This window comes from Enterobacter sp. KB-280D8, assembly GCF_041399405.1.
In the GTDB taxonomy this organism is placed as follows: domain Bacteria; phylum Pseudomonadota; class Gammaproteobacteria; order Enterobacterales; family Enterobacteriaceae; genus Enterobacter; species Enterobacter cloacae_N.
Window position 1 is genome coordinate 1 of sequence record NZ_JBGKEC010000001.1, and the last position, 54,473, is coordinate 54,473.

63 protein-coding genes and 2 pseudogenes (1 of these 65 running past the window's edge) are annotated in these 54,473 nt (G+C 54.2%); 32 read left to right on the forward strand and 33 right to left on the reverse strand.

The window, feature by feature from the left end; all coding sequences use genetic code 11:
• The 5 genes from AB8818_RS00005 to AB8818_RS00025 all read left to right on the forward strand — a co-directional run.
• The coding region (locus AB8818_RS00005; protein WP_371199719.1) for a DUF1983 domain-containing protein at positions 1-1,261 on the forward strand (1,261 nt) is incomplete at its 5' end.
• Positions 1,261-1,563: a hypothetical protein gene (locus AB8818_RS00010; RefSeq protein WP_149323862.1), complete on the forward strand. Its 303-nt coding sequence runs from the start codon at positions 1,261-1,263 to the stop codon at positions 1,561-1,563. The genes AB8818_RS00005 and AB8818_RS00010, both read left to right, overlap by 1 nt.
• A complete protein-coding gene (locus AB8818_RS00015; RefSeq protein ID WP_211994798.1) occupies positions 1,563-2,240 on the forward strand; it encodes a hypothetical protein in 678 nt (225 codons plus the stop codon). Before AB8818_RS00010 ends, AB8818_RS00015 begins: the two co-directional genes overlap by 1 nt.
• 108 nt (positions 2,241-2,348) lie before the next feature.
• Positions 2,349-2,588 carry a cor protein gene (locus tag AB8818_RS00020; protein ID WP_072052383.1) on the forward strand — a complete coding sequence of 80 codons (240 nt, stop codon included), beginning with the start codon at positions 2,349-2,351 and terminating at the stop codon, positions 2,586-2,588.
• 57 nt (positions 2,589-2,645) lie between these two features.
• Positions 2,646-3,869, forward strand: a complete 1,224-nt coding sequence (locus AB8818_RS00025) for a tail fiber domain-containing protein (RefSeq protein WP_275018496.1) — start codon at positions 2,646-2,648, stop codon at positions 3,867-3,869.
• Here AB8818_RS00025 and AB8818_RS00030 read toward each other — a convergent pair.
• Positions 3,866-4,369, reverse strand: coding sequence for a tail fiber domain-containing protein (locus AB8818_RS00030; RefSeq protein WP_371199721.1), 504 nt, complete (start codon positions 4,367-4,369; stop codon positions 3,866-3,868). The genes AB8818_RS00025 and AB8818_RS00030 overlap by 4 nt on opposite strands.
• A 58-nt stretch (positions 4,370-4,427) precedes the next feature.
• On the opposite strand from AB8818_RS00030, the gene AB8818_RS00035 reads away from it, so the two are divergent.
• From AB8818_RS00035 to AB8818_RS00050, 4 genes and pseudogenes are all read left to right on the forward strand, one after another.
• Entirely contained in the window at positions 4,428-4,622 is a 195-nt protein-coding gene (locus AB8818_RS00035; protein ID WP_331395772.1) for a hypothetical protein, read from the forward strand.
• Between the two features lie 30 nt (positions 4,623-4,652).
• Positions 4,653-5,211, forward strand: a pseudogene (locus tag AB8818_RS00040) (recombinase family protein).
• A 172-nt stretch (positions 5,212-5,383) separates the two neighbouring features.
• A complete protein-coding gene (locus tag AB8818_RS00045; RefSeq protein WP_047652162.1) occupies positions 5,384-5,803 on the forward strand; it encodes a translesion error-prone DNA polymerase V autoproteolytic subunit in 420 nt (139 codons plus the stop codon).
• Between the two features lie 2 nt (positions 5,804-5,805).
• Positions 5,806-7,074 (forward strand): Y-family DNA polymerase, encoded by a 1,269-nt coding sequence (locus AB8818_RS00050; RefSeq protein WP_371199722.1) that lies wholly within the window; start codon positions 5,806-5,808, stop codon positions 7,072-7,074.
• A gap of 376 nt (positions 7,075-7,450) precedes the next feature.
• On the opposite strand, the gene AB8818_RS00055 is transcribed toward AB8818_RS00050, so the two are convergent.
• The gene (locus tag AB8818_RS00055) at positions 7,451-7,789 is read right to left on the reverse strand and encodes a hypothetical protein (RefSeq protein WP_126327659.1); all 339 of its coding nucleotides are present in this window, start codon (positions 7,787-7,789) and stop codon (positions 7,451-7,453) included.
• A gap of 172 nt (positions 7,790-7,961) precedes the next feature.
• Complete coding sequence (locus AB8818_RS00060; RefSeq protein WP_047652164.1) at positions 7,962-8,189, reverse strand: phage protein; 228 nt, start codon at positions 8,187-8,189, stop codon at positions 7,962-7,964.
• Positions 8,190-8,337: 148 nt separating this feature from the next.
• On the opposite strand from AB8818_RS00060, the gene AB8818_RS00065 reads away from it, so the two are divergent.
• Entirely contained in the window at positions 8,338-8,502 is a 165-nt protein-coding gene (locus AB8818_RS00065) for a YnfU family zinc-binding protein (RefSeq protein WP_248202441.1), read from the forward strand.
• A gap of 242 nt (positions 8,503-8,744) precedes the next feature.
• Here the strand turns inward: AB8818_RS00065 and AB8818_RS00070 are convergent, their stop codons facing one another.
• A complete protein-coding gene (locus AB8818_RS00070) occupies positions 8,745-8,963 on the reverse strand; it encodes a cold shock domain-containing protein (protein WP_042719078.1) in 219 nt (72 codons plus the stop codon).
• 287 nt (positions 8,964-9,250) lie between these two features.
• Between AB8818_RS00070 and cspF the strand changes: the two genes are divergently transcribed.
• Positions 9,251-9,463 carry a cold shock-like protein CspF gene (gene cspF / locus AB8818_RS00075; protein ID WP_072058474.1) on the forward strand — a complete coding sequence of 71 codons (213 nt, stop codon included), beginning with the start codon at positions 9,251-9,253 and terminating at the stop codon, positions 9,461-9,463.
• Positions 9,464-9,529: 66 nt separating this feature from the next.
• Here cspF and AB8818_RS00080 read toward each other — a convergent pair.
• A pseudogene (locus tag AB8818_RS00080) lies at positions 9,530-10,181 on the reverse strand (SOS response-associated peptidase); the annotation flags it as partial.
• 156 nt (positions 10,182-10,337) lie between these two features.
• Here AB8818_RS00080 and AB8818_RS00085 point away from each other — a divergent pair.
• Together AB8818_RS00085 and AB8818_RS00090 are read left to right on the forward strand one after the other, a co-directional pair.
• Positions 10,338-10,895 (forward strand): hypothetical protein, encoded by a 558-nt coding sequence (locus AB8818_RS00085; RefSeq protein ID WP_248202439.1) that lies wholly within the window; start codon positions 10,338-10,340, stop codon positions 10,893-10,895.
• Between the two features lie 143 nt (positions 10,896-11,038).
• Positions 11,039-11,200 carry a hypothetical protein gene (locus tag AB8818_RS00090; RefSeq protein WP_155733624.1) on the forward strand — a complete coding sequence of 54 codons (162 nt, stop codon included), beginning with the start codon at positions 11,039-11,041 and terminating at the stop codon, positions 11,198-11,200.
• A gap of 395 nt (positions 11,201-11,595) precedes the next feature.
• Here AB8818_RS00090 and purB read toward each other — a convergent pair whose 3' ends face one another.
• From purB to rluE, 5 genes are read right to left on the reverse strand one after another with little or no spacing between them, the layout of a single operon-like run.
• Positions 11,596-12,966, reverse strand: a complete 1,371-nt coding sequence (purB, locus tag AB8818_RS00095) for an adenylosuccinate lyase (protein WP_192981666.1) — start codon at positions 12,964-12,966, stop codon at positions 11,596-11,598.
• 19 nt (positions 12,967-12,985) lie between these two features.
• Complete coding sequence (hflD, locus tag AB8818_RS00100; protein ID WP_013097081.1) at positions 12,986-13,615, reverse strand: high frequency lysogenization protein HflD; 630 nt, start codon at positions 13,613-13,615, stop codon at positions 12,986-12,988.
• A 26-nt stretch (positions 13,616-13,641) separates the two neighbouring features.
• Positions 13,642-14,754, reverse strand: a complete 1,113-nt coding sequence (gene mnmA, locus AB8818_RS00105) for a tRNA 2-thiouridine(34) synthase MnmA (RefSeq protein ID WP_028012751.1) — start codon at positions 14,752-14,754, stop codon at positions 13,642-13,644.
• Positions 14,755-14,794: 40 nt separating this feature from the next.
• Positions 14,795-15,268, reverse strand: a complete 474-nt coding sequence (locus AB8818_RS00110; RefSeq protein ID WP_116340607.1) for an NUDIX hydrolase — start codon at positions 15,266-15,268, stop codon at positions 14,795-14,797.
• Positions 15,269-15,277: 9 nt separating this feature from the next.
• Positions 15,278-15,931: a 23S rRNA pseudouridine(2457) synthase RluE gene (gene rluE / locus AB8818_RS00115; protein ID WP_163328871.1), complete on the reverse strand. Its 654-nt coding sequence runs from the start codon at positions 15,929-15,931 to the stop codon at positions 15,278-15,280.
• Between the two features lie 117 nt (positions 15,932-16,048).
• On the opposite strand from rluE, the gene icd reads away from it, so the two are divergent.
• From icd to AB8818_RS00130, 3 genes are all read left to right on the forward strand, one after another.
• Positions 16,049-17,299: an NADP-dependent isocitrate dehydrogenase gene (gene icd, locus AB8818_RS00120; RefSeq protein WP_192981663.1), complete on the forward strand. Its 1,251-nt coding sequence runs from the start codon at positions 16,049-16,051 to the stop codon at positions 17,297-17,299.
• Positions 17,300-17,376: 77 nt separating this feature from the next.
• On the forward strand, positions 17,377-17,724 hold the full coding sequence (locus tag AB8818_RS00125) for a DUF1304 domain-containing protein (RefSeq protein ID WP_116340601.1): 348 nt from the start codon (positions 17,377-17,379) through the stop codon (positions 17,722-17,724).
• 69 nt (positions 17,725-17,793) lie between these two features.
• Positions 17,794-18,039, forward strand: a complete 246-nt coding sequence (locus AB8818_RS00130; RefSeq protein ID WP_163328873.1) for a DUF2543 family protein — start codon at positions 17,794-17,796, stop codon at positions 18,037-18,039.
• Position 18,040: 1 nt separating this feature from the next.
• On the opposite strand, the gene AB8818_RS00135 is transcribed toward AB8818_RS00130, so the two are convergent.
• A complete protein-coding gene (locus tag AB8818_RS00135) occupies positions 18,041-19,540 on the reverse strand; it encodes an EAL domain-containing protein (RefSeq protein WP_192981661.1) in 1,500 nt (499 codons plus the stop codon).
• A gap of 193 nt (positions 19,541-19,733) precedes the next feature.
• On the opposite strand from AB8818_RS00135, the gene AB8818_RS00140 reads away from it, so the two are divergent.
• Together AB8818_RS00140 and AB8818_RS00145 are read left to right on the forward strand one after the other, a co-directional pair.
• Positions 19,734-21,218 (forward strand): sensor domain-containing diguanylate cyclase, encoded by a 1,485-nt coding sequence (locus AB8818_RS00140; RefSeq protein WP_370552272.1) that lies wholly within the window; start codon positions 19,734-19,736, stop codon positions 21,216-21,218.
• Positions 21,219-21,496: 278 nt separating this feature from the next.
• Positions 21,497-21,745 (forward strand): GlsB/YeaQ/YmgE family stress response membrane protein, encoded by a 249-nt coding sequence (locus AB8818_RS00145; protein WP_028012758.1) that lies wholly within the window; start codon positions 21,497-21,499, stop codon positions 21,743-21,745.
• Between the two features lie 126 nt (positions 21,746-21,871).
• Here the strand turns inward: AB8818_RS00145 and AB8818_RS00150 are convergent, their stop codons facing one another.
• A complete protein-coding gene (locus tag AB8818_RS00150; RefSeq protein ID WP_014883431.1) occupies positions 21,872-21,970 on the reverse strand; it encodes a YoaK family small membrane protein in 99 nt (32 codons plus the stop codon).
• A 45-nt stretch (positions 21,971-22,015) separates the two neighbouring features.
• The gene (locus tag AB8818_RS00155) at positions 22,016-23,035 is read right to left on the reverse strand and encodes a sensor domain-containing diguanylate cyclase (RefSeq protein ID WP_163328877.1); all 1,020 of its coding nucleotides are present in this window, start codon (positions 23,033-23,035) and stop codon (positions 22,016-22,018) included.
• A gap of 310 nt (positions 23,036-23,345) precedes the next feature.
• On the opposite strand from AB8818_RS00155, the gene AB8818_RS00160 reads away from it, so the two are divergent.
• Positions 23,346-23,600 carry a DUF333 domain-containing protein gene (locus AB8818_RS00160; protein WP_192981658.1) on the forward strand — a complete coding sequence of 85 codons (255 nt, stop codon included), beginning with the start codon at positions 23,346-23,348 and terminating at the stop codon, positions 23,598-23,600.
• Positions 23,601-23,680: 80 nt separating this feature from the next.
• Complete coding sequence (locus tag AB8818_RS00165; RefSeq protein WP_166710791.1) at positions 23,681-23,986, forward strand: hypothetical protein; 306 nt, start codon at positions 23,681-23,683, stop codon at positions 23,984-23,986.
• Here AB8818_RS00165 and AB8818_RS00170 read toward each other — a convergent pair whose 3' ends face one another.
• Positions 23,987-24,331 (reverse strand): DUF488 domain-containing protein, encoded by a 345-nt coding sequence (locus tag AB8818_RS00170; RefSeq protein WP_166710793.1) that lies wholly within the window; start codon positions 24,329-24,331, stop codon positions 23,987-23,989. It lies immediately after the preceding gene.
• Positions 24,332-24,432: 101 nt separating this feature from the next.
• Here AB8818_RS00170 and AB8818_RS00175 point away from each other — a divergent pair, with 101 nt between their 5' ends.
• Entirely contained in the window at positions 24,433-25,140 is a 708-nt protein-coding gene (locus tag AB8818_RS00175; protein WP_192981655.1) for a CTP synthase, read from the forward strand.
• Between the two features lie 32 nt (positions 25,141-25,172).
• On the opposite strand, the gene AB8818_RS00180 is transcribed toward AB8818_RS00175, so the two are convergent.
• Complete coding sequence (locus AB8818_RS00180) at positions 25,173-26,360, reverse strand: CynX/NimT family MFS transporter (protein WP_192981652.1); 1,188 nt, start codon at positions 26,358-26,360, stop codon at positions 25,173-25,175.
• A gap of 99 nt (positions 26,361-26,459) precedes the next feature.
• On the opposite strand from AB8818_RS00180, the gene AB8818_RS00185 reads away from it, so the two are divergent.
• Positions 26,460-27,251, forward strand: coding sequence for a helix-turn-helix transcriptional regulator (locus AB8818_RS00185; RefSeq protein ID WP_163328886.1), 792 nt, complete (start codon positions 26,460-26,462; stop codon positions 27,249-27,251).
• Here AB8818_RS00185 and AB8818_RS00190 read toward each other — a convergent pair.
• Positions 27,235-27,681, reverse strand: coding sequence for a DUF441 domain-containing protein (locus tag AB8818_RS00190; RefSeq protein ID WP_008500737.1), 447 nt, complete (start codon positions 27,679-27,681; stop codon positions 27,235-27,237). The two genes, AB8818_RS00185 and AB8818_RS00190, sit on opposite strands and share 17 nt — an antisense overlap.
• 144 nt (positions 27,682-27,825) lie before the next feature.
• Between AB8818_RS00190 and yoaI the strand changes: the two genes are divergently transcribed.
• A complete protein-coding gene (gene yoaI, locus AB8818_RS00195) occupies positions 27,826-27,930 on the forward strand; it encodes a small membrane protein YoaI (RefSeq protein WP_226857506.1) in 105 nt (34 codons plus the stop codon).
• 8 nt (positions 27,931-27,938) lie between these two features.
• On the opposite strand, the gene AB8818_RS00200 is transcribed toward yoaI, so the two are convergent.
• The 3 genes from AB8818_RS00200 to yeaG all read right to left on the reverse strand — a co-directional run bounded on the left by AB8818_RS00200 (position 27,939) and on the right by yeaG (position 31,837).
• The gene (locus tag AB8818_RS00200) at positions 27,939-28,445 is read right to left on the reverse strand and encodes a YbaK/prolyl-tRNA synthetase associated domain-containing protein (RefSeq protein ID WP_116340583.1); all 507 of its coding nucleotides are present in this window, start codon (positions 28,443-28,445) and stop codon (positions 27,939-27,941) included.
• A gap of 99 nt (positions 28,446-28,544) precedes the next feature.
• Positions 28,545-29,828 carry a YeaH/YhbH family protein gene (locus AB8818_RS00205; protein WP_116340581.1) on the reverse strand — a complete coding sequence of 428 codons (1,284 nt, stop codon included), beginning with the start codon at positions 29,826-29,828 and terminating at the stop codon, positions 28,545-28,547.
• 74 nt (positions 29,829-29,902) lie between these two features.
• Positions 29,903-31,837 (reverse strand): protein kinase YeaG, encoded by a 1,935-nt coding sequence (gene yeaG / locus AB8818_RS00210; protein ID WP_192981649.1) that lies wholly within the window; start codon positions 31,835-31,837, stop codon positions 29,903-29,905.
• Between the two features lie 430 nt (positions 31,838-32,267).
• On the opposite strand from yeaG, the gene AB8818_RS00215 reads away from it, so the two are divergent.
• Complete coding sequence (locus tag AB8818_RS00215; protein WP_041910477.1) at positions 32,268-33,014, forward strand: MipA/OmpV family protein; 747 nt, start codon at positions 32,268-32,270, stop codon at positions 33,012-33,014.
• 78 nt (positions 33,015-33,092) lie between these two features.
• On the opposite strand, the gene AB8818_RS00220 is transcribed toward AB8818_RS00215, so the two are convergent.
• Both AB8818_RS00220 and gapA read right to left on the reverse strand, forming a co-directional pair.
• A complete protein-coding gene (locus AB8818_RS00220; RefSeq protein ID WP_192981646.1) occupies positions 33,093-33,977 on the reverse strand; it encodes a D-hexose-6-phosphate mutarotase in 885 nt (294 codons plus the stop codon).
• 74 nt (positions 33,978-34,051) lie between these two features.
• Positions 34,052-35,047, reverse strand: a complete 996-nt coding sequence (gene gapA / locus AB8818_RS00225; RefSeq protein ID WP_014831506.1) for a glyceraldehyde-3-phosphate dehydrogenase — start codon at positions 35,045-35,047, stop codon at positions 34,052-34,054.
• 341 nt (positions 35,048-35,388) lie between these two features.
• Between gapA and msrB the strand changes: the two genes are divergently transcribed.
• Together msrB and AB8818_RS00235 are read left to right on the forward strand one after the other, a co-directional pair.
• Positions 35,389-35,802, forward strand: coding sequence for a peptide-methionine (R)-S-oxide reductase MsrB (gene msrB / locus AB8818_RS00230; RefSeq protein ID WP_192981644.1), 414 nt, complete (start codon positions 35,389-35,391; stop codon positions 35,800-35,802).
• A 41-nt stretch (positions 35,803-35,843) separates the two neighbouring features.
• A complete protein-coding gene (locus AB8818_RS00235; RefSeq protein WP_045261608.1) occupies positions 35,844-36,116 on the forward strand; it encodes a YeaC family protein in 273 nt (90 codons plus the stop codon).
• Positions 36,117-36,166: 50 nt separating this feature from the next.
• Here the strand turns inward: AB8818_RS00235 and AB8818_RS00240 are convergent, their stop codons facing one another.
• The 4 genes from AB8818_RS00240 to sppA all read right to left on the reverse strand — a co-directional run bounded on the left by AB8818_RS00240 (position 36,167) and on the right by sppA (position 41,221).
• Complete coding sequence (locus tag AB8818_RS00240; RefSeq protein WP_116340573.1) at positions 36,167-37,420, reverse strand: glycoside hydrolase family 18 protein; 1,254 nt, start codon at positions 37,418-37,420, stop codon at positions 36,167-36,169.
• A 214-nt stretch (positions 37,421-37,634) separates the two neighbouring features.
• On the reverse strand, positions 37,635-38,276 hold the full coding sequence (pncA, locus tag AB8818_RS00245; RefSeq protein WP_192981642.1) for a bifunctional nicotinamidase/pyrazinamidase: 642 nt from the start codon (positions 38,274-38,276) through the stop codon (positions 37,635-37,637).
• A gap of 9 nt (positions 38,277-38,285) precedes the next feature.
• A complete protein-coding gene (gene ansA / locus AB8818_RS00250; RefSeq protein ID WP_028012774.1) occupies positions 38,286-39,302 on the reverse strand; it encodes an asparaginase in 1,017 nt (338 codons plus the stop codon).
• A 62-nt stretch (positions 39,303-39,364) separates the two neighbouring features.
• Positions 39,365-41,221, reverse strand: a complete 1,857-nt coding sequence (gene sppA / locus AB8818_RS00255; protein ID WP_166710805.1) for a signal peptide peptidase SppA — start codon at positions 41,219-41,221, stop codon at positions 39,365-39,367.
• Between the two features lie 167 nt (positions 41,222-41,388).
• Between sppA and AB8818_RS00260 the strand changes: the two genes are divergently transcribed.
• From AB8818_RS00260 to AB8818_RS00270, 3 genes are all read left to right on the forward strand, one after another.
• The gene (locus AB8818_RS00260; protein ID WP_116340567.1) at positions 41,389-41,940 is read left to right on the forward strand and encodes an NAD(P)H nitroreductase; all 552 of its coding nucleotides are present in this window, start codon (positions 41,389-41,391) and stop codon (positions 41,938-41,940) included.
• 116 nt (positions 41,941-42,056) lie between these two features.
• Positions 42,057-43,100 (forward strand): selenide, water dikinase SelD, encoded by a 1,044-nt coding sequence (gene selD / locus AB8818_RS00265; protein ID WP_163328894.1) that lies wholly within the window; start codon positions 42,057-42,059, stop codon positions 43,098-43,100.
• A 4-nt stretch (positions 43,101-43,104) separates the two neighbouring features.
• Positions 43,105-45,012 carry a DNA topoisomerase III gene (locus tag AB8818_RS00270; RefSeq protein WP_116340563.1) on the forward strand — a complete coding sequence of 636 codons (1,908 nt, stop codon included), beginning with the start codon at positions 43,105-43,107 and terminating at the stop codon, positions 45,010-45,012.
• A gap of 71 nt (positions 45,013-45,083) precedes the next feature.
• On the opposite strand, the gene gdhA is transcribed toward AB8818_RS00270, so the two are convergent.
• Positions 45,084-46,427, reverse strand: a complete 1,344-nt coding sequence (gene gdhA, locus AB8818_RS00275) for an NADP-specific glutamate dehydrogenase (RefSeq protein ID WP_061098517.1) — start codon at positions 46,425-46,427, stop codon at positions 45,084-45,086.
• Between the two features lie 227 nt (positions 46,428-46,654).
• On the opposite strand from gdhA, the gene AB8818_RS00280 reads away from it, so the two are divergent.
• Entirely contained in the window at positions 46,655-46,927 is a 273-nt protein-coding gene (locus tag AB8818_RS00280; protein ID WP_028012780.1) for a YnjH family protein, read from the forward strand.
• On the opposite strand, the gene AB8818_RS00285 is transcribed toward AB8818_RS00280, so the two are convergent.
• Positions 46,887-47,303: a pyrimidine (deoxy)nucleoside triphosphate diphosphatase gene (locus tag AB8818_RS00285; protein WP_116340559.1), complete on the reverse strand. Its 417-nt coding sequence runs from the start codon at positions 47,301-47,303 to the stop codon at positions 46,887-46,889. The two genes, AB8818_RS00280 and AB8818_RS00285, sit on opposite strands and share 41 nt — an antisense overlap.
• Positions 47,304-47,378: 75 nt before the next feature.
• On the opposite strand from AB8818_RS00285, the gene AB8818_RS00290 reads away from it, so the two are divergent.
• The gene (locus tag AB8818_RS00290; protein ID WP_163328898.1) at positions 47,379-47,948 is read left to right on the forward strand and encodes a carboxymuconolactone decarboxylase family protein; all 570 of its coding nucleotides are present in this window, start codon (positions 47,379-47,381) and stop codon (positions 47,946-47,948) included.
• Positions 47,941-48,558: a CDP-alcohol phosphatidyltransferase family protein gene (locus tag AB8818_RS00295; protein WP_192981640.1), complete on the forward strand. Its 618-nt coding sequence runs from the start codon at positions 47,941-47,943 to the stop codon at positions 48,556-48,558. The genes AB8818_RS00290 and AB8818_RS00295 overlap by 8 nt, the downstream gene beginning before the upstream one ends.
• On the opposite strand, the gene AB8818_RS00300 is transcribed toward AB8818_RS00295, so the two are convergent.
• From AB8818_RS00300 to xthA, 6 genes are all read right to left on the reverse strand, one after another.
• Positions 48,555-49,862: a sulfurtransferase gene (locus AB8818_RS00300; RefSeq protein WP_192981638.1), complete on the reverse strand. Its 1,308-nt coding sequence runs from the start codon at positions 49,860-49,862 to the stop codon at positions 48,555-48,557. The two genes, AB8818_RS00295 and AB8818_RS00300, sit on opposite strands and share 4 nt — an antisense overlap.
• 73 nt (positions 49,863-49,935) lie before the next feature.
• Entirely contained in the window at positions 49,936-50,556 is a 621-nt protein-coding gene (locus tag AB8818_RS00305) for an ATP-binding cassette domain-containing protein (protein WP_163328904.1), read from the reverse strand.
• On the reverse strand, positions 50,556-52,085 hold the full coding sequence (locus AB8818_RS00310; protein WP_192981637.1) for a thiamine ABC transporter permease: 1,530 nt from the start codon (positions 52,083-52,085) through the stop codon (positions 50,556-50,558). Before AB8818_RS00310 ends, AB8818_RS00305 begins: the two co-directional genes overlap by 1 nt.
• Positions 52,058-53,218: an ABC transporter substrate-binding protein gene (locus AB8818_RS00315; RefSeq protein ID WP_370552274.1), complete on the reverse strand. Its 1,161-nt coding sequence runs from the start codon at positions 53,216-53,218 to the stop codon at positions 52,058-52,060. Before AB8818_RS00315 ends, AB8818_RS00310 begins: the two co-directional genes overlap by 28 nt.
• A 15-nt stretch (positions 53,219-53,233) precedes the next feature.
• Positions 53,234-53,866, reverse strand: a complete 633-nt coding sequence (locus AB8818_RS00320; protein WP_226857505.1) for a TVP38/TMEM64 family protein — start codon at positions 53,864-53,866, stop codon at positions 53,234-53,236.
• A gap of 57 nt (positions 53,867-53,923) precedes the next feature.
• A protein-coding gene (xthA, locus tag AB8818_RS00325; RefSeq protein ID WP_116340543.1) for an exodeoxyribonuclease III crosses the window boundary here: on the reverse strand, positions 53,924-54,473 show its 3' portion. 257 nt of this gene lie beyond the right edge of the window; only the last 550 of its 807 coding nucleotides appear in the window; its start codon lies off the right edge, out of view; the stop codon is at positions 53,924-53,926.

A 54,473-nucleotide genomic window follows, 5' to 3' on the forward strand; every position in this document is an offset into this window, starting at 1 on the left:
AACGATGCGCGTCAGCTGGGACCAGGCGCAGAACGCTATCGCCTATGAGGGGCAGTGGCGCCGCAATGACGGAAACTGGGTGAACATGCCGCGCAGCTCCACCACGTCATTTGACGTCCCGGGGATTTATTCCGGGCGCTACCTGGTGCGCGTGCGCGCAATTAATGCCGCTGAAATTTCCTCCGGATGGGGATATTCGGAAGAGAAGACCCTGACCGGCAAAGTAGGTAATCCGCCTAAGCCAGTAGGATTCACGGCCACGGGCATTAACTGGGGGATCTGTCTGAACTGGGGTTTTCCGGCAAACACCGGCGATACGCTAAAAACGGAAATTCAGTACACAGCCAACAGTGACTTTTCAAATCCACTCTTGCTCTCAGATGTGCCTTATCCATCTGCGGAATACACCCAGCTCGGCCTTAAAGCAGGGCAGGAATTCTGGTACCGCGCGCAGCTGGTTGACAGAACGGGTAACGAGTCCGGTTATACCGACTGGATCAGGGGGATGTCTAACGATAACGCCGATGATTATCTGGGTGATATTGCATACGATTTCCTTACCTCGGCCGACGGTGACCGCCTGACCAGCGATATTGATACCAATCTTGAAGCTGCAATGCAGAACGCGCTGGCCAACCATGGAACCTTTGAACATCAATGGGCGCAATACGGAGAGGTACGTGCCGATATCCTGGTTGTGAAAACGACTATTGCAGAGGTGGATAAGGCAATGGCCGAACTATCAACGCAGGTACAGGCGCGGATAGAGGACGTCACTGCTTCACTGGAAGACAAACTTACAGCCGTCGTCGATGCCTCCGGTGCTTCTGCAATCTACACCCTCAAAACAGGCGTGAGGATAAACGGGATGATGTACAACGCCGGGATGTCGATTGCCGTGCTTGCTGAGGCCGGGAAGCCGGTAGTTACCCGTGTTGGTTTTAACGCTAATCAGTTCGTGCTGATGAGTGGCAGTAGTAATACGCAATATTCACCGTTCGCGGTGGTTAATGGCCAGGTCTTTATCAGTTCAGGTTTTATTCAGGATGGGACTATCACCAATGCCAAAATCGGCAACTTTATCCAGTCCAACAATTACGTCCCAGGACAGGCCGGATGGAAACTGGACAAAGGGGGTTCCTGGGAAAACTACGGCAGTGACGGGCAGGGCGCAAGAAAGACCACGAACGTTACTGACAGTATCAGGGATGCGAACGGCGTCCTCCGCGTACAGATTGGTAAACTTACAGGGGTATTTTAATGACGTGGGGCATTCAGACATGGGATGCCAATGGTAACCCGAATAATTACGGTATTAAGCCAGTATCTGTGGTCGGACGTATTCAACTTTCTGAGGGGCAAAACTCCGGAAGCTGGTCGTTTACAATTCCGGCAGGAATGAAGGTCGGGTTTGTCGTTTCTCTGGATAGGGGAGCGGTCTCGGTGGGGCGCCGTATCGTCGCCAGCGGAAATACGATAACTCTTGGCGCGGCAAACAGCGTTGGGATTGGAAACTATCCAGCCTCTGAATGTGAGCTCGTAGTTTTTGTGGAGAAGGCATAATGGCAGATTATGGCGCACTGATAGCTCTGGATAATGGAAATCCCTTTATTACGCCACAGTCCACACCATTTTGTCTCTACAGGAAGGTAGTGGTTGACTCAGTAGCAAGCGGGGCATATCACGGTGCATCTGCAACAATAGCTCTGGATGTTTCTTATCCGGCAATGGTTTTTTGCAAAACGAGTGATACTGCTCAGCCTACTATGGTTACTGCAGCCAGATCAGGAGGAAATATTCTTGTTGGATCGAGCAATGCCTATGGACAGTCACATACATTAACGGCTTACATCTTTGCTATTTATCCTCAGACATTGCCCAAATGGGGATTTGCTATCTGGGATGCCACCGGGAAGCTGGTTCTGACAAACGAGAGTCGGATACTGAGTGACCTTGTGACTGTTGGGACGCCAGGAGCTACGACAGGTGGAATTAATATTGACGTCACTCTGCCTGGTAGTTATGCGGTGGCACCCGCTATTCTTGGCTCCCAGATCATCCAGAACAATAACACTAAACCACCCACTATTGTGAATATCACTGCCTACTCAGGATGTCGGTTTAATGGTTCATCAACCAGGATTAATGCGGCGCCTTCGACAACGGCTACCGGTTCTGCTGCGGGTGGGACTACGACTGGAATAGCTTTGACGGCAATCAACACGACTGCATTCGATTAATTGATCGTTTAAAACGATCAATTAATCGATATTGATCTGCTCAATCTATTTTCATTAATTTTCCCGTCAGGTTAAGTTTCAAAGTACGAATTACCTCAGGGATAAAAAATGAAAAAAATACTCGGTAGTTTGCTAATTGTCTGTCTTCTTTCTGCTTGCTCAGCAAACATCTTTGAGAAGCAGCTTCCTGTGTGTGAGGCTGTAACCCTTTTAGGTGGGCAGGAACAAACCGTACAGATATATGGTGTGCGACAAGTAGCAAACCAGGTTGAATACAAAGCTGGATATCCTTTCAGCTGGCGGTGGATAAGTAAAAACAACTTCACCAGGTCAACCTGTTTAAAATGAACAACACGAAAACCCGCTCCGACGGGTTTTTTTATTATCTGAATTCAGGAGTCCTTTATGTCGGCAGGTACCATCACCCTGACAAACGGGTCCGCTATTGTTGGCGGTTCTGGAACCTCATTCGCAACAGAACTCACCGCAGGTGACTTCATTGTTTCTACTGTGGGCGGGGTTCCGTATACGCTGCCAGTGAAAACAGTCGACAGTGACACGCAGCTCACGCTTGTCAGTAACTTCACCGGGCCAACGCAATCCGGCGCTGCATGGTCAGCCGTCCCCCGCGTGGCGCTGAACATGGTAACTGCCGCGCTAGTGGCGCAAAGTGCTGAAGCGCTGCGTGGACTGAATTACGACAAACAGAACTGGCAGCAGGTTTACAGCGCCGCTGGAAACATCACAGTGAAGCTGCCAGACGGCACTACCTTCAACGGCCCTTCATGGAAATATCTGTCTGACAATATGGCAACGAAGAGTGGCGGGGCAGTGCCTGTTAACCAGGGGGGTACCGGTTCGACAACCGAATCAGGCGCTCGCACAAACCTCGGTTTAGGAAACAGCGCAATCAGGGACGTCGGCGCAGCGGCGGGAACGGTCGCAGCCGGCGATGATTCGCGCTTGAATACTGTCGATCAGAAAGCGGGTGGGAAAATTACGAGCCCAATTACAGTCCAGCCAGGGATTAACGGTAACCCCGGATTTGCCGTCAATTCCGGGGATAATGGTGGCGGTGGATTGATGAATAATGGCATCAGCCTGGTCGTGGCCAGTGGCTATAACCCAAATACAGGTAATTACGTCAACCTCATCAAAGGTACCTGGTATACAGGAGAATGGTCTTTCGGGGGAGCCCGTGGTGGCGGGGCTAATTTTGATAATGTCACACTAAACCTGAAAGGGTCGAATCAGGAAGGGATGGTCACTTGGGTTTTCCATTCCAATGGCGCTGCCACAGGCAATTGGGTAACGGCATCTGATGAGCGTATCAAAGAAAATGTAACGGTAATCGCTGATCCACTTATGAAAATGCAGCAGCTTCGAGGCGTTGAATGGGACCGCCTCGACACTCCTGCGCATGGGTATGGCTTCATAGCTCAGGAAGTTGAGAAGGCTTTTCCTGACGCTGTGAAATCTTATGGGAAAACAACCTTACGAAATGGAACAGAGATTGAGGATGTAAAATCTGTTGATACGTTTGGTGTTGCCGCGGCTCTTCACCATGAGGCGATCCTTGCTTTAATGGTGAAAGTTGAAAACCTTGAGCGTCAACTAGGAATATCTTAACGCGACCTGCCTTCGATTTTGGCGTTAAGTTCTTTAATGGCCTGGAGGCAAAGTGCGATAACACCTGCATATTCCACCGTATAGCTGCGCTTACTGTCATCTCTTTTTCTTGTCAGTTGCTGGGTGATTGTCACCTCACCAGCCTCATTAACTTCTTCAACTGACTCATACTGATCATGATCTTCAAATACTGACCCGACAGCCTCCGGCATAACTTTGATGAGTTCCTGGGCAATAACCCCAGCAGATGGAAGACCGCTATCCTTCCAGTTGAATGTCACTCCACTTAAGCTCATTACTTTGTCGAGTGCGTTCTCGATGGCTTTGATATCGTCTTTTTTATCCGCATCTGAAGTCTGTGTCAGTGATGCGCAGGTGATATTTCCAGGGGTAATAAATCTATCTCCCCGCATTGCGAAATATTTTTCTGTGCCGGGTTTGGCTGCCTGGGTTGTGACAAATACCAGATCACCATAATTTTCGCAGAAGGAGTAGGACATACTATCCAGAGAGCCCGGATACTTGAACGCAAATACTCCGAAACTGCTGGACTGAGTAATGACATTTATTGAACCAGTGGCATTTAAAGCAGATGAAATCGTGCCTCCTGATTTTCCGTTCACCGTACCCAGCCGTGAATCATCGCCGGCTGCGACCGTTCCCGCCGCTGCGCCGACGTCCCTGATTGCGCTGTTTCCTAAACCGACGTTTTATAGATTGCTCTCGAGCGGCCTGGCCGATAACTTCACCTGATTTTTGTGCAGAAATAACTGGGTGAAAAATATGCAAATTGGCTATGTAAGGGTGTCAACAAATGACCAAAATACGGATCTTCAGCGGCAAGCGCTCGAACGCGCAGGATGTGAACAGATTTTCGAAGAAAAAATGAGCGGAACAGTGGCAAACCGGCCAGCACTCAAAAAGCTTCTCAAGGCATTGAATGAGGGGGACACACTGGTGGTCTGGAAGTTGGACCGCCTTGGGCGCAGCATGCGTAATCTGGTGCTACTGGTGGACGAACTCCGGCAGCGCGGGATCCACTTTAAGAGCCTCACGGACAGTATCGATACATCCAGCCCTATGGGGCGCTTTATCTTTCATATCATGTCGGCCCTGGCGGAAATGGAGAGGGAGTTGATTGTGGAACGCACCCGGGCAGGTCTGGCTGCAGCTCGTGAGAAAGGGAGAATCGGCGGCAGGCGTCCTAAGCCTTACCCAGGAACAATGGGACCAGGCGGGCCGATTGATTGCAAACGGCCTGGATAGGAAGCAGGTAGCGATAATTTATGACGTTGCCGTCTGCACGCTTTATAAAAAATTCCCTGCTTCAAAACAGGTTTAAATCTGCTCACATAGAAGTGCGGCAATAAAATTTACAAAACTCATAATCCGAAGAGACATAGAAACTTAGAAACGAAACGGCGAAGCTTTAAACAGTGACGGTAGGTCCTGTATCTTGCGAACATTTACAAATAAAACTACTGTATATAAAAACAGTATTTGAGGTGTGTGCAATGGAATTTATCAGGCCTGCAGAACTGCGAGAAATTATCGCTCTCCCGCTTTTCAGTGACTTAGTTCAGTGTGGTTTCCCAAGTCCCGCAGCTGATTACGTTGAACAGCGTATCGATCTCAATGAGTTACTTGTCGCTCACCCGAGCTCCACATACTTCGTTAAAGCCGCTGGCGATTCAATGATCGAGGCCGGGATCAGCGACGGTGATTTGCTGGTGGTGGACAGTTCGCGCACAGCTGAGCACGGTGACATTGTCATCGCCGCGGTGGAAGGGGAATTTACTGTTAAACGCCTGCAGCTACGTCCAACTGTCCAACTCATCCCAATGAATAGCGCCTATAGCCCGATTGTTGTAGGCAGCGAAGATACGCTCGACGTTTTCGGCGTTGTTACTTTCATCGTCAAATCGGCGAGCTGAGTATGTTTGCGCTCTGTGATGTGAATTCGTTCTACGCATCATGCGAGACGGTGTTTCGGCCCGATTTGAAAGGGCGACCGGTTGTCGTTCTCTCGAATAACGATGGCTGTGTAATCGCACGCAGCGCCGAGGCCAAGGCCGCTGGAATTACAATGGGAGAGCCTTTCTTCAAGCAAAAGGACTTATTTCGGCGCGCTGGGGTTGTTTGCTTCAGCAGCAACTACGAACTGTACGCAGACATGTCGAACCGGGTAATGACGACGCTTGAGGAAATGAGCCCCCGCGTCGAAATTTACAGTATCGATGAAGCTTTTTGCGACCTGACTGGCGTTCGCAACTGCCGGGACCTGACTGACTTCGGGAAAGAGATCCGCGCTACGGTTCTAAAGCGTACGCACCTGACAGTTGGGGTCGGCATCGCGCAGACCAAAACCCTCGCTAAGCTCGCAAACCATGCCGCCAAAAAATGGCAGCGGCAAACGGGCGGGGTAGTGGACCTATCCAATCTTGATCGCCAGCGCCGACTGCTTGCTCTGGTTCCGGTGGAGGACGTCTGGGGCGTCGGCAGGCGCATCAGTAAGAAGCTGAACGCCATGGGCATCAAAACGGCTCTCGACCTCTCAGAGCAGAGTACGTGGATTATTCGAAAGCACTTCAATGTCGTCCTGGAGCGAACTGTCCGGGAACTGCACGGCGAACCATGTCTGGATCTGGAGGAGTTTGCACCAGCTAAGCAGGAAATCGTCTGCAGCCGGTCATTCGGCGAACGCGTTACTGAGTATGAACAGATGCGCCAGGCTATTTGCAGCTATGCCGCCCGTGGTGCTGAAAAACTGCGGGGTGAACATCAGTACTGCCGCTTTATCTCTACGTTCGTGAAAACCTCTCCCTTTGCGCTTAACGAGCCGTATTACGGTAACAGTGCGTCCATGAAGCTTCTCACCCCCACTCAGGATTCTCGCGACATCATCAACACCGCTGTAAAGTGTCTGGACAAAATTTGGAAGGATGGCCACCGGTACCAGAAGGCAGGGATCATGCTTGGGGATTTTTTCAGCCAAGGCGTGGCCCAGCTCAACCTGTTCGATGAGAACGCGCCGCGTGCTGGTAGCGAGAGGTTGATGGAAGTTCTGGATTATCTGAACGGGAAAGATGGAAAGGGAACGCTTTATTTTGCCGGGCAGGGCATACAGCAGCAGTGGCAGATGAAACGGGATATGTTATCTCCACGGTATACTACGAGGTATTCAGACCTAATAAAAGTTAGATGATCCTTTAAACGGTATATTCATTCGAACCTAATTATCGGCTATGAGTATTAAGATTAATATGTCTACTACTATGCTTTTGTAATGTAAATAAGCCCCTGCAATTATACAGGGGCTTATGGGTATGATGCCGGGTGCCTCCCGGTGAGTCATTGAACTAACCACTCGTGACTCGCTGCTTCAGAAATTCAGGATGAGCCGCTGGATATACAAATCATCAGGTTAATTAGCCCTGCCGCTGAGGAGGATTCATCATTAAACCGAATGTAACAGCAATGCTTAGCAAATGATACAGTATTTACTGATGTGCCTCATAATTTTCTTTCGCAGTTTTCACGGTCACGGAATTTTCAGATGATGAAGGTTAAAATATCGATGTTCATTTTTTTACTTTAAGTCTTGAGACAAAGGTTAAGGTTTTATCTTCTGGGCAAATCATTAGAAAAATTGCTGTGGGAGATTTTTCTAAACGTGTAATTCCATGCAGCATCTGGTAGAGTCTTTTTTTTAGTTTTTCTGCTCCATCTTTTTCAGACTCCCACTCTAAAACTGCCTGACCCTCTGAACCAATGAATGCATGGGATGGAAGTTTGACACCTCGGTTTGACTTACTTGAATAGTTTCGGTCATGCAAGAGACCCAAGATAAGAGGGTTGATATTATTATCTGAGAATGGGGCTTCAAGAACTATTAATACTGTGTAATGCAGGATTTTCATGGAAGCCTTATGGTTGCCTCAGCAATAAAGTCATATTGCCATGGTGTTGGATGTACATGTCTTAATTATAAATGTTTGTGTGGGGGTAAAAAAAGCCTGCGTTAAGCAGACTATAATAATTAAACGTAGTTATAATAATGATTTCATGAATGTCTGCGTTGAATCCCTGGCGTCAAAGATACTTCTGCGCCGCATCTAATATTTCCTGAGAGGTAAGCTCTCGATCTGATGCCACATGGACCACTTCATGGTCACCTGTTAAAGAGGGAAAACCTGCTGACATTATCTGAAGGTTTATCACTTCTCCATTAGGATATTCTTCGCGTATTGATGTCACACCTTTAAGCACAGTGATAACTTTACTTGGCTTACCATTAAAAAAAATGATTACTTTTTTCATATATCACCATGTATTTTGAGGGTTTCTAGCCCCTGCAGGTGGTCGAAAGGGTTCTGTTTGTTCATTTTTTTTGCCTCTTTCGAAATTAAAACAAGCATTATACTTTCTTAACGTGTACTGTAACGGTCCATTTGAACTGGAGAAGTCTATGTCTGCACGTAAAAACATTCAATTCCGCCGAAATTATTTAGTAAAATGTCCTTGTCCAAACTGCTCAAAAGATTCCGAACATAGTTACAATCGTGTACAAAAGGGGGCTCAGTTGGTGTGCCCATACTGCTGTGCTTTGTTCAAATCTTCCCAGCGCTTCTAAAAAAATTATTAAAAAAATAAGAAGTGATGCTTTTGGAGGCTGCCTAACCTCTTACGCACTTTAGTATTTTATAAGCAGTTAGCTTCTGCTTTGAGACTGTTCATGCAGCAGTCCTGCATTTCATCACATCGGTCAGCAAACTTGATGGTAAGTAAATATGCTGGCCTGTTGTAATGATGTGAGTAACCGAACATCACCTTTCACTGATAAAGTCATGCTGGCTTAAGCAAACCATCTAAAAATTATCTATCGCAAAGTGTTACATTGGCAGCGATTGGACCTTTAGTTCCAGCTATGATAGCGAATTTGACTTTTTGTCCTTCAAAAAGAGTATTAAATGTTTCTCCCAGCAGGGAAGAAGTGTGAACAAGAACATCTTTACTTCCATCGAGTGGAGAGATAAAGCCAAACCCCTTATCTTCGTTAAACCACTTAACAAGACCTATGATTTTAGATGACATACAAACTCCGTTTGAACATTTCAAACTGACAAGCAAGTTCATGATAAGAAACGTATGCTGGTATATGTATGGACTCAAGAGGAGGGATATCAGAGATAACACCTAGTTATGAGAACGGCTTTTGGAAAAGTTAGATTCATCATCGCACCGAATCAGCCAAACCATTAAGGCACGTGTTGAATGATTAAGCAAATTTTATCTTAGCCTTCTAGAAGGCCGTTAAAATAGTGTTAGCTATTATTAACTGATCCTGTATAGTGAAATCTGGATTACCATTAGGAAAATATTTGTCTCGTAAAATGACAGGAATTGTCAAAAGTTTTGACTTCAAGAGCGGAAAGGGATTGATTATCCCATCAGATGGCAGAAAAGATGTTTTTTTGCATGTTTCTGCGTTAAGTAATAGTGAAAGCCAAACGTTAAAGCCAGGTGTTCGTGTTGAATTTTATCGTATAAATGGACTTAGTGGTCCGATGGCTGCAAATATATTTCTTTCTTAAAGTAAGATAATATTGAGCCAAATATAAAGTGCGCATCAAAAGAACTGCAGAATATATATCTGCTTGTTCTATCAATTTTCTCCCCTGATTTTTTCCATTTCCAACATCACGGGCCACCGCATGCCAGATAAACTTGTCGGTTGGTACAGCGCCGTCGGCCGCTATCTCTTGAGCTTCTTTCCCTCCAACGTCCTGACGCATCCATTCCCTTGCTGCTACTGCTGACAAAACCAGTGGCCGGCGGTCATGAATATCCACCAGGCCTTTGTCAGCTGCAGATGTCACTATCAGGAAACCTTCCGATTCATCGCCGCGCTCAAACGGCGTGCTGCCGATTGCAGCCATGAAAATAGGCTGACCGTCTGCCCGGTGAATGAAGTAGGGCTGTTTCTTGTCGCCTTCTTTCTTCCATTCAAACCACCCATCGGCGAAACAGATCGCCCTTCCATGTCGCCAGAGAGGTTTAAACATCCTGCTGATGGCCGCTGCGCGCGTTTATCAGTGGCGGCTTGTCCCACCATCCTGGAGCGTAACCCCAAAAAACCGGATCGAGATGCAGTTTCTCGTCGCGTTCGCTAACCAGAAGGACTTTTGTTCCGGGGGCCACATTGTAACGTCCAATTGGCTCAGGGTCGTAAGCGATGTCGCGATCGGCTTCATCGGCTAGGTACGCCAGATATTCTTCACGGGATTGGGCTTGTGCAAAACGTCCACACATAGAAACCTCCATTCAACAAATTTAAGTATAGGTATTAGGTGAATATATAAGGTTCATATGTAGATTCTTTCTCTATACACATCTTTTACATCTCTGGCGCATCCTCTCTTGTTTTTTCTTGATACAATATCCTCAACTTTTGACACGGATTCGAAGATGATGCAGAAACCCGGCCTTTCTCCTGCCCATGTTCACGACTTTTGCATTAATGCAGTGCAATCTGTTTCCGATCAGTATGGTTGGGGGTTAGGGTATGGAAAACTTCAGCCAGGTGACTTAAGTTTGCTGATGACTGGGGCTTTCGGATCTCTTCCATGGCCATGGGCATTCCAACAATACGGAAACCCCTTAAACGGCGATATGCTTGATCTCTCTATGAGAATAAAGGGACTCGATGATACCTTCCCGGGTGGTGCTGCTCTCTGTCGTATAGACAGACCTCGTGAGCGATTAGAAATTTGCATGGTGGAAAATTTCTTGAAAACTCAAGAAACGGCTCTCACTAAACGTGTTTGGCTTTCGACGCTAATCTTCGCTCACACGGTTGCTAAAGCGACTTCTCATGATGAAATTTATGTCATGAATCCTAAAGAAAGATACATACCACTTTACAGGAAATTTGGTTTTTACGAAGATGCACTCAGTATGCCTCACTTATGTGCGACTATTGGAGAAATTGAGGATGCACTCAAGGATGCTATGAGAGCCATGTAGTGAGTTAAGTTTATGTCAATTTTTCTCAGTCACTTTTACGCACTTTTTGCTATTTAGCGATTTGATAAATTACTGATCACCACTTATACTGCACGAACAAGTTAACGGATCAGTTAACTAAATTGTATGGTATGAGGGTGCACATGATGAAAGATCAAGAAGCTAAGTTCGATGTAGTCGATACATTGGCCTTGATTGGACAAGCTACAGCTTTCTGGCAAGGTCTGGATCCGCAGAAGCTGGAAGATATGTGTGATGCTGGAATGGACAATTCCGGTGAACCAACGCGAACACAGGCTGCGTGATACCAAACAAAAAACAACCCGCTCAGTGCGGGTTTTTTTATACCTAAAATCTGGCGGAGAGGCACCACGGCATAGATGATGCTAATGCCAGACTATCGACTTCATGATGAGGTCTCAAATCAGTAAATCAATATAAACACACAAAAAATTGGGGGCAATATTGGGGGCAAAATCCTACTGGGGGCATGATTTGGGGCATTTAAATGACCATTATCGTCCGATAATGTCCGCAATGCAATTGATGTAAGTTGCTGATTGTTAACTAAGTAATTGTTTTAGGGATGGTTGTGTTTTTTGCTATGCAGTCTAACGCTGATTATGTTGCTGTGGGGATAAACATTCAGTAAACCGGGGAAAAGCAACCCCCTTTCCGGGCGGAAAGGGGAGGAAGGACGTTATTTCAGCTCGTCAACCATGGTGATGGCGCGGCCAATGTAATTCGCCGGGGTCATGGCTTTCAGGCGGGTTTTCTCTTCTTCCGGCAGTGCCAGACCGTCGATAAACTGCTTCATGCCTTCGGCGTCAACGCGTTTACCGCGGGTCAGCTCTTTCAGCTTCTCGTACGGCTTTTCGATACCGTAACGGCGCATCACGGTCTGAATCGGCTCTGCCAGCACTTCCCAGTTGTGATCCAGTTCGTCCAGCAGACGATCGCGGTTCACTTCCAGTTTGCTCACGCCTTTCAGGGTGGACTGATACGCGATCAGCGCGTAGCCGATGCCCACGCCCAGGTTACGCAGTACGGTGGAGTCGGTCAGGTCGCGCTGCCAGCGGGAAACCGGCAGTTTGCTCGCCATATGCTGCAGCACGGCATTCGCCAGGCCCAGGTTGCCTTCAGAGTTTTCGAAGTCGATGGGGTTCACTTTGTGCGGCATGGTGGAGGAGCCGATTTCACCGGCGATGGTTTTCTGCTTGAAGTGGTTCAGCGCGATGTAGCCCCAAACGTCACGATCGAAGTCGATCAGGATGGTGTTGAAGCGCGCGATGCAGTCAAACAGCTCGGCGATGTAGTCGTGCGGCTCAATCTGGGTGGTGTACGGGTTCCACTGAATGCCCAGCGAGGTCACGAACTCTTCGCTGAACTGATGCCAGTCCACTTCCGGGTAAGCGGCGATGTGGGCGTTATAGTTACCGACCGCGCCGTTGATTTTGCCCAGAATTTCAACCTTTTCCAGCTGACGATACTGGCGCTCCATGCGGTACGCCACGTTCGCCATCTCTTTACCCATGGTGGATGGGGTGGCCGGCTGGCCGTGGGTACGGGAAAGCAGTGGAATATCGCGGTATTCCACGGAGAGTGCTTTAACCGCGTCGATGATTTTACGCCAGTAAGGCAGCACAACCTCTTTACGCGCGGTGGAGAGCATCAGCGCGTGAGACAGGTTGTTGATATCTTCGGAAGTACAGGCGAAGTGAATGAATTCGGATACCGCGTGCAGGGCAGGGACGCTTTCCACTTTCTCTTTCAGAAAGTACTCAACCGCTTTCACGTCGTGGTTGGTGGTGCGTTCAATGGTCTTAATGCGCGCGGCGTCTTCTTCGCTAAATTCAGCAACGATTTTATCAAGGTAATCGTTTGCCTTTTCATCAAAAGCAGGAACTTCCTTGATTGCTGCCTGGGCGGCCAGCTTCTGCAGCCAGCGTACTTCAACCTGAACACGGAACTTCAGCAAACCATATTCGCTGAAGATCCCGCGCAGCGCGCTGACTTTATCGCCGTAGCGTCCATCGACAGGGGATACGGCGGTCAGTGAGGATAATTCCATAATTCGCAACTCCGGGAGGTTAACAATGAGCAAGAATTTGTTTTGCCTGAGTGGTCAGGCGATTACGAGAAAACATTAACTGCAGGCGGCCACCGCCAACCTGGTGCCACAGCACGGCAGCGCGGATCCCTGCCAGCAGGGACGCGCGCACTTTTGCCTGTACCTGCGGACTTTGCAGTACGGCAGGGGATCCGGTGACCTGAATACGCGGGCCCAGCGGGCTGATGACGTCAACGTAAATGCCCGCCATGGCGCTCAGCAACGTTTCGGACTGCAGGTCAAAATGGTCGAGCTGACGCTGTAACCCGGCGATGCGATCGCCCAGGGTATTAAGCGCGCCTTTCGCGGCGCTCAGCTTACGCTCCAGCACCATCAGGCTTAAGGTGTAGCGGGTTAGCTCCGCGTTTAACCCCTGACGGCTGCTGGCGTTAAGTACGCCAAGCAGGGTTTCAAGACCGAGACGAAGATTGGTTTCACTGCCGCCGAACACACCCAGAGTTGAACCGGGGTTGAGGTCGATAACGCTGTTGAGCGAAACGTGCAGGGCGTCAGCGTCGCAGTGACCCTGATGCGCCAGCTGTTGCACCAGACGAGCTGACTGGCAAATTCCCGCCAGCGCCAGGGTGATGTCATAGTAATTCTTCGCCACACGGTCTCCTTTATGTGTGCAATCGGTTAAACAGCGGGCAGCGGCAGGCGCTGTTCAATGATCCCGCCGCCCAGGCAGATCTCACCGCTGTAGAAGACAGCGGACTGACCTGGGGTAACGGCGGCGACCGGCTCGTCGAAACGCACGTCAATGCGGTCGTCATCTAGCGCGGTAATGGTGCAAGGAATATCGGTCTGACGGTAGCGCGTTTTCACCGTGCAGCGCAGCGTGCCTTTCAGCGGCTCGCGATCGACCCAGTGCAGCTGCTGCGCGATAAGGCCAACGGACATCAGACGCGGGTGGTCATGGCCCTGGGCGACAACCAGAATATTATTTTCGACGTCTTTATCGACCACGTACCACGGATCTTCGCTGCCTTCTTTGGTCCCGCCAATACCCAGGCCTTTACGCTGGCCTAACGTGTGGTACATCAGCCCCTGATGCTGACCAATCTCGTCGCCATCAACGGTGACAATTTTACCCGGCTGCGCGGGGAGGTAGCGGCCAAGGAAATCACGGAACTTTCGCTCGCCGATAAAGCAGATACCGGTAGAGTCTTTTTTCTTCGCGGTGATCAGGTCCAGCTCTTCAGCGATTTTACGCACTTCCGGTTTTTCCAGTTCGCCAACCGGGAACAGGCTTTGCGCAATTTGTTCGTGGCTCAGCGTATAAAGGAAGTAGCTCTGATCTTTGTTGCCGTCCAGGCCGCGCAGCAGCTGGCTTTTGCCATTCACGTCTGCACGACGCACGTAGTGACCGGTCGCAATGTAGTCAGCGCCCAGATCTTCCGCGGCGAATTCCAGGAAGGCTTTAAATTTGATCTCTTTGTTGCACAGAATATCCGGGTTCGGCGTACGGCCCGCTTTGTACTCTTCAAGGAACAGTTCAAAGACGTTATCCCAGTATTCTGCGGCAAAGTTAACGGTGTGCAGTTCAATGCCGAGCTTATCGCATACGGCCTGCGCATCGGCGAGATCCGCAGCGGCAGTGCAGTATTCCTCGCCATCGTCTTCCTCCCAGTTCTTCATGAACAGGCCCTCCACCTTATAGCCCTGTTGCTGTAACAGGTAGGCGGAAACGGAGGAATCGACACCGCCGGACATGCCGACGATCACTTTTTTCTGGCTGTTATCTGACATGGAATACTCACGACATTGAACTTCAAGGCGGCGTATTCTATCACGCCCCCCCACCGTTGACACCCTCTGTAAACGGCCAGTTAAATTCTCCGATGACACCCAGCGGCAAGCGCGTGTCTGACTGCCAGCAGCGGATGCTTTCCGCAACCAGCGGCGAGCGCAGGTTTGGCGCGTTCAGGATCTCCTCGGCGGTGACCCACAGGCAGCGATCGATATCGTCATCGTGCGGTTCAGTGGCGCACGTTTCGCTAAGCTCAACGGCAAATAAAAAGCGCAGGAATGGGGTGCTGTCGGGTGCAATCCACTGGTGCATGCGGATGAAGTGCTGCGGTTCAGCGTGAATGCCCGTCTCTTCCCAGAGCTCGCGCTTCGCGGCCTGCAGCAACGTTTCATTGGCTTCAAGATGCCCGGCAGGCTGATTCCACAGCGCCTTGCCGTTGATGCTCTCTTCCACAACGAGGAATTTTCCCTGCGCATGCACCACGCAGGCGACCGTAACATGAGGTTTAAACATCGTTTCTCCTTAAGGGGCAACGTCGCGCCATTCGCCGTTTGCCAGCGTATCCAGCGTATAGCTGCCCATGGCATAGCGAATCAGACGCAGGGTAGGGAAGCCGACGTGTGCGGTCATGCGCCTCACCTGACGGTTGCGGCCTTCATACAGGGTGATTTTGAGCCAGCTTGTCGGGATGGATTTGCGCTCGCGAATGGGTGGGTTACGCGGCCACAGCCACTCCGGCTCATTCACGCGTTCAATACCGGCGGGCAGGGTGGGGCCGTCGTTCAGCGTCACGCCGCTGCGTAATTTCGCCAGCGTCTCTTCGTCCGGCTCGCCCTCGACCTGCACGAAGTAAATTTTTCCGGTGCGTTTGCCCGGCTGCGTGAGCTTCGCCTGCAGAGCGCCGTCATTGGTTAAGACCAAAAGTCCTTCGCTGTCCCGGTCCAGACGCCCGGCGGCGTAAACACCCTGAACGGGGATGTAATCCTTCAGCGTGCTGCGCCCGGCCTCATCGGTGAACTGCGGCAAAACATCGTAGGGTTTATTGAACAAAATCACCCGCTTCGGCTGGGTTTGCTGGGGGCGTCTGGTGGCTTGTCGCGAGCTGAATCGCTCAACCCGGTGTTTTGTAAAAGAAGTTTTCTTCATGGTATTTTCAGGCGTTATCAATTGCCGCATTATAGCCTAATAACGAAGACCTTTCATGGCGCAGGACAATCAGGTACTATCGAAGGGCTCATTACAATTTATTAACATAAGATCAGTAACAACCAGAAGCGCTCGAAGGAGAGGTTAATGGAAAGCAAAGTAGTTGTTCCGGCGGAAGGTAAAAAGATCACCCTGCAAAACGGCAAGATTAACGTTCCTGACAATCCGATTATCCCGTTCATCGAAGGTGATGGTATCGGCGTAGACGTTACCCCGGCAATGCTGAAAGTGGTTGATGCCGCTGTTGAGAAAGCCTACAAAGGCGAGCGTAAAATTTCCTGGATGGAAATTTACACCGGTGAGAAATCGACTCAAGTTTATGGCCAGGACGTCTGGCTGCCAGCGGAAACGCTGGACCTGATCCGCGAATACCGCGTTGCTATTAAAGGCCCACTGACTACCCCAGTTGGTGGCGGCATCCGTTCCCTGAACGTGGCACTGCGTCAGGAGCTTGACCTGTACGTGTGTCTGCGTCCGGTTCGTTACTATCAGGGCACCCCAAGCCCGGTTAAGCACCCTGAACTGACCGACATGGTTATCTTCCGCGAAAACTCAGAAGACATCTACGCGGGTATCGAATGGAAAGCGGACTCTGCTGACGCAGAAAAAGTGATTAAATTCCTGCGCGAAGAGATGGGCGTGAAGAAAATTCGCTTCCCTGAGCATTGCGGTATCGGCATCAAGCCGTGCTCCGAAGAAGGGACCAAACGTCTGGTGCGTGCGGCCATCGAATATGCGATCACCAACGACCGTGACTCTGTGACCCTGGTTCACAAGGGCAACATCATGAAGTTCACCGAAGGCGCGTTCAAAGACTGGGGCTACCAGCTGGCGACCGAAGAGTTCGGCGGTGAGTTGATCGACGGCGGCCCGTGGCAGAAGATTAAGAACCCGAACACCGGCAAAGAGATCATCATTAAAGATGTGATCGCCGATGCGTTCCTGCAGCAGATCCTGCTGCGTCCTGCAGAATACGACGTCATTGCCTGTATGAACCTGAACGGTGACTACATTTCTGACGCCCTGGCAGCGCAGGTTGGCGGTATCGGTATCGCCCCTGGTGCGAACATCGGTGACGAGTGCGCCCTGTTCGAAGCGACCCACGGTACTGCGCCTAAATATGCCGGGCAGGACAAAGTGAACCCAGGCTCTATCATCCTGTCCGCAGAGATGATGCTGCGTCATATGGAATGGTTCGAAGCCGCAGACCTGATCGTTAAAGGTATGGAAGGCGCGATTAACGCGAAAACCGTAACTTACGATTTCGAACGTCTGATGGAAGGCGCTAAGCTGCTGAAATGCTCAGAGTTCGGCGACGCGATCATCGCGAACATGTAATCCAGATTCTGGGTTAAATAAGAGCGGGGGCCTGAGGGTTCCCGTTTTTTTTGCCTCTGCCTGCAGGAAATAACACGATGCTCGCTACTGTTCTTATTGCTGTCGTTGCATTCATCCATGTCTACATTCTTGTGCTGGAAATGTTCCTGTGGAACACCAGAACAGGGCACAAGGCCTTTAATTTGCGTCCCGACTTTGCGCGGGAAACCCGCGTGCTGGCCGCGAATCAGGGGCTCTATAATGGTTTTCTGGCGGCGGGCCTGGTCTGGAGCCTCTGGCTTGGCGAAAAAGGCGTCCATGTGGCCATCTTCTTCCTGGTCTGCGTGCTGATTGCCGGTCTCTTTGGCGCAGCGACGGCCAGCCGGAAGATACTGTACGTTCAGGCATTACCTGCTCTCGCGGCCCTGCTTGCGCTGCTTCTCTGACGCAACGCGTTGGTCAACCGTCCGTCGTCGGATATACTTTTGGCTTCACCCTGAAAGGTTAACACTGTTATGAATAACGAAATCCCACTGAAGTATTATGACATCGTCGAAGAATACGCGACGGAAGCGACAAAGCCCGTGAGTGAATCGGAGCAGGACCCGCTGGCGCATTATTTCCAGCTGCTTCTCACGCGTTTGTCGAATAATGAGGAGATTGATGAGGAAGCCCAGCAAGAGATGGCGCGTGAAGCTGGAGTTCATGCCGAACGTATTGATGATATTGCGAATTTCCTCAATCAGTGGGGAAATGAATAACCTACCGAGCGACACCAGTGAGCTGCTTCGCAAGCTCACTCCGGGTGACCGATTTTGAGAAATACCATCCCTGAACGAAAGCCTCGGGATATCTTTCTGCAATAAAGCGATACTGTATTTCGCTCTCAACGCCTTCGAAAACAAGCGTTTTATTCAGTTTTGCGAGGGCGTCACAAAAGATAACAAAAATATTCTGCTTATAATGCTCGCTGATGCCGTCGACCAGCGACTTGTCGATTTTGATCTCATCATATTCCAGAAGAGAGAGTCGGGCCAGGTTTGAGTTTTGCACCCCGAAGTCATCAATGGATATCTTCACGCCAAGCGATTTTAACTCCTTACAAAAATCCTCCAGAATAGTCTCCGTGGAAACGGCTTTTTCAGAAAGCTCGATTTTAACCAGAGACAGGGGAATGTTATTAGCTAAACACAGACGGCGTAAGATGCTGATAAATTGTCCATCTTCTATTTCCGTTCTTCCTACATTGAGCGAAACCACCAGTCGATGTTTAATAACAAGCGGTGCGATATCCGCAAGGGATTTTTCGAGAATATTAATGTAGTATTTTTTATACAGGCCTATTTTTTTGATTAGTGGAATAAACAGTTCCGGTGAGACGTCACCGTATTTTGCATCACGCCATCGGGACAAAACTTCCACACCCACTATTTTTTTATCCTGAATCCTGACAATAGGCTGGTAGTGCACGCCGATAGTGTTGGTAAAAACGGCTTTAACCAGCGTCCGCTCCAGTGAGAATCGATCTTCATTGAGTCGAAAGAAAAATAGCGTTATCGCCACCCAGATAAAACATAAAATGACTGCGAGCACGGTAAACACGACGGGCGACAGGGAGGCCAGTCCCGCATTGTGGTGCTTCACAATGACGCACAAATCCCAGGATGCGCTGCACTGGGTGAGTGTAAGGGTAAACAAAGAGGAATGCAGTCCGCTCTGCTGTTTTAACTCCGGGGTCGCCGAAAAAAATATTCTGCCGAAGTCTTTTGTGGTTGTGCTGAGAGAGTAGTTTGCGGTGACCGGGATGAATTTATCGTAAGCGTTGCGGGAGGTGAAGATAATAAGATTATTATAGATGGCCGCATTGCCGGTAAAAAAATCTTTTCTGGAAAATTGCGCGAGGAGGAATCCTCTGGGCGTTTTATGCAGTTCCGCAGGAAGCGGGACAGGATTAGCGAGTTTTCCCCAAAAAGCGGTACAGATTATTTTTCCCTGTTCTATATAACCGATGTCTGCAAGATAGCGGCTTTCAAGCTTTATCTGCCGGTAGCGATCGAGACTGCTTTTGTCACATCCCTGAGCGCTCAGGCTTTTGAGTGTCTGTGCCACGCTCTGGGTCAAACTTTCCGAATAGTGTAAAAGGGTACGGGAAATTTCAAGCTGCTTGCTTTTCTGCTGACCCACGATAACCGCGTTGACCGCATAAAGAGACAGGAAGACCAGAAACGCTGAAACGATAGCAACGGCAATGATCTTTTTCATTTTCCGGATACCCTGTCTGCTCCCTGATTTCTCAAATCTTAACACAGGCAGGGCAAGCTACAAGCGTGATAATAACGGCAGCCGGGCTACTCCAGAGAAATGAACGCCTGCCTAAGTGCAATTCATTTTCCTCTTAACCAGAGCTTTGTTACAGTGACAACAGTTGTCAGCCAGGGATGACTGGCGTGATAAGGTGGAAAAGCTCGTGCATGTGAAAAATACTTTTTACACAACAACCATTACCGTCATCATTGTCTCACTGATCGTTTCATTGTCGCTTGCCGTCCAGATTGCCACGTCCCGACAGCAGTCAATCCAGCAGATCAATACCAGCGTTGCCAATTTGAGCCATACCCTGAACGTCTACACTGAAGGGATCATCCGCCAAAGTGAAATGTTGATTACCACCGTTTCCGACACAATTGAAATTTATGGCATGACCCCTCAACAGGCGATCAATATTCAGCGAATGATAAGCAATCAGGATAATCTTCTTACTCAGATTAATAATGTAGTTGTCTATGATGCGCATGGGGATATCTTCACCGCGTTGCACAAAAATTTTGCGGGTCCCCATAAAGGCGCGGACAGGGCATTTTTTGTCTACCACAAGGAAAATAAAAGTCAGCAGATTTATATTGGTGAGCCGGTGATAAGCAGAACTAATGGTAAATGGGTTATTACCCTTAGCCGACGACTTGAAACCCACACCGGTGCGTTTAACGGTGTTGTGGTGGTGACACTGGGTATCGAAAATTTTCTGGCCCTGTATGGACAGATAAATATTGGTCACGCGGGTGTTATCGGTTTAACGACACAAGCAGGCGTTTTACTGATTCGTTATCCTTTTAAAAATAACTATATCGGTACGATTTTTTCTGATTCACCTCTCTTCAGAAAATACCTCAAGGTACAAAATACAGGTATAGCCAGCTCTGTCTCCCGGTTTGATAAAATCGAACGCATTTATGCCTATGAGAAAAACAGACGCTACGGACTGGTTACGACGGTAGCGGTAAGCATCGATGAAGCCCTTTCACCGTGGCGCAAGCAGGCGATTCAGCTTGCCGCACTTATTTTGGTCTTTACCGCGACACTCATCGTGGCGTCCTGTTTCCTCTATTCCGACTTATCCAGAAAAACACGGGATAACAAAGCGCTAAAAATTATTGCCTCGGAGGATGCGCTGACAGGGCTTTATAACAGGCGCATCTTTGATGAAAAAATCCTCTCGGAAATTGCGGCGTGTGCGGTAAAGGACGCGCCGGTTTCGCTGCTCCTTGTGGATGTGGACTACTTCAAAAAGTACAACGATAACTACGGCCATCCGGAAGGAGACAGATGCCTGGCGTTGCTGGGAAACTGCCTCAGGGAAAGTCTCACCCGGGACAACCAGATTGTGGCACGTTATGGCGGGGAGGAGTTTGCGTTGATTTTGCCTGAAACGGATATTCAGGAGGCGCTCCGCCTTGCGCAGACGATTATTCGCAATGTTTTCTCTCAGCAAATTGAACACGCGTTTAGTCCCTTCGGGCGGGTCACGGTAAGCGTAGGGATCTCCAGTGCGCGTGCTGTCAACATCGCGGATAGCCAGCAGAATATTATTAATGCTGCCGACCAGGCGCTCTATCAGGCGAAACGCGGGGGACGCAACCGGCACGCTTTTGTTGGGGCATGATCAAAAAAAAGCCCACTCATGAGTGGGCAAGAAATACTGGAAGCAATGTGAGCAATGTCGTACTGAATACCTGAGTGTTTTTCTCAACTATTCAGTGTTGAGAAAGATAATCTTTCTCAACAAAAGATGCAACCCCACATTTCTTGTGGAAGGGCATATTGATCAAGAAATGTTCACATGCTCTCTGTGAGGCTTATCACAAATTTCCTTTCTCAGATCCTGTGCTATCCTTTTTGTGTCGTTGATTTAATGACAAAAACCATACAGAGAGGAAAGTTATGGGAATTTTATCCTGGATTATCTTTGGGCTTATTGCGGGTATTCTGGCGAAGTGGATCATGCCGGGCAAAGATGGCGGTGGGTTTATCGTCACCATAATACTGGGTATTGTCGGCGCGGTAGTCGGCGGTTGGATCAGTACGCTGTTCGGTTTTGGTAAAGTCGATGGCTTTAACTTCGGCAGTTTCGCGGTCGCGGTGATCGGCGCGCTGGTTGTGCTGTTTATCTACAGAAAGATCAAAAGCTAATACTGAAGCGTTAAAAAGGCTGCCAGATGGCGGCCTTTTTACGTAGCGGGTTTACCACCAGCCAAACTGTGTGCCGGCAAACGCCACGACGGCAACGAGCAACATAATGAGGGTGGTTTTTCTCATTTATGCCCCCGGAGCTGCGTAACCACCGACAAAAAACCACGCCAGAAAGACTACCGCCGTTATAAAAATAACGACCGGGAAGAGGATCCCTATTCTCATATCATCACCTGTTTCGGTTTCTGTAACGCCGTAGAGTGTACGGGGTTAATCCATAACGAGAAAGCCTGTTTTGCTTTTTCCTTTCTTATCCTGATACATCGCGATATCTGCGGCACGTAACGCACTGTCCGGATCGGTTACCCCGGGATCCACTTCGATAACGCCGAGGCTGGCGCCCGGATAAATGATGCTGATGGTACCCAGCCAGTATTCCCCCGCAATGCGGGCGCTGAGACGCGTTCTGAGAAGGTTAATTTGCTCCTCATTCCCGGCATTGCTCAGGGAGGCCACCAGAAACTCATCGCCGCCCAGCCGACCGATGATATCGTCCTGCTGTTTTTCTGCGGCCAAACGCTTGCCCACTTCAATCAGGAACTGGTCGCCTGCTTCATGCCCGTAGCGATCGTTAATCAGCTTGAAATCATCCAGATCGATAAAGGCAATGATGGCGTTACGTTTCAGATGTCGCGCCAGTGAAAACAGGGTGGTCAGATCCTCAAAAATGGCGCGACGGTTGGGTAACCCTGTAAGGGCATCTGTGTAGGAGTGTGCAATAAGGGCCGCATTGGCTTCACGAAGCTGGGTCACCAGAGACTCTTTCTGGATGGACTGGGCAATCAGCCCGGCGAATAACTTCAGAACCTGTTCACCGCGCTCGCTAAGCGGCTTTCTGGCCGTGCTGGTGGCGCAGAGCGTTCCGTAGAGTGAACCATCCGCAAGATGGACAGGAATACTCATGTAGGTCGTAATACCGAGCGCTTTCGCCGCTTCGCACTCTGGCCAGCGTTCGGGAACGTCGTTGCTGAATACGGTATCACTGTCCAGCGCACGCTTACACAGAGTTTCATCCCACGGGACGCTCAGCCCCTCAGGGATTGTCATCTGCTTGCTGTTGCGGGCATACAGGATATGCTGCAGTCGGGCTTCGATATCGATCTTAGTGAGGTAAGTCGACTCCATATCCGTCACGATCTCCAGCATCTCCAGCAGCTGACGAACGAGACCTTCAAGGGATTGTTCAGTGGCGAGGGTTTCTGAAACACGGGCAAGGATAATATCCGACATGACGTAGAAAGACTCCCAGCAGAAGACGTCTGCATCTGCATGCTATGCTGAATTCGTAGGCTTCCAGCATAGTTAAACATGAATGCAGAAAATTTAATACAGGCTGAAAGAAGGGGGATTAGGCGGGGAAAAAAGCCCCGTTGTTGTGAACGGGGCAAAGACATCTTGATTACGGAATGATGTTCTCTGGTCATAGTGAGAACATGCCGGACTATAGCGCTGAAAAATGCAGTTAGAATGGAGAAATCATGGAGAATACGGCGACAAGCCGTTACCCTTAGCTAACGATGATGCTAAAAGGATCAATGAGATGAGATTTCTGCTTCTGGTGTTGGCGCTTCCCCTGGTTGCCTGCACCGCAAAAACAACCCCACCCGACGCCCCGAAACCGCCGCACGCCGTAGGCATGGCGAACCCGGCTTCCGTTTACTGCCTTGAAAAGGGTGGGGAACAGGTCCCGATTCAAAGCCCGCAGGGTGTCCGCACCGAGTGCAGGCTGCCTGGCGGCGAAGCGATCGACGAATGGACGCTCTATCGTCGCGATCATCCGCAACCCACCAGGTGACAAAGGGATAGTCGCTGCGATACACTTCTCTTTAGGATTATTCTTAGCCAGTACCTGGCTACCGTTACCGCGAGAGAAGTATGTTTCAGCTAAAACCGGGCAGCATGGCGATGATCATCGGTGCCCGTACGGCGTCTGGACGTCGCAATATTGGTAAATCTGTTGAGCTATTTGGTCTTTGCCAGCCAGGCCTGCGTTTCGTTAACCCGGTCAACGGCGTGATGACGCAGTTGCCCGCAAGCGCGGACCGCGCGCTCTGGCTGGTGACGGGTGATGTTTACGCCTTTGACAATCAGCTCGGTTTTGCGTTTGTTCGCGCCGAACACCTGATGCCGCTCACCCCGGACGAAGCTCCACAAATCCAGGATGCGCTGGCGGTCGGCTGATCACAGATGGCGCAGCCAGTCGGCTAAAACCAGAGCGTGATTCTGCTTCGTGTCCTTCGCGCCGTAGAGCAGGGTTACGGTCTGCTTGTTCGCCAGCGCCGCCAGACGCTCTCCTTCGTCCTTATGCTGCGCCAGCTCTTCCTTGTAGGCTTGAGTGAACGCCGCGAAATCAATCGCTTCGCTATGAAAGTCCTTGCGTAACGCACTGGACGGCGTGAGCGTTTTACACCATTCGTCATACGCGAGGTCCGTTTTTTTCATCCCGCGGGGCCAGAGCCTGTCCACCAGAACCCGATACCCATCGTCCGGGCTTGCCTGCTCATAGACGCGTTTGCATTGGATCATGATTCCACCCTCCCAATTTAAGGTATTGTGATAATTGCAGAAGATCGGTAGTCTGAGGTTCCTTATGTTATCTGATAATACTCTGGCATAAGGAACCTTTCATGGAACACCTCCCGGTTAAAACGACGCTGCGCATTGCGCTGGTTGGCGATTACAATCCTGATGTTATTGCACACAAGGCGATCCCACTGGCCATTGACGACGCCGCCGCGGTCCTTGACCTCACCGCCGATTACGACTGGCTAGCCACCACGGAATTAACCAGTTCTGAGGATCTGGTGGGCTACGATGCCATCTGGCTGGTTCCCGCAAGCCCCTATAAAAACATCGAGGCGGCCTTTATTGCCGCACGCTACGCGCGTGAAAACAGCATTCCGTTCCTGGGCACCTGCGGTGGATTCCAGCATGCGTTGATTGAGTATGCCCGTAACGTGCTGGGCTGGAGCGACGCGGCACATGCTGAGACGGATACCGAAGGCACGATGGTGATTGCGCCGCTGACCTGCTCGCTGGTGGAAAAAACCGATGCCATTGAGCTGCGTAATAATACGCTGATCGCGAAGGCCTACGGAAAGCCGGAAATCGTTGAGGGTTATCACTGTAATTATGGCGTGTCGGCGGCGTTTGCGCAGGAACTGGAGAGCGGTGATATGCGTGTGACGGGCTGGGACGAGCAGGGAGAAATCCGCGCTGCGGAGCTGGTGACCCATCCGTTCTTTGTGATCACCTTATTCCAGCACGAGCGTGCTGCGCTGGAAGGGCGTCCGGTGGTGCTGGTGCAGGCAATGCTGCGCGCGGCGCGCGGTTAAAAAAAGGCAGACCCTATGGTCTGCCACCGTGTTTAACGAGGCGTGATTTCGCGGTCGCGCCCGGCAAGTACGCCGCAGATGGCCATGACGACAGCGGCCAGCGCGCAGGCGAGAAGCGGGATGCGCCAGTCTCCAGTCGAATCGTGAATTTTACCCATCAGCGGCGGACCGCAGGCGGCGAGCAGATAGCCAATCGACTGCGCCATACCTGACAGCGCCGCGGCCTGGTGCGCGGAGCTGGCGCGCAGCCCGATAAACGTCAGGCCGAGGATCATCGTTGCCCCGGTACCAAAGCCGAACACCAGCGTCCACATCACCGCCATGTCAGGCATAAACCATAGCCCCGCCGCGCTTACCGCGCACAGCAGCGCCACTGCGCCTGCAATGGTTCGCTGATCTTTCAGACGGTGGAGGATCAGCGGCACGGCAAGCCCAGGCACGGCCGTGGCCAGCTGCAACAGTCCGTGCACCGAGCCGGCCTGCGCTTCGCTGTAGCCGTGGCTGAGCAATATCGCCGGCAGCCAGCCGATGATGACGTAGTAAATCAGCGAGTTAATTCCCAGAAATAGCGTCACCTGCCAGGCGAGCGCCGAGCGCCAGATGGCGCGATTATGCAGCGCGCCGGCGCCCGTTACCGTCGCAACGTGTTTCTGACGCCACTGGGGCAGCCAGAGCAGCAGCGCGACCAGCGGAAACGCCATCAGCATCAGCAGCGCGCCATGCCAGCCCGCGCTACCCTGGGCCAGGGGAACAATCATCGCTGAGCCAAACGCCGCCGAGACGCCCATTGTCAGGGAATAGGCGCCCGTGAGTCGGGCAACCTGGCCCGGGAAATCACGTTTGATTAAGCCGGGCAGCAGCACATTCCCGAGCGCGATCCCGCAGCCAATTACCGCCGTTCCGATGAAAAGCAGGGTGGCGGAAGGCAGGGAGCGAACCGCAATTCCGGCGCAAATCAGCAGCAAGGCGACAAACAGGCTGCGCTCCATGCCGATACGCCGGGCAACGCCTGCCGCGAGCGGCGAGACAAGGGCGAAAGCCAGCAGGGGCAGGGTGGTCAGCAGGCCGGTTTGCGCCGTGCTTAAGCCATAATCGAGGCGAATAGTATCGAGCAGCGGGGCTGCTCCGGTAAAGGTGACGCGAAGCGTGGTGGCAATCATCAGGATGCCTGCGATTAACAGCGCGCCGTGTTTTCCTGAGGTGCGAAGAGCAGTAGTCATTGTGTTCTCATACGTTCAAGCGAGCGCACACAATACCGATTTTTTCAGCGGTTGAAATCAGGCTAAAATGACAGTTTATCGCTCATATCGGACAAACTGATGATTGGTCTGGGACTGGACGGCTACGATCCTGATAGCCAGCACGATGCGGCCGTCGCGTTTCGCATCCGCGTGGTGGCGGAGGAACAATATATTCCCCGGCATCAACACCGTAAGGGGCAGCTGATTCTGGCCCTCGGCGGTGCGATTACCTGCGAAGTGGAAAAAGCCATGCTGATGGTACCGCCTCAGTATGCCGTCTGGATCCCTGGCCAAATGCCGCACAGCAACAGGGCCACGCCGGGGGCGCAGCTCTGCTTTTTGTTCATTGAGCCAGGTGCCGCCAGCCTGCCCGACCGCTGCTGCACTCTGAAAATTTCCCCCCTCGTGCGGGAGCTGATTTTATCGTTGGCTGAGAAATCACGTGAACAGCTTCAGCTTGCGGCCACATCGCGTCTGGTGGACGTCCTTTTTGACGAGCTGCCGCTCCAGCGGCAGGAGCATCTGCAGCTGCCCGTCTCACCCCATCCTAAAATCCGGCTGATGAGCGAGAAGATGGCGGAAGAGCCCGCCACCTGGCAGACGCTGGCACAGTGGGCGAGCCACTTTGCGATGAGCGAACGTAATCTGGCGCGGCTGGTGGTGAAAGAGACCGGCTTAAGCTTTCGACGCTGGCGTCACCAGCTGCAGCTGATTTTGGCGTTACAGCATCTGATAAGCGGGAAATCGGTTCAGCAGGCGGCACAGTCGCTGGGCTACGACTCTACCACCGCGTTTATCACCATGTTCAGGAAGGGGCTGGGCCAGACGCCGGCACGTTATATGGCCAGCCTGACTATGACTTCCCGATAAACAGGGAAACCAGCCCTGCCGCAATAAGCGGGCCCACCGGCACGCCGCGAAAGAGCGCCACGCCCAACACGGTACCCACCAGCAGGCCGGCAACCAGTGAAGGCTGGCTGCTCATCAGCGTAACGCCGCGCCCGCCCAGCCACGAGACAAAAATGCCTACCGCGATCGCCACCAGCGATTTCCAGTTCACAAACGAGTGCAGTAGCGTCGAGGCGGGAAGCGTTCCGCTGGCAATGGGCGCCATCACCCCGATGGTTAAAATGATGATCCCGATGGTGAGGCCTTGTTTTTCTATCCACGGGAAAAAGGTGTTTAACGGGGTCACGCGCACAATAATCAGCACCAGAATCGAGATGGCGACTGTGGTGTTATGGCTGATAAACCCGAGCGCGGCGAGAGCCAGAAGAATGAGCAGAGTAGGGTCAAACATGGGAAGTCCTTGCCAGAATAGTTACCCTGCTTACTGTACGCGGAAAAGCGGCGGAAGACAGTTTTAAAAAGATTCTCTTGCTGTCATAACCTTGTCATTTACGCGGATTAAAACGAAGGCAGGTATCGCAACGGGGCCGCCATCATGAACGATCACATGTTTGTTGAAGCGCTGATCATCTCCTCATCGTTTTTCGCTATTGCCGCGATTCTCGTCGCCTCCGTCCTGTTTCTGGAACGAAAAGGCTGACAGCGCCGTCACGACGACGCTTTATGGAAGTTAACAAGCTCAGGACGGGCAATGCGCAGGTAATCCTGGGTATCCATAATCACGGATTTCTCCAGTAAGCCGGCGTTAAAGGCGATTTCGTCGAAACGCTCAAACAGCAGCGGGTCTGCAACCAGCGCTAAATCAGGATGGAAGCTAAAGGGCGGGATAGCGCCAAAAACGCAGGCGGTAAGGGTATCAACCTCGGCCGGGCTGGCGAGGGAAGCCTTAAGCCCGCCAAAATGGCTGGCAAGCTGGCTCAGATCGGCCTGCAGGTCTGCGGCCAGAATCGCCAGTACGTGTTTTTTAACGCCGTTGCCCTTCACTTTGCAGACCAGGGCTTTTGCACCCTGGCGCAGATCGGTCCCGCGAATTTCACTCACCGCTTCACATTTCCCGACCGCCTCATGCTCCATGACGCGAAAACGCGCGCCCTGCTCGGTGAGTAAGGTAATCAGCTTCTGGTGGGTTCCTGCCCCAATAGCGTCGTCAGTCATCACAATTTTCCCGGTGATAATCCAGTATGCAGCTTGCTACATTAGCACGGGATGAACGGGGTCGAAAGAAAACAGCCAGCGGATTCGCTGACTGTGGGGTTATACGTTGCTGGTCGCAGATTGCTTGTGGAAGAGCTCTCTGAATACCGGATAAATATCATCCTGATCGCGGATATGCTGCATTGCAAAGTTATCGAACATGGACTGTAGATGTTCATACTCCCGCCACAGGGTCTGGTGAGCGCGACGGGTGATTTCGATATAGCTGTAGTAACGCACCACCGGCAGAATTTTCTTCGCCAGGATCTCGTGACACAGCGGTGAGTCGTCGGCCCAGTTGTCGCCATCCGACGCCTGCGCGGCATAAATGTTCCACTGCGCCGGGTCATAACGCTCTTTCACCACTTCGTCCATCAGTTTCAACGCGCTTGATACGATGGTCCCCCCGGTCTCCTGAGAGTAGAAGAACTCATGTTCATCCACCTCTTTCGCCTGGGTGTGATGGCGGATATAAACCACTTCCACGTTCTTATAGGTTCTGCTCAGGAACAGGTAGAGCAAAATATAAAAACGTTTCGCCATATCCTTGGTGGCCTGGTCCATTGAGCCGGAGACGTCCATCAGACAGAACATGACCGCCTGGCTGGAGGGTTCAGGGCGTTTTTCGTAGTTCTTATAGCGCAGGTCGAAAGTGTCGATAAACGGCACGCGGTCGATCTTTGCTCTTAACTCGGCAATCTCTTTACGCAGGCGCTCCTCTTCCAGCAGTTGCGCTGGCTCCGTGTTTTCCACGACCTTCAGGCTGCTTTCCAGCTCGCGCAGCTCACGACGTTTGCCTGCCGTCATGGCGGTGCGTCGCGCCAGCGAATTCTGCAACGAACGAACAACGCTGATATTGGCGGGCACGCCGTTGGCGGTATAGCCCGCGCGATGGGTTTTGTACTCATTAAGCTGACGATGCTGATTTTTTTTCAGGTTCGGCAGCGCAAGGTCCTCGAACAGCAGGTCGAGATATTCATCTTTCGAAATCTGGAAAACGAACTCATCCTGACCTTCACCGTCCTGGCTGGCCTGTCCCTGACCGCTTCCTGAACCACCACCGCCGCCCTGAGGGCGCTCAATTCTGTCGTTCTGAACAAAGTGGTCATTACCTGGGTGTACGCGATGGCGCAGGCCCCCGCGCCCCTGATGAAACATCGGTTCGCTGATGTCATCGGTAGGGATGGAGACAGACTCGCCGCTGTCGACGTCGGTCACCGAGCGTTTGTTGATGGCCTCGGAGATCGACTGTTTAATTTGCGCTTTATAACGGCGCAAGAAGCGCTGGCGGTTCACCGTGCTCTTGTTTTTGCCGTTAAGACGCCGGTCAATAAACCAGGTCATATACCCCCCGTACTGCATTTGCCAACTTGCGTTTTTGTTGGCCCGGCAGGCGCAGGCGCTACCGGGCACTTGTTTTAAGACGATTTACGCACGCGCAGATACCATTCGCAGAGCAGGCGAACCTGCTTGCGGGTGTAGCCTTTTTCCATCATACGGTCGACAAAATCGTCGTGTTTCTTCTGCTCGTCGGTTGAGGTTTTGGTGTTAAACGAGATCACCGGCAGCAGCTCTTCGGTATTGGAGAACATTTTCTTCTCAATGACCGTGCGCAGCTTCTCGTAGCTGGTCCAGTTCGGATTGCGACCATTGTTATGCGCTCTGGCGCGCAGGACGAAGTTCACAATCTCATTACGGAAGTCTTTCGGGTTGCTGATCCCGGCAGGCTTCTCAATTTTTTCCAGCTCCGCGTTCAGGGATTCACGGTCAAACAGCTGGCCGGTATCCGGGTCGCGGTACTCCTGATCCTGAATCCAGAAGTCAGCGTAGGTGACATAGCGGTCGAAAATGTTCTGCCCGTATTCTGAGTAGGATTCCAGATAGGCCGTCTGGATCTCTTTGCCGATGAACTCAGCGTATTTCGGAATCAGGTAGCCTTTCAGGAACTCAAGGTAGCGTTCAGCCTGCTCCTGCGGGAATTGCTCGCGCTCAATTTGCTGCTCCAGCACGTAGAACAGGTGAACCGGGTTGGCCGCCACTTCCGCATGATCGAAGTTAAAGACGCGGGAGAGGATCTTAAACGCGAAACGCGTGGACAGACCGTTCATCCCCTCATCGACCCCGGCGTAGTCACGGTATTCCTGATAGGACTTCGCTTTCGGATCGGTATCTTTCAGACTTTCACCATCATAGACGCGCATTTTCGAATAGATGCTGGAGTTTTCCGGCTCTTTCAGGCGCGACAGGATGGAGAAGCGCGAGAGCGTTTCCAGCGTACCCGGGGCGCATGGCGCGTGTACCAGCTCGCTATGGTTAAGCAGTTTCTCGTAAATTTTGATCTCTTCGGAGATCCGCAGGCAATAAGGCACCTTGACGATGTAAACGCGGTCAAGGAAGGCCTCATTGTTTTTATTATTACGGAAGGTCACCCATTCTGATTCGTTAGAGTGGGCGAGAATGATGCCGTTAAACGGCAGGGCGGAAATACCTTCCGTCCCGTTGTAGTTCCCTTCCTGGGTCGCTGTCAGCAGAGGATGCAGCACTTTAATCGGTGCTTTGAACATCTCAACGAATTCCATAATCCCCTGGTTGGCGCGGCACAGCGCACCGGAATAGCCATAGGCATCCGGGTCGTTTTGTGCGTAGTTTTCCAGCTTACGGATATCGACTTTGCCCACCAGCGCCGAGATATCCTGGTTGTTCTCATCACCCGGTTCCGTTTTGGCGATAGCGATCTGCTCCAGTATGGATGGCCATACTTTCACCACTCGGAACTTAGTGATATCGCCGCCAAACTCGTTGAGGCGTTTTGCCGCCCACGGCGACATGATGGTACCGAGGTAGCGGCGCGGGATGCCAAACTCTTTATCCAGAATTTGCGCATCTTCCTGCGGATTAAACAGGCACAGCGGATGGTCGTTAACCGGGCTGCGTTCGCCGTTGGCGCTCAGCACATAAATCGGTACGCGCTGCATCAGCGACTTCAGGCGTTCAGCCAGCGAGGATTTACCGCCGCCGACGGGGCCGAGTAAATAGAGGATCTGTTTCTTCTCTTCCAGACCCTGGGCGGCATGCTTCAGATAGGAGACAATCTGTTCAATGGCATCTTCCATACCATAGAACTCTTCGAACGCCGGATATCGGGCGACCACCCGATTCGAAAACAGACGGGAAAGCCGTGGCTCCAGGGCAGTATCAACCATGTTTGGCTCACCGATAGCCATCAATAGCCGTTCTGCCGCATTGGCATAGGCACTGCGATCTTGCCGACAAATGGTAAGAAACTCCTGCAGTGTGAACTCTTCGTCCTTGGCAGCTTCATAGCGCTGGCGATAGTGATCGAATATATTCATGGCATGCCGTCCTTTCGTTTTTTAGCACAGGATAAGAGCCGTTCGTATGAGTAGTGGAGGCTCCCGGAAGAGAATCTCTCGCACCCCACTGCCAGAGCAGCAACCTGTGTGCCAGGTCAGACGCTAAGAACCGCAGGTGTTCAGGAAAACTCTTCTTAAATTTAAGCGTAGATGGCATTTGCCAAACTTGCATGCTGAGAAAAACTAATTTCAATGACATATCAATAACTCATCCAAAAATTTCCACCTGAGTTATAAGGCTTAAGGACGTTTTTCATTCAGCGGTCATATAAATGAAAGCGGGCTGTCATCTGAAAAGTTAAAAATAATGGGTTAATCAGACTGATTAGCAGGCAAAAAATTTTGGGATGTTCGGGAATGGCGGTTACACTTCACCCGCTGATTATTTGACTACAGGAAAGAATGGATTGTGACCAAACTCAAACTTCTGGCATTGGGCATCCTTGCCGCTACCGCAGTTAGCACCGCTCAGGCGGAAAGTCAGTGGACGGTGGGCGCGGGCGTTGGCGTCATTAACAGCCCATACAAACAGTATGACCGCGATGTTTATCCTGTTCCCGTTATCACCTATGAAGGCGATAATTTCTGGTTCCGTGGTCTCGGCGGCGGCTACTATCTCTGGAACGATACGGCCGATAAGTTATCTATCATGGCCTACTACGATCCAACGCACTTCAAGCCGGGAGACAGCGACAGCCATGCGCTTCGCCAGCTCGACAAGCGCAAAAGCTCTATGATGGCCGGGCTTTCGTACGTGCATAACACACAGTATGGCTTCCTGCGTACGGCCCTGGCGGGTGATACGCTGGATAACAGCAACGGCTTTATCTGGGATCTGGCCTGGCTGTACCGCTATACCAACGGTGGGCTCACCCTGACGCCGGGTATCGGGGTGCAGTACAACAGTGAAAACTACAACGACTACTACTATGGCGTCTCTAAAAACGAGTCCCGCCGCAGTGGGCTGAAAAGCTACAGCGCTGATGACGGCTGGGATCCATACCTGGAGCTGACCGCGAGCTATAACTTCCTTGGCGACTGGAACGTCTACGGCACCGGTCGTTACGAGCGTCTGAGCGATGAAGTGAAGGATAGCCCGATGGTCGATAAGTCCTGGGCTGGCATCTTCTCTGTGGGTGTGACCTACAAGTTCTGATTGTGCATTATTTTAGTGCAATCTTTGCATCAAAACGGGGCGCTTGCGCCCCGTTTGCTTTTGCGTGGTGCGGCGGCATTATCGCTTAACGATGCGGATCGTCTGTCCTAAACGTGATGGCTTTTCTTCACTCGCTTTCTGCGGGGTGGTCACGCAGGCCGTTTCCACGCAGACGAACGTTTTATAACCGTCGTCAGGTACGTCGGCCATGCTTACAGACAGAGCAGGACCCGGGTTCCAGCCCACCACGTTGCTGTGATGGTGATGGACCACCTCAATGCTGCGGTTCAGGGTACCGTCGTGGATCACGCTGCATGCTTCCGGATGCAGATAGACGCGGTCGGTACGGTCAGGGAACGCCTGAATGCCGTCGCTCAGTTTGCCTTCTTTGGCGTTATCCACTTTATCGATAAAGGTATCGCCAAGGCCGCTTACCTTCACTGCGCTGATATCACCCACGTTGAAGTAGGTATGCAGGGCCGAGGTGGTGTCGAACTCGCCGTGGGCTTCCAGCTCAATTTCGCAGGTTTTACCCAGCTTGAAGCGGGCATACAGGGTGAACTCGTGCGGCCACAGGGCGCGGGTCTCGTCATTTGCCTGCAGCTCAAAGGTCAGCACGGCGCCATTATCGTCTTCGTTATGCGCTTTCAGCGTCCACTGCTGGTTGCGGGCAAAACCGTGAGAAGGCAAACCCGGCTGTGCAGACGGGCCAAACCACGGCCAGCAGATCGGTACGCCACCGCGAATAGCCGCCCCTTTTTTGAAGGAGGTCGCATCGCTCAGCCACAAACCTTCGGCTTCGCCTTCCGGTTTCCAGGAGAGCAGGTGAGCGCCGTTCAGCGCCACGGACGCTTTAACGCGGGGATGGTCAACGACGATAACGTCGGCACCGTCAATCTGACGGCGGGAGAGCACAGGGGTAAGTTGTTCGACTACCGGAAGTGCAAAAATTTTATTAATCATTAAGCAATCCTCTGTCTAAAAACAATAAAAAAGGCGACCGAAGTCGCCTTTTTGGATCAAGCACTCATCTCAACTTATTTGGAGATGTGAGCGATCAGGTCCAGTACTTTGTTAGAGTAGCCAGTTTCGTTGTCGTACCAGGAAACCAGTTTCACGAAGTTGTCGTTCAGTGCGATACCTGCTTTAGCATCGAACACGGAAGTGCACACTTCGCCGTTGAAATCGGTAGATACAACGTCGTCTTCGGTGTAGCCCAGAACGCCTTTCATTGCGCCTTCGGAAGCAGCTTTGATTGCTTTCTTAATTTCTTCATAAGAAGCAGCTTTTTCCAGACGAACAGTCAGGTCAACAACGGATACGTTAGGAGTTGGAACGCGGAACGCCATACCAGTCAGTTTGCCATTCAGTTCTGGCAGTACTTTACCTACAGCTTTAGCAGCACCGGTAGAGGATGGGATGATGTTCTGAGCCGCGCCACGGCCGCCGCGCCAGTCTTTGTGAGACGGGCCATCAACGGTTTTCTGAGTAGCGGTGGTAGCGTGAACGGTAGTCATCAGACCTTCGATGATGCCGAAGTTGTCGTTGATGACTTTAGCCAGCGGTGCCAGGCAGTTGGTGGTGCAGGATGCGTTAGAAACGATGTCCTGGCCAGCGTAAGTTTCGAAGTTTGCACCACGAACGAACATTGGGGTGTTGTCTTTGGAAGGACCGGTCAGAACAACTTTCTTCGCACCCGCAGTGATGTGTTTACGTGCAGTTTCGTCGGTCAGGAAGATACCGGTTGCTTCAGCAACAACGTCAACACCGATTTCGTTCCATTTCAGGTTAGCTGGGTCTTTCTCAGCAGTAACGCGGATGGTTTTACCGTTAACAACCAGGTGGCCGTCTTTCACTTCAACGGTGCCGTCGAAACGACCGTGAGTTGAGTCGTACTTCAGCATGTACGCCATGTATTCAGCGTCCAGGAGATCGTTGATACCAACGATTTCGATGTCAGAACGTTTCTGAGCAGCACGGAAAACAATACGGCCGATACGGCCAAAACCGTTGATACCTACTTTGATAGTCATATATTCCACCAGCTATTTGTTAGTGAATAAAAGGTTGCCTGTAAAATTACAAAAACCTTACGCAGCGTCAAGCGGAATCGTGTCAATCATTGCGACAAATCAATCCTGTGACTAACGTTTGTGCGACTGACTCGCCTCACTTTCCCTTTGAGCTTGCAACCACATGGGGGCTGCGCCCGGAATTTTAAAGTCCTCGCAGGATAAAAATGTGAACATGATCACAATTGCCTGACCGCCTTTTCGCGACACATAAGTTTAGAACAAAAGTGCACGCAAGGGTGTTAATGTTTTGTTAGAATCGGGGTTAAAAGATGTCTGTTTCTACAGCGAGATGTAAGCATATGTCGAACCAACGTAACCCTGACGATTTGAAAAAAAGCCTCACAGAAATGCAGTTTTACGTGACGCAGAATCACGGCACGGAGCCGCCATTTACTGGGCGTTTACTGCATAACAAGCGAGACGGCGTTTACCACTGTCTGGTCTGCGATGCCCCGCTGTTTAATTCACAAACGAAATACGACTCTGGCTGCGGCTGGCCGAGCTTTTACGAGCCGGTGAGCGATGACGCAATCCGCTATCTGACCGACTCGTCGCACGGTATGGTGCGCACGGAAATTCGCTGCGGCAACTGCGACGCGCACCTGGGGCATGTTTTCCCGGATGGCCCTCAGCCAACGGGCGAGCGTTTCTGCGTAAACTCAGCTTCTCTGAGCTTCAGCGACGATGAAAACGGCGACCAGATTAAGGGTTGAAAAAACGATTCAGCAAATTATTCCTTTGAAAGGGAGAGATCGTGAATATTGAGGACATGATTAACGGGATGACCCCGGAAGTTTATCAGCGTCTGGTGACCGCCGTTGAGCTGGGTAAATGGCCCGACGGTGTGGCCCTGACGCCTGAGCAAAAAGAGAACAGTTTGCAGTTGGTGATGCTGTGGCAGGCGCGCAACAACACCGATGCACAGCACATGACTATCGATACCAACGGTCAGATGGTGATGAAGAGCAAGCGCGAGCTTAAGGAAGATTTTGGCATCACGCCGAAGCCGATTGCGACTTTCAAATAACGCTCTCCGTGTGTGCCGGGTAAGCGCTAGCGCCACCCGGCACATACACCTTAGTGCTTAATTCCGAGTGATTCCGCCAGCTGTTTCGCTAACTGATTGTTATCATCAGCCCCGTACTCCCAGAACATCGCCCCGGCGAGGCCTTTTTCTTTGATGTAGTCTGCCTTGATCGCGACGGAACGCGGGTTCTCATACGAAATCGCAAACAGCGCGTTGCCATCAGAACCCTTTACCGAGAGCCACGGCACCTTCGCCTGGTCGTCCCAGTGCTCGGTAAAACGCTTCTGCGGATCGTTCAGCAGCTTCTTCACGATATCGTTGTACTTCACGTAGGTATCTTTGGTCAGGTCATAGCCGAGCGATTTAAACAGGCCGATCTCCTGCGGCCCGAAGTAGGGCTGGGTGACCGGATTTTTTTGCGCGTCCGGCTTGCTCCAGTCAATGCCCGGTTCAACCGCACGTTTCGGTACGCGACCGTAAAAACCGATCCCGAGGTTCATCTGCTTCGGCTTAAGTCCGGCGGCCAGATAGTTGCTCACCACAAAATCGACGCTGTATTTATCGGCGGCAGCCACCGTTGGCCAGGCGCTGGAGTCATACAGGTTCGCGTTGAAATACTGGGTACCGTACGCCATGTCGTAGGTCATCAGGTTGATATAGTCGAGCAGGGGCGCGATGGCTTTGACATCTACCCAGCTTTTCGGACTTTCCGCATTCGCGCCCACCGCAATGGTCACCAGCTTTTTCTGCCCAAACGCCGCGCGCATCTCTTTCAACAAGGCGGTGAAGTTATCCCGATCGGCTGGCTGGCTTGCAACCAGCCCCCACGCGCCGTTAACCGGATACTCCCAGTCGAGATCGATCCCATCCAGGCCGTATTTGTCGACAATTTCCTGCGCAGAGCGGATAAACACCGCGCGACTCTCTTTGGTTGCCGCTGCGCCAGAGAAACCACGCGCGCCCCAGCCGCCAACAGAGAGCAGGACTTTCAGGTTCGGGTTTTGTTTACGCAGGGCCGGTATGAGGGCCAGATCGGACGCCACTTTTGGCGACAGCCAGATTTGATGCAGTTTCGTCGGATCTTTCAGCGCGGCGTTGGTCTCGTCTTTCTCGTCGTTATAAACAAGTCCAAACGAGTAGTTCAGATGAGTGATCTGGCGAACGTCCAGCTTATTAATATCGCCACCCGGTCCGGCGGTGACATCGCCACCCCCGTTAAAGTAGCCCACGGACATCAGCGGCGCGGCGGAAGCAAGTGACGCGCAAAGCAAGGGTAATGCTGCCAGCAGGGGCAAACGTTTCATACAAGTTCCTCTTTGACGTAATAAAAATAACCACGCCACAGAAAAGGCGTGGCGAAAAAACAGCCTGATGAGAATAGCATTGCCGTTTCGCTTGTGATGCGAGGGAGTTCACTTTATGGGGATTGGGGAAGAAATGCCGGGTGGCGGCTGCGCCTTACCCGGCCTACGGGGAAAGGTAGGCCGGGTAAGCGTCAGCGCCACCCGGCTTAAAAGACTACGCCTGCGTTTCCAGCCAGTCTGCCAGCGTATACAGCGTAGCACCTTCAGCGGCCATATCCATAAACGCCTGAGCGCTGTCCTCTGGGTGAATGTTCACCCCACGACAGCCATCGGTGATGACGCTGACGGTATAGCCTAACTGGAGCGCGTCCAGCACGGTAAACTTCACGCAGTAATCCGTCGCCAGACCCAGTACGATCAGCTCCGTGATTTCATGGTGACGTAACCACGCGTCCAGCGCCGTCTTCTGACGATGCCCGTTATCGAAAAACGCGCTATAGCTGTCGATAGCCGCGTTTTCGCCTTTATGAAACACCGCGTCGATGGCTTTCTGATTCAGGAGCGGATGCAGCTCCGCGCCTTCCGTCTGCTGTACGCAGTGATCCGGCCAGAAAGTTTGCGCCAGCCCGTCGAGTTCACCCTGGGTGAACGGCTCGACGTTGTGCTGGCTGGCAAAGCTGCCGTGATTCGCCGGGTGCCAGTCCTGGCTGGCGACAACCGCTTCACTGCGTGCTTTGCACCAGTCAATCAGCGCGTTGGCCACGTCAACGGTGCTGTCACCTTCGGCGACGGCAAGCGCACCGCCCGCGCAGAAATCATTTTGCAAATCGACCAGTAGCAGGGCGCGTTGCTTCATGAGACCTCCTTATTCGTCCGGGGTCAGTTCGCCGCGCAGGTTTTGCATCATGGCGCGGCGAATGGACTGAATGTCCAGATCCTGACTCAGTAAATAGTGAAGTTTAGTCAGCGTCGCCTCAACGGTCATATCGAAGCCGCTGATCACCCCCGCGTGCGCCAGCGCGTTGCCGGTGGCATAGCCCCCCATATTCACTTTGCCGGACATGCACTGGGTCAGGTTCACGACCACAATTCCGCGCTCGCTGGCTTCCTGAAGCTCTTTCAGGAACTCGCCGTTCTGCGGAGCATTGCCCACGCCATAGGAGCGCAGGATCAGCGCTTTCACCGGCTGGCGCAGGAAGTTGCGCACCACGTCTGCGGAGATCCCCGGATAGATGGTGACCACGCCAATCGGCTGCGGGGTAATCGGATGCACGATCAGCTCGCCAGCGGTGTTCGGTGCCGGAGGCGTTCCCAGACGACGGATATGAATCCCGGCTTCCAGCAGCGGCTGCAGGTTAGGGGAGGCGAAGGCGTCAAAACCGTCGGCATGAGCTTTGGTGGTGCGGTTGCCGCGATACAGACGGTTGTTGAAGAACAGCGACACTTCGTTGATCGGGTAATTGGCCGCCACGTACAGGGAGTTCAGCAGGTTGATCTGCCCGTCAGAGCGCAGCTCGGCCAGCGGAATTTGCGACCCGGTGACGATCACCGGCTTGCTCAGGTTCTCCAGCATGAAGGAGAGCGCCGAGGCGGTGAACGCCATGGTGTCAGTGCCGTGCAGGATCACGAAGCCGTCGTACTGGTCGTAATGGGCTTTAATGTCATCCGCAATGTGCTGCCAGTCTTCCGGCGTCATGTCGGAGGAGTCCATCAGCGGCTCGTATTCGTGGATGGTAAAGTCAGGCATTTCCGGACGGTGGAATTCAGGCATCAGAGCAAGCTGACGCTGCAGGTGGCCGGAGACCGGAATATAGCCGTTTTCAGAGCGCTGCATCCCGATGGTACCGCCAGTGTAGGCGACATAAATCGATTTCTTCTGCATGGTAGTGAGTTCTTGTTCTTCAAAAGAAAAAATCCCCTCTTCACGGGAAGAGGGGACGGTTTTTAACGGACGTTCGCGCAGGTCAGGCAAAACGCGTAACGACTTTGTGGATCGTTAAAGGCCGCAAGCTTATCGCTTTCCGCCTTCATTGCTTTCGCAGCCGTGGCCACCGGGGCAGGCAGGTACGCCTGCAGCGCCTCCGGCAGCATGGCGCGAACGGAAACGGACATGCTGTCCATCACCATATCGAAGAACGACGGCTCGTCCTGGTAATACTCAATATGCCACTGCTTGAGCTTCGCCAGTTCGGCGGCTTTCTTCACCGCGTCGTCGAAGTCGCCCAGGCTGTCGACCAGACCGTTACTCTTCGCATCCTGCCCGGTCCAGACGTGGCCCTGAGCAATCTGGTCGATCTGTTCAGGCGTCTTCTTACGCGAGTCGGCAACCAGCGTGATAAAGCGCTTATAGCCGTTCTCAATGCTCAGCTGCATCATCTCTGAAACTTCCGGCGGCAGGGATTTGGTCATCGACACATCCGCCAGCGGCGACGTGGAAACGCCATCGGTATGCACGCCCAGATAATCCAGACTGTTTTCCACGGTGTTAATCACCCCGAAGATGCCGATCGAGCCGGTCAGCGTGCTTGGGTTCGCCACAATGTAGTTGGCAGGCGTGGAGATCCAGTATCCGCCAGACGCGGCCATACCACCCATGGATACGACGACAGGCTTGCCGGCGGCACGCGCCGCGGCCAGTTCAGCGCGGATCACCTCGGAGGCGCTGACGCTGCCGCCAGGGCTGTTGACGCGCAGAACAATTGCTTTCACTTTCGGATCAAGACGTGCGTCGCGGATTTGCGACGCGGTGGTGTCACCGCCGACGTTGCCCGGCGTTTCCTGACCGTCCATGATGGCGCCGTTAGCAAAGACCACGGCTACGCTGTCACCGCTATCGTCCGGTTTTTTCGCAGCATAGTCATACATGCTGATGGCGCTGTAGTTTTTGTCCTCTTTGCTCCAGCCAAACTGTTTGGTCAGGGCCTTTTCGATATCCGCACTGGTGCCCAGCGCGTCAACCAGCTTATTGTCGAGCGCGTATTTCGCTGTATCGCCTTCGACCTTACGCAGCCCGTCCAGCACGCCACGAGCGCCAGGGAACACCTGCTCAGCGGTAATTTGACGGTTAGCGGCAACGGTGCCGAGATAGTTCTGCCACAGCTCGCCAATCCAGCGGCTGTCCGCTTCACGGGCGGCAGGAGACATATCGTCGCGGATAAACGGCTCCACGGCAGATTTATAGGTGCCGACGCGGAAGACGTGGGTGGTGACCTTCAGCTTGTCGAGCAGCGATTTGTAGTACAGGCCGTTGGTGGCAAAGCCGTGCAGATCGACCGTCCCCTGCGGAGAAAGCCAGATCTTATTGGCGAAACTCGCCAGATAATATTGCCCCTGGCTGTAGCTGTCGCCCACGGCAATCACCGGCTTGCCGCTGTCGCGGAATTCGCGCAGCGCTTTCCCGATGTACTGCATGGAAGGCTGGTCGCCGCCGGCAAAATCTTTCAGATCCAGCACGATCCCGGTGATGTTACGGTCGTCTTTGGCCTGTCGGATGGTATCGACGATATCGAACAGGGAGTTCTCCTGCAGGCGGTCTGACGTCGCGCCAAACAGCTGTCGGCTGATAACCCCCAGACGGTTGCTGGTGGACGGTTTATCAACGATCACGCCGGTGATATCGAGTAACAGGGCCCCGCGAGTCGAATGCTGAGCCTGATTCGCGTTGCTGATATGCATCCAGATGCCCGCGCAAACCAGAACCAGCAGGATGAAGAAGATATTCATCACCAGGTTGCGGACGAAGTTGAGCAGTCGCCACGTCCATTTAAAGAAACCGGCAAAGATTCGCCAAAGGGTTCGCATGTATTCTCCCTAACCAGAAAATGACTGTTTCCGTCGCCACTGGACGGTAATGTTGGGTTATCGTAATGACCCAACCGCCACTTGTCAGCAGGAATCGCCTGCCAGGCTGTAACAAAATCTGCCGTCGTGTTAATTTTGTGAGTAAATTTCAAGAAAGGAGTTAACCAATGGATGCACTCGAACTGCTTGTTAACCGTCGTAGCGCGTCACGTCTGGCCGAACCTGCCCCTGTGGGCGAGCAGCTGGAAAACATTCTGCGTGCCGGCATGCGTGCCCCGGATCACGGCACGCTGCAGCCATGGCACTTCTTTGTGATTGAGGGTGAAGGCCGCGAACGTTTCAGTCAGCTGCTGGAGCAGGGGGCGATTGCCGCTGGGCAGGATGAGAAGGGGATTGATAAAGCCCGCAACGCGCCGTTCCGCGCCCCGATGATCGTTACCGTCGTGGCCAAATGCCAGGCTGACCATAAGGTGCCGGTCTGGGAGCAGGAAATGTCTGCCGGCTGTGCGGTGATGGCGATGCAAATGGCCGCCGTTGCACAGGGGTTTAACGGTATCTGGCGCACCGGTCCGCTGACCGAGAGCGCTGCCGTGCGGGCAGGATTCTCCTGCGGTGAGCACGACAAAATTGTCGGCTTCCTCTATCTCGGTACCCCACAGCTTAAAGCCTCCAGCACCATTAGCGTGCCGGACACCACGCCTTTCGTCAGCCGTTTCTGATAACGCGCGCTAAACTGTCTGGATTCTGAGCATCTGCCGCAGAATTCAGACAGTCATACTTACCTCTTTATGGAATGAGCGCTACCATAGCGCGATTGAGATGACAGGAGACGTCCATGAGCGAGCAAACCATTCGTTTAACGCAGTACAGCCACGGAGCCGGTTGCGGTTGTAAAATTTCCCCGAAAGTGCTGGAGACCATTCTGCACAGCGAACAGGCGAAGTTTGTCGACCCGAACCTGCTTGTCGGCAATGAAACGCGTGACGATGCGGCGGTTTATGACTTAGGTAACGGCACCAGCATTATCAGCACCACTGACTTCTTTATGCCGATTGTCGACAACCCGTTCGACTTCGGGCGCATCGCGGCCACCAACGCCATCAGCGATATCTTCGCTATGGGCGGTAAGCCGATCATGGCGATCGCCATTCTGGGCTGGCCGATCAACACCATTCCACCAGAAATCGCCCGCGAGGTGATTGATGGTGGGCGTTTCGCCTGCCAGCAGGCGGGAATTGCCCTGGCCGGCGGCCACTCGATTGATGCGCCGGAGCCGATCTTCGGCCTGGCCGTGACGGGCGTGGTGCCGACCGAGCGCGTGAAGCGCAACAGTACCGCCCAGGCGGGCTGCAGGCTCTTCCTCACCAAGCCGCTGGGCATTGGCGTGCTTACTACCGCCGAGAAAAAATCCCTGCTGAAACCGGAGCACAAAGGCCTGGCAACGGAAGTGATGTGCCAGATGAACCTCGCTGGTGCGGCGTTCGCCAATATCGACGGCGTGAAGGCGATGACCGACGTCACCGGTTTTGGCCTGCTGGGGCACCTCTCTGAGGTCTGTCAGGGCGCAGGCGTGCAGGCGCAGGTCTGGTATCAGGACGTGCCGAAGCTGCCGGGCGTGGAAGAGTACATTGCCCAGGGCGCGGTCCCGGGCGGTACCCAGCGCAATTTCGCCAGCTACGGTCACCTGATGGGTGAAATGCCAGAGGAGTGGCGCAACCTGCTGTGCGATCCGCAAACCTCCGGCGGTCTGCTGCTGGCGGTCACGCCGGAATCCGAAGCCGAGGTTCAGGCAACCGCGGCCGAGTTTGGCATCACCCTGACGGCGATCGGCGAGCTGGTGACCGCACGCGGTGGCCGACCGATGATTGAGATCCGTTAATTCGATGCGGTTGTTTATCGCCGAAAAGCCGAGCCTGGCCCGAGCCATCGCCGACGTGCTGCCTAAGCCGCATCGCAAAGGCGACGGCTTTATCGAATGCGGTAACGGGCAGGTGGTCACCTGGTGTATCGGCCACCTGCTTGAGCAGGCGCAACCGGACGTCTACGACAGCCGCTACGCCCGCTGGAACCTCAACGATCTGCCGATTGTGCCGGAAAAGTGGCGCCTTCAGCCTCGCCCGTCCGTTACCAAACAGCTCAACGTTATTAAACGTTTTCTGCACGAGGCGACGGAAGTGGTCCACGCGGGTGACCCGGACAGAGAGGGGCAGCTGCTGGTGGACGAAGTGCTGGACTATCTTGAGCTGGCGCCGGAAAAGCGCCAGCAGGTGCAGCGCTGCCTGATCAACGACCTCAATCCGCAAGCGGTTGAGCGTGCCATTTCGCGTCTGCGCGCCAACAGCGAATTTATCCCGCTGTGCGTCTCCGCGCTGGCGCGTGCACGCGCCGACTGGCTTTACGGGATCAACATGACCCGCGCCTACACTATCCTCGGGCGCAACGCGGGCTATCAGGGCGTGCTCTCCGTGGGCCGCGTGCAGACGCCGGTGCTGGGGCTGGTGGTGCGTCGCGATGAAGAGATTGAGAACTTCGTCGCCAAAGATTTCTTTGAAGTGAAAGCCCACATCGTCACGCCAAAAGACGAACGCTTTACCGCCGTCTGGCAGCCGAGCGATGCCTGCGAGTCGTATCAGGACGAAGAGGGGCGGCTGCTGCACCGTCCGCTGGCGGAGCACGTGGTCAACCGTATTACCGGCCAGCCCGCTATCGTCACCAGCTATAACGATAAACGGGAATCAGAACCCGCGCCGCTGCCGTTCTCCCTTTCTGCTCTGCAGATTGAGGCCGCGAAGCGCTTTGGTCTCAGCGCGCAGAACGTGCTGGACATCTGTCAGAAGCTTTACGAAACCCACAAGCTGATCACCTATCCGCGTTCGGACAGCCGCTATCTGCCGGAAGAGCACTTTGCCGGACGCCACTCGGTGATGAACGCCATCGGCGTCCACGCGCCGGATCTGCTCCCGCAGCCCGTCGTTAATCCGGATACCCATAACCGCTGCTGGGATGACAAAAAGGTGGATGCCCACCACGCGATTATCCCGACGGCGCGTGCCAGCAGCGTCAACCTGACCGATAACGAAGCGAAGGTGTATAACCTGATCGCCCGTCAGTACCTGATGCAGTTCTGCCCGGACGCGGTATTCCGTAAATGCGTGATTGAGCTTGAGATTGCCAAAGGCAAGTTTATCGCCAAGGCGCGTTTCCTTGCGGAAGCAGGCTGGCGCACGCTGCTCGGCAACAAAGAGCGTGACGAGGAGAACGACGGCACGCCGCTGCCGGTGGTGGCGAAAGATGACGAACTGCTGTGTGAAAAAGGCGAAGTGGTTGAACGACAGACCCAGCCGCCGCGCCACTTCACCGATGCGACGCTGCTTTCCGCCATGACCGGGATCGCCCGCTTTGTGCAGGATAAAGATCTGAAGAAGATCCTGCGCGCCACCGACGGTCTGGGTACGGAAGCGACCCGCGCGGGGATCATCGAGCTGCTCTTTAAGCGCGGTTTTCTCGAGAAAAAGGGGCGCTACATCCACTCAACGGAACCGGGCCGGGCGCTAATTCATTCGCTACCTGAGCTGGCCGCCCGGCCGGACATGACCGCACACTGGGAATCGGTGCTGACGCAGATCAGCGAGAAGCAGTGTCGTTACCAGGACTTTATGCAGCCGCTGGTCGGGACGCTTTACCAGCTGATCGATCAGGCGCGTAGCACGCCGGTGAAAACGTTCAGAGGGATGGTTGCACCCGGTAGCGGCGCGAAGAAACCGTTTAAAAAGAAAAAGAGCGCGGCCTGATACGCCCGGTTTTCTCCCTCTCCCTGTGGGAGAGGGCCGGGGTGAGGGCACCCGGCCGTACGATATAAACCTTAAATCACACCCTGCCCAATCATCGCATCCGCTACCTTCACGAACCCGGCAATATTCGCGCCGCGCACGTAGTTGGTCTGTGACGCTTCACCGCCGTACTCCACGCAGGCGTGGTGAATATCCAGCATGATGTGGTGCAGACGGGCATCCACTTTCTCCGCCTTCCAGCCGAGACGCGCGGCGTTTTGCGCCATCTCCAGACCGGACGTTGCCACGCCGCCCGCGTTAGCGGCCTTGCCCGGCGCAAACAGCACGCCCGCTTCCAGGAACAGATCCGTCGCCTCGATAGTGGTCGGCATATTCGCCCCTTCGGCTACCGCCTTCACGCCGTTGGTAATCAGCGTGCGCGCGGCGTCCGCGTCCAGCTCGTTTTGCGTGGCGCACGGCAGGGCGATATCCACCGGCACGCCCCACGGCTGTTTACCTTCCAGATACGTCAGGCCAAACTCCGCGGCATAATCGGCTAGTCTGCCATCGCGGCTGGCTTTGATTTCGCACAGGCGCGCCAGCTTCTCAGCCGTAAAGCCCGCTTCATCCACTACCGTGCCCTTAGAGTCGGAGGCCGTCACCACGCGGGCGCCAAACTGCATCGCTTTTTCGATAGCGTACTGCGCCACGTTACCGGAGCCGGAAACCGCCACGCGCATCCCTTCAAAACCTAAGCCGTGACGCTTGAGCATTGCCTCGGTGAAGTAAACCAGGCCGTAGCCGGTCGCCTCCGGGCGAATCAGACTGCCGCCAAACGATAGTCCTTTGCCGGTAAAGACGCAGGCGCTGTTATTGGAGAGTTTTTTCATCATCCCGGCCATAAAGCCCACTTCGCGGGCCCCCACGCCGATATCCCCCGCCGGTACGTCGGTGTCCGGGCCGAGGTGGCGGTAGAGTTCGGTCATCAGCGCCTGACAGAAACGCATCACTTCGCCTTCGCTTTTGCCTTTGGGATCGAAATCACTCCCGCCTTTACCGCCGCCCATTGGCAGGGTGGTGAGCGCATTTTTAAACGTCTGCTCAAAGCCGAGGAATTTCAGAATCGACAGGTTCACGGAAGGGTGGAAGCGCATGCCGCCCTTAAACGGACCGATGGCGGAGTTAAACTGCACGCGCCAGGCGCGGTTGACCTGCACCTGGTTGCGGTCATCCACCCAGGTCACGCGGAACTGGATCACACGTTCTGGCTCAACCAGACGTTCCAGCAGCGACAGTTGACGATAGCGCGGGTTTTCTTCAAGGAACGGCCAGAGGGTAGTCATTACTTCACGAACGGCCTGAGCAAACTCACTTTGGTGCGGGTCGCGCTGCTGAACATGGGCAAGGAAACTTTCCAGAGAGCGTGTCTGATCCATAGATATAAGAACCTCTTATAGTAATTTATGTCTGTTGCTTATGCGATTTGTGTTGTTTTTTTGACTATACCACCCGTACCGCTTTGTGAAGCAAGCGGAAATGTATGCCGAAAGGGAAATTAATGACCCGGGCTGCGTCATAACAAAAAGCGATGATGCGCTAAATTAAAGATTCTGCCCGATTTACCGTTATAGTCATTAACAGGAGACAACAGGAAGAGAAGTCTATGAACCGTTACGTGATGGCCGCGTTATCATTGATGTTGACCGCAGGCGCGCAGGCTGACCGCATTCGCCCGGATGTAGAAGTGAATGTGCCGCCGGAGGTGTTTAGCTCCAGCGGCCAGCGCGCGCAGCCGTGTAACCAGTGCTGCATCTACCAGGATCAAAACTATTCTGAAGGGGCCGTCGTGAAGGCCGATGGCGTGCTGCTCCAGTGCCAGCGCGATGAACGTACCATCAGCACGAATCCGCTGGTCTGGCGGCGCGTAAAAGAATAAACGCCTCCAGCAGCGGGATATCCGCAGGGGCCAGGCTGTAGCAAAGCGCCTCTTCCGGCGTACACCACACCAGCGCGCTGTGGTAGTGCGCCGTTAACTCTCCGCTGAAGGTGGGCACGTGCCAGGCATGCAGGTTAATTAACCGCTGTGATACCTCGCGCTGATGGCTTGCCACGTACTGCTCAGGCTGTGCCTCAATACCCAGCTCTTCACGCAGCTCGCGGATAAGCGCCTCGGGATGGGTTTCTCCGGCCTCCACTTTGCCGCCAGCGAACTCCCACATACCCGGCTGGTCGGCGTGAGCAGGGCGCTGCGCCAGTAAAATTTTGTCGTCTTTTTCGATGATGGCCGCAACGACATCGACTGTTTTTAGCATGGTCGTCAATACTTGATAGCGAAAAACGCCATATTATCGTGCCCTTTCAAAGAGTCCAGCCATCAGGAGAATCAGGTGAAAGAGACGTCCACCTGGGTAGAGCCCATCCCAACCCTTCCGGCGAGCGTAAAACCCATTGCCGCCGCGCAGCGAAAACACTTCGGCGCCGTGCTGAACCCCACGCGCTGGTGGGGACGCATGCCGCGTCTGTTCTGGCTGGTCGCCTTGTTCGTGGCCTTTCTGGAGCGCAGAAAAGCGCGCCTGACGCCAGTGCTGCGCTCGCTGCTCATGACGCGCGTATCGCAGCTGTGCCACTGTGCGTTCTGCATTGATGCCAACAGCCTGCGCCTGGCCGAGCGCTGCGGCGCGCTGGATAAAGTCCAGGCCGTGAGCGGCTGGACTGATTCTGACTTGTTCAGTGAACAGGAGCGCGCGGCACTGGCCTATGCGGAGGCGGTGACCGCCACGCCACCCCGGGTGGATGAGGCCGTCAAAACGGCGATGAAACGCCACTTTACGGATGATGCCATCACTGAAATGACGGCACTCATTGCTTTTCAGAATCTCTCGGCCCGGTTTAATGCCGCGCTGGATATTCCGGCTCAGGGGCTGTGCGCCACGTTTAAAGGGAAGCCAGATGCTTGACCGTCACCTGCACCCGCGGGTAAAGCCCGCTCTGAACCGTCTGGTTTCCATGCTGGATAAGCCGGGCATTACGCCCGACGGGCTAACGCTTGCCGGGTTTGCCATCGGCCTGCTGGCGCTGCCGTTTCTGGCCCTCGGCTGGTATCTGGCGGCGCTGGTTGCCATCGTTCTGAACCGCCTGCTGGATGGTCTGGACGGCGCGCTGGCGCGTCGGAGAGGGCTGACGGATGCGGGAGGGTTTCTGGATATCGCCCTCGATTTTCTGTTCTACGCGCTGGTGCCGTTTGGCTTTGCGCTGGCTGCACCCGCAGAGAATACGCTGGCCGCCGCCTGGCTGCTGTTTGCGTTTATCGGTACCGGCAGCAGTTTTCTGGCCTTTGCCGCGCTGGCCGCGAAGCATAACATCGACAACCCCGGCTATGCGCACAAGTCGTTTTACTATATCGGCGGATTAACGGAAGGGACGGAAACCATCGCGCTGTTCGCGCTGTGCTGCCTGTTTCCGGCCCACTTTACGCTGTTCGCGTGGATATTCGGCGCGCTGTGCTGGCTGACCACCACAACGCGCATCTGGAGCGGCTACGTGACGCTGAAGTCACTCGCCCCTTAGAGAGTGCTTTCCGGCCCGCGCTCGCCGGTAGTGACCGGGTTCTGCGGGTGGCTGCTCCATTCATACCAGCCGCCGTCATAGACGGAGACGTGCTTCCAGCCCATCGCCCGGGCGTACATAAAGGTTTCTGACGCTCGCCAGCCGGTGCCGCAGTAAAACGCGACCTGCTGTTCCGGCAGGATGTTCCAGCTTTTCCACTGGGCGGCGATATCGTCCGCGCTGCGCATGGTGCCATCCGGGTTATGGAAGTCTTCCATATGGGTGGCATCGCTGCCCGCATGGCCCCAGCGGGCGCCGGCAATTTCACCTTTTGGCTTGATGTAGCTGTAGCCGCTGGTTTCGCCGATAAACTCCGGCCACGAACGAATGCTGACCAGGGAGGCATCCTGGCGGTGCAGCATGCCGCGCGCCTGTTCCATATCCACCATCAGCTGCGGCTGGCCGGGGATCGGCGCGCCAAATTCAGCGGCCGGAGCTACTTTAGCGGGCATGCCGCGCTCAACTGGCAGACCGGCATCTGACCACGCCTTCCAGCCGCCATCGAGAATGCGCACATCCTTCACGCCCGCGTACAGCATAATCTGTGCCACGCGCGCGGCGGCGTAAACGTCACGGCCATACAGAATGACGGTGGTATCGTGACGGATCCCGTGCTTTGCCAGCATCGCTTTCAGCCTGTCGTCGGAGACTTTATTCCACAGCGGCTCGCTTTCCACCTCGTTAGTGTCGATGTAGCCCGCGCCGGGAATGTGGTTCAGCAGGTAAAACTTCGGCGCGCCCCAGGCAGCTTCAATTACTTTCCATTCGCCCGCCGGCGCGGCGGTCACCGGTTTACCCTGCTGGAGCTGGTGGATCCACTGCGGGTAGACGAGCTGTTCAAAGTGCGCCAGACGCTGAAGGCGGTCGGGCACCTGCAGGGCATCGCTGAGAAGCGAAACGTGGCGGTATCCGACTTTCTCCAGGCGGGCTTTCACCGCCAGGCTGGCGCCACTGTCGCCGTATAGCGCGATGGCCGTCCCCGGCGTCAGCTGATGCTGCCTGGCCCAAAGCGCAATCTGCTCGTCGCTCATTGCATCAAGCCAGGCGGCAGCCAGGTTGAGCGCTGCGGGTTCATGCCCGGATGGGCCGCTGAGGGTCTGCGGCCAGCCGTTATAGAAGGCGCTGGGGCGGGTGTCGATTGCCGCGCCGTGCTGTGCCTGAAGCTGAGACAGCGTCATCGTATTGGCCATATCAGCTGCCAGAGAGGAAAAAGAGGCGAGGCCGCAGATCAGGGCCAGCGCGGTCAGTTGAGAAACACGTTTCATCGAATAACCTGACGTCAGTAAAAGAGGGGGGCATTGTCGTCTCTCCCGAAACGGAAAACATTGCGTTAGCACATTATTGCCAGCGAGAAATCTCCATCACCTCGCCGCCGGGCGGAATATCGTCCTCGTCATGGGTGACCAGCACCACCGGAATATTGCGCGCGCGGACGGTGTCAAACACCCATGCCCGGAACGTCGTGCGTAACGCTTTATCAAGGCGGCTGAACGGTTCGTCCAGCAGCAGCGCCTGCGGCTCTGCGAGCAGGGCGCGCAGCAGGCTAACCCGGGCACGCTCGCCGCCGGAAAGCGTGGCCGGATCGCTGGCGTAATGACCGCTCAGCCCGGCGGAAGCCAGCGCCTGCTCGACCGATTCCCGACGCGCGCGTCCGACGATCCGCTCGGGCAGCGCCAGCATCAAATTCTGCCCGACGCTGAACGGGTCAAACAGCAGCGCGTCCTGAAAAAGAATGCCCAGACCGCGGGATTCGACGGGCAAACCGTCGCAGCGGCGTTCGTCGAGCCACAGTTCGCCCCGCGCCTGAAACTCGTCTGACAGCGCGCCGACCATCCAGGCAAAAAGGGTCGATTTGCCGCTGCCGGACGGCCCCATCAGGGTGACAATCTCCCCGCGGGGTACGCAAAAATTGACCCCGCGGAAAAGCGGTTCGATGGTGAGGTTGCTTACCTTCAGCATTAACGTAATCCTTGACGGTAGCGGCCCGCGAGCCGGGATAACAGCGCGGCAAGGCCGAATACGACGCCCGTGACGAGCAATAATCCCAGGGCACGGTTCGCGAGAACCGGGATGCTGCCCCCGCTGCTGAGCGCGACGGTCTCAGTGGTCAGCGTGGCGAAACGCCCCGCGCCCAGCCAGAGCGTCGGCATATATTGCGCCATGCTGACGGAAAAGCCGGTGGCAAAGGCCAGCAGCGCAGGGCGCACCAGCATGGGGCATTTCAGCAGTAAGAATATTTTTTCCCGCCGCCAGCCGAGCGTTCTGGCGGTAAGGATAAGCCGGGGATCGATCCGCCGCCAGGCCGATTGCAGCACCAGCAGCATCCACGGTAGCACCCACAGAAGATGGCTCCAGAGGACGGCGACAAAGCGTCCATCGAGCCCCAGATGCAAAGCAACCGCGTATTGCCCGGTGACGAGCGGCAGGGCCGGAAGGGCGAGCGGTAACCACACCCACGCCGCGCCTCGCTGCGGCCCCCATTCCAGCCAGAGAAAAATGACGATAAGGGCGATAAGGCTCGAAAGCAGACCGAAGGAAAGGCTGATGCCCACGGGACCCACGTCGTCCCGTTGCGCCAGCATCAACAGCACGGCGGCGCACAGGATGCCGCAGGCGGGCAGAAACCCGCTGAATGCGCGTTCAGGCCGCACGATATGCGACCTGCGGCGCGTACCTGTCTGGTCCGGAATCGCGCGACGCCAGGCCTTCCACAGGCCGTACCCCAGCGCGGCAAGCGCGGCCAGCAGGCAAAGGAGCAGCAGGCACAGCAGCGTCCCTTTTGCCTGCTGCTGCGCGTCGCCCTGGCTCAGCCACTGCCAGGCCAGCACGGCCATCGTGGGCGGGTTGCCGGGTCCGAGAACGATCGCCACGTCCACGACCGACAGCGACCACGCCAGCACCGCCAGCATCACCGCCCCGAGAACGGGCGCGATCGCCGGAAGGATCAGCCAGCTGAGCGTCTGAAAACGCCCGTAGCCGAAGGTCTGCAGGACGATCTTCTGCTGCGCGAGCCCTTTTTCCGGCAGCACGGCGTAAATCGCCCACAGCACAAACGCGCTCTCTTTGACCGCGAGCGTCAGGCCCAGCCCGGCGCCGTAGCGGTCAAACGGCGGCGAACAGACGGTACAAACCTGATACAACAGACCGCCCTCGGCAAACAGCAGTAGCGCGCTGGTGGCGAAGGCTACGTGGGGGATCGCCAGCAGCCACGGCAGGCGCGTGCTGAGGCGCCGCCAGCGGTTGCCGGGCCAGAAAAGGGTCACGAGAGAAAGGGCGATAAACAAGGCCCCCAGCGTGGCGATAAGCGTTGAGACCAGCGTGGCTACGGCTGCCTGCGGCAGCTGCGGATCGTTCAGCAGCCGCTGCCAGTTCGTTACGGAAAAGGCCGGTGCGAACAGCATGGCGCCAGCGGGCAGGATCGGCAGATAAATCACCGCCATCGCCAGCCAGACAAGCCAGCTTAACGGGTGCCGTAACGACGCAGCCATTCCTGCTCCAGCGCGTTCACCCAGGCGGACTGCGGCTCCGCGAGCATCTTCGGCAATCCCTGAGGCGTATGGACCATCAGCTGTTTCGCTTCACCTTCGGGCAGCGTTTTCGCATCCAGCACGCTCGGGTCTCCCCAGACTGCCGGGTCGGCTTTGCGGATCTGCGCCTGCGGCGACAGCAGGAAATTGGCGACCACTTTCGCCCCCGCACTCGCGCTGGCATTGGCCGGAACAGCCACAAAATGCACGTTGCCGAGCATCCCGTCGCGAAAACCAAAGCTGTAGCTGTCGGCAGGCAGCTCGCCGCTCGCCACTTTTTGCTGCGCGTGCGCCGGGTTAAAGGTCAGCGACAGGTTCAGGCTGCCGCTGGCAAGCAGGGCATCCATCCGGGCGGGAGAGGGAGGGAAATCTTTTCCTTCACGCCACAGCAGTGGGTGCAGCTTATCGAGGTAGGCCCAGAGCGGCGCCGTCACCTGGGCAAACGTAGCGTCAGGCGCTTTTTGTAACGCCTCGGGATGCGCCGCAAGCGTCAGCAGCAGCTGCTCCAGAAAGGCCGTGCCGGTAAAATCGGGCGGGCGAGGATAGCTGACTTTGCCCGGGTGCTGCTGCGCGTACGCCAGCAGCGCCTGAGGATCTTCTGGCGGCGTCGGCATGCTGACCCGGCGGGCGATAAAGGTCAGCTGCGCGCCGCCCCACGGCGACTCCGCGCCGTCTGTGGGAATGGCAAAATCTTCCGTGACGGGTTTGCGGGTATCGACATAGCGCCAGTTAGGCAACCTCTGCGCCCACCCGGTTTGCAGCAGGTTAGCCTCTTTCAGGGTGCGGAAGTTTTCGCCGTTGACCCACAGCAGGTCGACCGAGCCGTTGGTCTTTCGCCCTGAAGTGGCTTCGGTCTGGATACGTTTGACCGCATCGGCGGCATCCGCCAGCGGGACGATTTTTAGCGTAATGGCATAGTGCGTTTGCATCTCACCGCTAACCCACTCAAGGTAGCGGTTGACCGCCGGATCGCCGCCCCAGGCGTTAAACCAGACGGTCTGGCCTTTGGCCTGCTGTTGAACAGTTTGCCAGCCTTCGGCGGCATAGAGGGGGGCTGCCAACAGCAGACCGGTCAGAAACGTGCAAAAACGCACACGGCGCATAATGCCTCACTTTTTAGCAGAAGGGAGATAGCGGGATAAGAGCCGGCGCGTGGCCAGCGGTAATAACCCCAGTAGTGTAAAGGCGAATACCATGCCCGGCGACAAAATATCGCGAAGCGATGCCACTTTTCCCAGCTCCCGCCCGGCGTTCAGAAAGACAACCGTCGCGGGCAGCATGGCGACCTGGCTGACCCACCAGTAGCGCCGCACCGTGATGCGTGTCAGCCCCATGAGCAAATTCACCAGAAAAAACGGGAACAGCGGCATCAGGCGCAGGGCAAAAAGATACCCCGTGCCGTCGCGCGCCATGCCGGCATTCACCGTTGTCATCTGACGGGCAAACTGCCGTTGCACCCAGTCGCGCAGCAGGTAACGGCTGGCGAGCATCGCCAGCGTGGCCCCGAGCGTGGAAGCAAACGAAACCAGCACGGTGCCTTCCCACAGCGTGAATAACGCCCCGCCCAGCAGGGTCAGAACTGCTGCGCCGGGTATCGACAGGGCGGAAACCACCACATAAAGCGCAAAGAAGATCAGCGGGCTACGCAGCGGCGCGCGGTCGACATGGGAGAGTAACGTCTGCTGATGCGTTTTAATTCCTGCCAGAGAGAGCGTGTCAGGCGGCAGAAAGACAAATGTCATAAGAAATGCGCCCAGAAGGGCGCACAGGAAAAGTGTTTTTCGCATGTTCACGCGCGATTACAGCTTGAATTTAGCCCATACTGGCGCGTGGTCCGACGGTTTTTCCATGCTGCGGATGTCGTAGTCGATTCCGGTTTCGATGCAGCGCTCTGCCAGCGGCGTGCTGGCCAGCAGCAGATCGATACGCAGGCCGCGGTTGTCGTCAAAGCCCTTTGAGCGGTAGTCAAACCACGAGAAGCGATCCTGCGTTTCCGGGTTGGCACTGCGGAAGGTATCCACCAGGCCCCAGCCCAGCAGGCGCTCCATCCACTCACGCTCTTCCGGCAGGAAAGAACATTTGCCGGTGCGCAGCCAGCGCTTGCGGTTCTCTTCGCCGATGCCGATATCGAGATCCGTCGGGCTGATGTTCATGTCGCCCATGATCAGCACCGGATTCTCTTTTTTCAGTTCGGTCGTCAGGTAATTCTGTAGATCCTGATAAAACTTCGCTTTGGCCGGGAATTTTGTCTCGTGATCGCGGCTCTCGCCCTGCGGGAAATAGCCGTTAATGACCGTGATGTTCCCGAGCGCGGAAGGCACTTCCGCCATGATGATGCGGCGCTGCGCT

Excerpts from the sequence above, each read along its gene's own strand:
- AB8818_RS00220 (WP_192981646.1), bottom strand. The coding sequence starts at position 33,977 with ATGATTAATAAAATTTTTGCACTTCCGGTAGTCGAACAACTTACCCCT.
- AB8818_RS00055 (WP_126327659.1), bottom strand. The coding sequence starts at position 7,789 with ATGAAAATCCTGCATTACACAGTATTAATAGTTCTTGAAGCCCCATTC.
- AB8818_RS00035 (WP_331395772.1), top strand. The coding sequence starts at position 4,428 with ATGACATTTATTGAACCAGTGGCATTTAAAGCAGATGAAATCGTGCCT.
- AB8818_RS00010 (WP_149323862.1), top strand. The coding sequence starts at position 1,261 with ATGACGTGGGGCATTCAGACATGGGATGCCAATGGTAACCCGAATAAT.
- ansA (WP_028012774.1), bottom strand. The coding sequence starts at position 39,302 with ATGCAGAAGAAATCGATTTATGTCGCCTACACTGGCGGTACCATCGGG.
- AB8818_RS00270 (WP_116340563.1), top strand. The coding sequence starts at position 43,105 with ATGCGGTTGTTTATCGCCGAAAAGCCGAGCCTGGCCCGAGCCATCGCC.
- AB8818_RS00260 (WP_116340567.1), top strand. The coding sequence starts at position 41,389 with ATGGATGCACTCGAACTGCTTGTTAACCGTCGTAGCGCGTCACGTCTG.
- AB8818_RS00125 (WP_116340601.1), top strand. The coding sequence starts at position 17,377 with ATGCTCGCTACTGTTCTTATTGCTGTCGTTGCATTCATCCATGTCTAC.
- mnmA (WP_028012751.1), bottom strand. The coding sequence starts at position 14,754 with ATGTCAGATAACAGCCAGAAAAAAGTGATCGTCGGCATGTCCGGCGGT.
- AB8818_RS00240 (WP_116340573.1), bottom strand. The coding sequence starts at position 37,420 with ATGAAACGTTTGCCCCTGCTGGCAGCATTACCCTTGCTTTGCGCGTCA.
- AB8818_RS00060 (WP_047652164.1), bottom strand. The coding sequence starts at position 8,189 with ATGAAAAAAGTAATCATTTTTTTTAATGGTAAGCCAAGTAAAGTTATC.
- AB8818_RS00160 (WP_192981658.1), top strand. The coding sequence starts at position 23,346 with ATGAGATTTCTGCTTCTGGTGTTGGCGCTTCCCCTGGTTGCCTGCACC.
- selD (WP_163328894.1), top strand. The coding sequence starts at position 42,057 with ATGAGCGAGCAAACCATTCGTTTAACGCAGTACAGCCACGGAGCCGGT.
- AB8818_RS00170 (WP_166710793.1), bottom strand. The coding sequence starts at position 24,331 with ATGATCCAATGCAAACGCGTCTATGAGCAGGCAAGCCCGGACGATGGG.
- AB8818_RS00190 (WP_008500737.1), bottom strand. The coding sequence starts at position 27,681 with ATGTTTGACCCTACTCTGCTCATTCTTCTGGCTCTCGCCGCGCTCGGG.
- AB8818_RS00070 (WP_042719078.1), bottom strand. The coding sequence starts at position 8,963 with ATGTCATCTAAAATCATAGGTCTTGTTAAGTGGTTTAACGAAGATAAG.
- yoaI (WP_226857506.1), top strand. The coding sequence starts at position 27,826 with ATGAACGATCACATGTTTGTTGAAGCGCTGATCATCTCCTCATCGTTT.
- AB8818_RS00030 (WP_371199721.1), bottom strand. The coding sequence starts at position 4,369 with ATGTCCTACTCCTTCTGCGAAAATTATGGTGATCTGGTATTTGTCACA.
- pncA (WP_192981642.1), bottom strand. The coding sequence starts at position 38,276 with ATGAAGCAACGCGCCCTGCTACTGGTCGATTTGCAAAATGATTTCTGC.
- AB8818_RS00135 (WP_192981661.1), bottom strand. The coding sequence starts at position 19,540 with ATGAAAAAGATCATTGCCGTTGCTATCGTTTCAGCGTTTCTGGTCTTC.
- AB8818_RS00045 (WP_047652162.1), top strand. The coding sequence starts at position 5,384 with ATGGAATTTATCAGGCCTGCAGAACTGCGAGAAATTATCGCTCTCCCG.
- sppA (WP_166710805.1), bottom strand. The coding sequence starts at position 41,221 with ATGCGAACCCTTTGGCGAATCTTTGCCGGTTTCTTTAAATGGACGTGG.
- AB8818_RS00025 (WP_275018496.1), top strand. The coding sequence starts at position 2,646 with ATGTCGGCAGGTACCATCACCCTGACAAACGGGTCCGCTATTGTTGGC.
- AB8818_RS00185 (WP_163328886.1), top strand. The coding sequence starts at position 26,460 with ATGATTGGTCTGGGACTGGACGGCTACGATCCTGATAGCCAGCACGAT.
- AB8818_RS00300 (WP_192981638.1), bottom strand. The coding sequence starts at position 49,862 with ATGAAACGTGTTTCTCAACTGACCGCGCTGGCCCTGATCTGCGGCCTC.
- AB8818_RS00090 (WP_155733624.1), top strand. The coding sequence starts at position 11,039 with ATGATGAAAGATCAAGAAGCTAAGTTCGATGTAGTCGATACATTGGCC.
- AB8818_RS00305 (WP_163328904.1), bottom strand. The coding sequence starts at position 50,556 with ATGCTGAAGGTAAGCAACCTCACCATCGAACCGCTTTTCCGCGGGGTC.
- AB8818_RS00155 (WP_163328877.1), bottom strand. The coding sequence starts at position 23,035 with ATGTCGGATATTATCCTTGCCCGTGTTTCAGAAACCCTCGCCACTGAA.
- AB8818_RS00200 (WP_116340583.1), bottom strand. The coding sequence starts at position 28,445 with ATGACTGACGACGCTATTGGGGCAGGAACCCACCAGAAGCTGATTACC.
- purB (WP_192981666.1), bottom strand. The coding sequence starts at position 12,966 with ATGGAATTATCCTCACTGACCGCCGTATCCCCTGTCGATGGACGCTAC.
- AB8818_RS00310 (WP_192981637.1), bottom strand. The coding sequence starts at position 52,085 with ATGGCTGCGTCGTTACGGCACCCGTTAAGCTGGCTTGTCTGGCTGGCG.
- AB8818_RS00205 (WP_116340581.1), bottom strand. The coding sequence starts at position 29,828 with ATGACCTGGTTTATTGACCGGCGTCTTAACGGCAAAAACAAGAGCACG.
- yeaG (WP_192981649.1), bottom strand. The coding sequence starts at position 31,837 with ATGAATATATTCGATCACTATCGCCAGCGCTATGAAGCTGCCAAGGAC.
- AB8818_RS00085 (WP_248202439.1), top strand. The coding sequence starts at position 10,338 with ATGATGCAGAAACCCGGCCTTTCTCCTGCCCATGTTCACGACTTTTGC.
- gapA (WP_014831506.1), bottom strand. The coding sequence starts at position 35,047 with ATGACTATCAAAGTAGGTATCAACGGTTTTGGCCGTATCGGCCGTATT.
- AB8818_RS00020 (WP_072052383.1), top strand. The coding sequence starts at position 2,349 with ATGAAAAAAATACTCGGTAGTTTGCTAATTGTCTGTCTTCTTTCTGCT.
- rluE (WP_163328871.1), bottom strand. The coding sequence starts at position 15,931 with ATGCGGCAATTGATAACGCCTGAAAATACCATGAAGAAAACTTCTTTT.
- AB8818_RS00015 (WP_211994798.1), top strand. The coding sequence starts at position 1,563 with ATGGCAGATTATGGCGCACTGATAGCTCTGGATAATGGAAATCCCTTT.
- AB8818_RS00110 (WP_116340607.1), bottom strand. The coding sequence starts at position 15,268 with ATGTTTAAACCTCATGTTACGGTCGCCTGCGTGGTGCATGCGCAGGGA.
- icd (WP_192981663.1), top strand. The coding sequence starts at position 16,049 with ATGGAAAGCAAAGTAGTTGTTCCGGCGGAAGGTAAAAAGATCACCCTG.
- msrB (WP_192981644.1), top strand. The coding sequence starts at position 35,389 with ATGTCGAACCAACGTAACCCTGACGATTTGAAAAAAAGCCTCACAGAA.
- AB8818_RS00150 (WP_014883431.1), bottom strand. The coding sequence starts at position 21,970 with ATGAGAATAGGGATCCTCTTCCCGGTCGTTATTTTTATAACGGCGGTA.
- AB8818_RS00130 (WP_163328873.1), top strand. The coding sequence starts at position 17,794 with ATGAATAACGAAATCCCACTGAAGTATTATGACATCGTCGAAGAATAC.
- AB8818_RS00165 (WP_166710791.1), top strand. The coding sequence starts at position 23,681 with ATGTTTCAGCTAAAACCGGGCAGCATGGCGATGATCATCGGTGCCCGT.
- AB8818_RS00280 (WP_028012780.1), top strand. The coding sequence starts at position 46,655 with ATGAACCGTTACGTGATGGCCGCGTTATCATTGATGTTGACCGCAGGC.
- AB8818_RS00320 (WP_226857505.1), bottom strand. The coding sequence starts at position 53,866 with ATGACATTTGTCTTTCTGCCGCCTGACACGCTCTCTCTGGCAGGAATT.
- AB8818_RS00295 (WP_192981640.1), top strand. The coding sequence starts at position 47,941 with ATGCTTGACCGTCACCTGCACCCGCGGGTAAAGCCCGCTCTGAACCGT.
- gdhA (WP_061098517.1), bottom strand. The coding sequence starts at position 46,427 with ATGGATCAGACACGCTCTCTGGAAAGTTTCCTTGCCCATGTTCAGCAG.
- AB8818_RS00145 (WP_028012758.1), top strand. The coding sequence starts at position 21,497 with ATGGGAATTTTATCCTGGATTATCTTTGGGCTTATTGCGGGTATTCTG.
- AB8818_RS00050 (WP_371199722.1), top strand. The coding sequence starts at position 5,806 with ATGTTTGCGCTCTGTGATGTGAATTCGTTCTACGCATCATGCGAGACG.
- AB8818_RS00065 (WP_248202441.1), top strand. The coding sequence starts at position 8,338 with ATGTCTGCACGTAAAAACATTCAATTCCGCCGAAATTATTTAGTAAAA.
- AB8818_RS00180 (WP_192981652.1), bottom strand. The coding sequence starts at position 26,360 with ATGACTACTGCTCTTCGCACCTCAGGAAAACACGGCGCGCTGTTAATC.
- AB8818_RS00175 (WP_192981655.1), top strand. The coding sequence starts at position 24,433 with ATGGAACACCTCCCGGTTAAAACGACGCTGCGCATTGCGCTGGTTGGC.
- AB8818_RS00285 (WP_116340559.1), bottom strand. The coding sequence starts at position 47,303 with ATGCTAAAAACAGTCGATGTCGTTGCGGCCATCATCGAAAAAGACGAC.